Here is a 54,090-nt window from a genome sequence, read left to right as displayed (position 1 = left end):
CGGCCGAAGGCGTCAGTGAAGTGGCTTCGGTAGGTGGTTTTGTAAAGGAATATCAGGTCGATCTCGACCCCGAAGCCATGCGGGCATACGGTCTGGACCTTGTTCAGGTCATGTTGGCCGTCAAGAATTCCAATATAGATGTGGGCGCCGGAACGATGGAAGTGAACCGGGCCGAGTACCTGATTCGTGGCTTGGGCTACGTAAAGAACCTGAAAGACTTGGAAGAAGCTGCCATCACCGGCCGTGACGGTGTGCCCGTGAGGGTGAAGGACGTGGCAAAGGTTTCTTTCGGTCCCGGCGACCGACGCGGTGGTCTCGACAAGGAAGGGCAGGAAGCGGTAGGAGGTGTGGTGGTAGCTCGTAACGGAAGCAACCCCATGGACGTCATTAATAACGTGAAAGCCAAGATAAAGGAAATGGAGAGTGGCATGCCTGAGAAGACCTTGAAGGATGGTTCGGTGTCGCGGGTGACGGTCGTTCCCTTTTATGATCGTACCCGATTGATAAAGGAAACCATCGGAACGCTGGAAAGTTCGCTTACCCACGAGGTCCTCATCTGTATCATCGTGGTGCTTATCTTGGTGCTGAACCTGCGGGCGTCGGTGGTCATCGCGGCCATGCTTCCCTTGGCTGTATTGGCTACTTTCATCATTATGAAGCTCACGGGGATAGAAGCCAACATCGTGGCCCTTAGCGGTATTGCCATCGCTATCGGCGTGATGGTGGATGTGGGTGTCGTGTTCATGGAAAATGTGGTGCGCCATTTGGCCCTGCGTCCCGACGCGAGAGGTAAGGAATTGGAGGACGTTATCCTATCGGCGGTGGGCGAGGTGTCGGGCGCGGTGCTCACGGGTATGGCGACAACGGTTATCAGTTTCCTGCCGGTGTTTGCCATGCAGGCGCAGGAAGGTAAGATGTTTCACCCTTTGGCCTTCACAAAGACCTTCGCGTTGATGTCGGCCTTGGTCTTGGGATTGCTGGTATTGCCAACCTTGGCCTATTGGATATTCTCCTTGAGGCTGCCTCGTCGATGGGCCATGGCTTTGTTCCATCGGGGCGAACCTCGGACGATACGTGTGTGGCAATGGAGGGTTAAGGTCAACACTCTTGTGATAGCGCTTATCGTTCTTGTAGCTATGTACCTGCTGGCTGACATGTGGTTGCCTTTAGGTCCGCAGAACGGAACGTTGCTAAACCTATTGTTCGTGGGCTTCATCGTAGGCATGGTGTTGCTGGCACTGTGGCTGTTGGTATTGAAGTATGAGCAAATTTTGCGCTGGTGTTTGGCCAATCGCTTGAAGTTCATGCTCCTTCCATTGCTCACGCTCTTTGCCGGTGGCCTCGTATGGTGGAGAACCGGTAGCGAGTTTATGCCGACCCTTGATGAGGGAACCTTCATGCTTATGCCGACAAGTATGCCCCATAGTGGCGTGGAGGAGAACATTCGCAATAGTAAAATACTTGATCAACGTATTAAGTCGATACCCGAAGTGGAGTCTGTCGTGGGCAAGTGGGGACGTGTGGAAAGCGCGTTGGACCCCGCACCCATACAGATGTACGAGATAACCGTTAACTACAAGCCCGAATACCGGCTTGATGACAATGGCAAACGAGTGCGTGACAAGGATGGCAACTACATTCGTCAGTGGCGTCCGGAGATAAAGAGCGAGGACGATATATGGGACGCCATCGTCAGCGTAAGTAATCTGCCGGGACTGACTGGCAGCCCCAAGCTGCAACCCATAGCCACCCGTCAAGTCATGCTTTCCACGGGTATGAAGGCCCCCATGGGCTTGAAGGTGTATGGTCCAGACCTAAACGCGATTGAAAAGGCAGGCTTACAAATGGAGAAAGCCCTGAAAGAGGTGGAGCATATCAATCATTCTTCAGTGTATTACGACCGTGCGGAGGGCGCGCCTTACGTAGAAATAGCGTTGGATCGTGAGAAGTTGGGCCGTTATGGCATTCAGGTCGGTACGGTGCAGAGTGTCATTGAGACGGCTATCGGTGGCATGGCCGAAGGTAATACGGTGGAAGGGCGTGAGCGTTTTCCTATCCGTGTGCGCTACGCTCGTGAGTTACGAGACGATCCGGAGGCCTTGCAGGGCATATTGGTGCCGACCGCCGACGGTGCGCAAGTGCCTTTGGGACAGTTGGCTACGTTCAATTTTGTGAAAGGAGCGACGATGATTCAGAGCGAGAACACATTTCTTGTGGGCTATATTACCTTTGACAAACAAGGCAATGAGGCCGAAGTGGAAGTTGTGAACCGGGCCAAGAAGCACATTGATGAGCTGGTGGCGCAAGGCAAAATCAAGTTGGCCAAGGGCGTGACTTACCAATTTACAGGCTCGTATGAGCAACAGATTCATGCCGCCAAGCGCTTGCAAGTGGTTATCCCCATAGCTTTATTGTTGATATTCCTGATTCTTTATTTCCAATTTAAGAGCATTACGGCCTCCATGATTCACTTCTCGGGCGTCTTTGTGGCGTTTTCGGGAGGGTTCTTGCTGATGTGGCTCTACGGACAAGAGTGGTTCCTCAACTTTGATGTGGGCGGAGTGAATATGCGTGAGCTGTTCGGTATGGGCCAAATCAACTTGAGTGTGGCCGTTTGGGTGGGCTTTATCGCCCTCTTTGGCGTGGCCACGGATGACGGTGTTTTGATGGGTACATATATTCATCAGATGTTTCAGAAGCGCAATCCGGCGTCACCTGATGCGATTCGTGAGACGGTGATAGAGGCCGGAAAGAAGCGTGTGCGTCCGGCGGCCATGACCACCGCCACTACGCTGATAGCCCTTTTGCCGGTATTATCCTCCACGGGTAAAGGAGCGGACATCATGGTTCCCATGAGTATTCCTACCTTCGGGGGCATACTGATTCAAACAATGACCATGTTTGTGGTGCCCGTGCTTCAGTGCTGGTGGCGTGAATCGGTGTTGCGACGTGAACAGAAACATAAATTACAATACGAAGAATGATGAGTCAATATAAATTAAGATTACTATATATAATAGGTGGTTGGATAATGTTTGCGGGGCAGATGACGGCCCGGCAAGCTGACGACCGTGACAGTTTGGCTACTTATATCGCATCGGCCATAAGGAATAATCCGGGACTGATGGGCGAATACCAAAATTATCAGGCCCAAATGGCCGGTGCCAATGGTGCGGGCACGCTTTCCGATCCACAAGTCAATGTGGGTATTTTCCCGCAAGGTATGCGACATGTAAACGTAAAGCAGATTGCCACCGTCAGCGTTATGCAGATGTTTCCTTGGTTTGGCACGTTGAAAGCGGGCCGTCAGCAGATGAGCTATAAGGCGGAGGCGGCCTATCAGAAATACCGTGAAAAGAGTTTCGCGTTGGCACTTGATGTTGAAAAACAATGGAATGTCATCCTTGCGCAAAAGGAAAAAATCAAGGCGGTGCGAAAGAAGTTGAGCCTGATTGATAATATACGGAAGGTAACAGTCTACCAATATAAGAGCTATGCGGCAGGCAAAGGCTCTAAAATGAGTGACCAATTGCGGCTCGATGCGGAGCGGGTTCGTTTAGAGGAGCAGGTGGAAAGTCTTGAGGATGGGCTGAAACTGCAATATAGGCAGTTTAATCTGTTGTTGCATCGGCAGCCTGATGAGGCTTTATTTTTTCCCGACAGTATTGTCCGAAATGACATGCCGGTTATGGATTGGGAGCGTATGGAGCGCAACAATCCACGGTTAGGGCAGTTGCAGGCAGAGGAAAAGTCGTTTGAGGCGCAGGCCGTGAAAGCGAAAAATATGGGCCGTCCGATGATAGGAGTAGGTTTGCAATACATGTGGAATGGTAAAGTTGACATGCCGATGATGGCCGACATGAATGGAAAAGATATGATCATGCCGATGGTTAGCTTTACATTGCCTATTTACCGAAAGAAAACCAGCGCGGCCAAGCGGAGTGCGGAACTTCTGAAACAGAGTGTCGTGCAAGGATATAAAAGGCAGCGGGATGTGTTGAAAGGCGAGTGGTTGGCCATCGTGCAACGGGCCGATGACGTGAGTAGAAAGGCCAGACTCTATGATCAGGAAGTGATATTGTTGGACCAAACGCTCGGGTTAATGCAGAAAGAGTATGTTACGGGAGCCACTACGCTTACCGATATTTTGCAAACTTTGCGTGAAGGTATTGATTATGAGTTGAAAAAGGCCGAGGCAAAGGCTGAGTATAACACGGTTGTGGCTGAGGCTGTCAGACTGATGGCTGATGATTCAAGGTTGAATATAATGGATAAGGAGTAGATTGAACGTATGAAGAAAGTTATTTATAAGCATATTATTCTTGTTTTTGTAGTCTCCGTAGCTGCGGGAATTTTATTGGGATTGCTGTTTACAAAATGTACAGGTACGGAGAAAGGGCATTCACATCATGGGGAAGATACGGTATATACCTGCTCCATGGATCCACAAGTAAAGCAGGACCATCCGGGCAAATGTCCTATCTGCGGTATGGATTTGATTCCTGCCGGTAAGGGTTCAAAAGTGGAAAACACGTATGACCCCAACGCCGTGATGATGAGTGAGGAGGCCGTGGCCTTAGCCAATATAGAGACGCAAATTGTGGGTGGTGGAACTACCGATAAGGAAATAAGGCTCTTTGGAAAGATAGAACCTAATCAACGGTTGCAACAGACGCAGTCTGCGTATGTAGAGGGGCGTATAGAAGCGTTGCATATCAATGCTGTTGGCGATGTGGTCAGCAAGGGGCAGGTGCTGGCTGTTATCTATTCACCAACCTTGTATGCGGCAGAACAAGAACTCTTGGCGGCATTGAATTTCCCGGATGGCAATCAGAGAGGAACTTTAATTGCGGCTGCAAGAGAGAAATTGATGTTGCTGAATATCACGTCAGCTCAAATTAACGAGATTATCCGAAAGAGAAAAGCGTCTCCCTATATGGCGTTAAGGGCCAACACGTCGGGTACGGTGGTTGAGAAAAATATTAATCAGGGCGACTATGTAAGGCAGGGACAACCGTTGCTGAAAATAGCCAATCTTGGCAAAGTATGGGCCGTGTTCCAAGCTTATGAAAGGGATTTGCCCTTTATTCACAAGGGTGCTACCATTCATTTTACCAGCGAAGCCCTGCCCGGTAAGCAGTTTACGGGCGTGGTCAGCTTCATAGATCCCGTGATGAACGCGCAAAGCAGGACTGCCGGCGTAAGGTTGGAAATAGATAATGGGAGTGGAGTGTTTAAGCCCGAAATGATATTAACGGGAAATATCGCCGCCAATATGAAAGCCTATAAAAATGATATTGTAGTGCCCAAGAGTGCGGTTTTGTGGACGGGAAAGCGCAGTGTCGTGTATGTGAAAGACGATACGGAGGAGTTGCCCGTGTTCCTATTGCGCCGTGTGGTGTTAGGACCGGCTTTAGCGGATGGCTATGTCGTGACGGAAGGATTGGCGGAAGGCGAGGAAATCGTGACGAACGGGGCTTTTGCCATTGATGCCAGTGCGCAGTTGGCGGGTAAGAAAAGTATGATGAATGAGTAAATAAGTATAAGTAGTAAATTAATTTAAAACAACAAACAAATGAAAAGAGTAATTTTTACAATGGTGGCTTTAGCAGCCATGAGTGTGTCAGTGGAAGCCAAAACCGTTAAAACCGTATTCCCGGTGAGTGGTTCGTGTGAAATGTGCAAAGCCCGTATAGAGAAAGTCGCTGCCGGTCAGTCAGGTGTCGTTTCGGCTAAGTGGAACATGAAGACGAAGAAAATGGCATTGGTGTACGACGCAAAGAAGACAGATGTAAAGAAAGTACAGAAAGCGATTGTTGCGGCCGGCCATGACGCGGGGAGCATGAAGGCTGCTGCACAGACTTACAACAAGTTGCCACAGTGCTGCAAATACCGTAAATAATTGGTTTACGATGTAGGTTGAAGGGAATAGTTAACTAACTATTTCCTTCTATATATGTAGTAAAAACAATAAAAAATCAGGAGCAAATGCCATTATGGCATTTGCTCCTGAACGTTTTGGGAAGTATAAGTGAAAGGCTTCCCTATAGGTTTGTTATTACAAGATATGTGCCTTGTAACGTTACTATTTAGACTCTTGGGTGATAGTGATGTAGCTTGTTTGGCCATTATGTGGCTTTTCTGTACCCTTTTGTGCGTCCTTATCTACGTTATGCGTGTAGACCGGCAATTTGAATGTACGTTTTTTACCGGTTGTATTCTCGGCAGCGGTAACAGAAATTTCTTTGAGATTCTCACTAAAAACCGTAGCTGTCAGCCACTCATTAGCGTAACGGCTATCAATACCGGAAGGCTTTTGAGTATTAAGCACCATCTTGTCGGCCTCCATGATAACGATCTTGTGATAATTGAGCAGTTTCACAGTTTGGGTCTCTCCCTTAGCAGTGAATTGTAACTCGGTAGCAGAGAACTGTGCAGGTGCTATATCTTCTTCTTCACCGCTACATGATGTCAATGCGATGCTGCATACTGCGAGCATTAAAAAAAATAATTTCTTCATTTTCTTCATTTATTATTTAAAAGTTGATTGATAATTTTCTATTTATTTAGAAAGAGTTTTAATGTAAATTGTTATCCGCTTATAAAGGGAGTTAATTCTGTTGTATTTCTGCTGTAGGAGGATAAAAATCCTATTTGTAATGCCTTTCTCCTTATTTAAATCAATTTCCACGGATGGCAAAAGACCCTTATGAAAGCAAGATTGTAACTGTCTCTGATAAGAAAAGAGAAGGTTTCTACAGTATGATACGTTGCAAAAATAGTGATAATTCTTTTATATTTGTACTTTATTACGCTCAAAATAACATATCTATACATTTTTTATTGCATAAAAACAATTTTATAACACGTCAGATAATATTCGTTTGGCAGTTCTGTGTCTCTGGTTTTCAATGTATTTAAAACAAAAACGGGGAAATGCCGTTTAAACATTTCCCCGCTTATAATAGGAATTGATTTTATACAAGATATTGTGAAGAAATACTCTCGTTATCAACAACGCGACGGATGGTTTCCGCAATCATTTCGGCTACGGAAAGTTGCTTAACCTTTGCACAACGGTTGGAGTAAGGAATAGAGTCGGTGAAAACCATTTCCTCGAGTGCGGAGTTCTGGACACGCTCTGAAGCGGGACCGCTCATGACGCAGTGGGATGCACAAGCGCGAACTGTCTTGGCACCGGCTTCTTTCATGATGTCGGCAGCTTTGGTAATGGTTCCTGCTGTATCTACCATGTCGTCAACGATAACGACGTTCTTATCTTTAACATCACCGATAATCTGCATGCTTTCAACTTCGTTGGCACGGGCACGGGTCTTATTGCAAAGAACTAAGGGACAGCCTAAGTACTTGGCGTAGGTATTGGCGCGCTTGCTACCACCTACGTCGGGAGAAGCGATGACAAGATCCTTGAGGCGAAGGCTCTGCAAATAGGGGAGGATAACGCCCGAAGCGTAAAGGTGGTCTACCGGAACGTCGAAGAAACCTTGAATTTGATCAGCGTGCAAGTCCATTGTGATGAGGCGGTCGATACCGGCAACACTCAGCAAATCGGCGACTAATTTGGCGCCAATGCTGACTCTGGGCTTGTCTTTACGGTCTTGGCGGGCCCATCCGAAATAAGGAATTACTGCGATGATGTGGCGTGCTGAAGCACGTTTGGCCGCGTCAATCATGAGCAACAATTCCATCAGGTTGTCTGAATTGGGGAATGTGCTCTGTACAAGGAAAACGTCACGGCCACGGATAGATTCCTCGTAAGAGACAGCAAACTCGCCATCAGAGAATCTGGTAACAACGAGGTTTCCTAACGGGCAGCCTAAACTTGTGCAGATTTTTTCTGCGAGGTATCTCGTGTTAGTACCCGAGAACACTAAAAAAGAGTTTTTCTCACTCATTTCTTGTTTGATTTTATATTACAAATGTTAAAGTGCTGATGTGAAATGGCATAAGCTGACAATTGCTTATGTCTATCGAAAAAGAATAGACTGCATAAATAGATAATGTTTTGATGATTTATTATTGTCAACATCATGGAACGGTCTTTTCGATTGCAAAAGTATGAAATTTATATTAATCCTACAATGATATTTAGGATAAAAAGCTATCTTTGCAATGAAATATCGATATGGAAAGTATGAAAATAGATACCCAAACTTGTCGTGAGCTGAATAAACCTATATATATATTAGAAGAAAATAGGTTGCGTCGTAATTTAAGACTTATCCAAAGGGTTGCCAAGGAGGCGGACGTTGAGATTATTTTGGCCTTTAAAGCGTATGCGTTATGGAAAACATTTCCTATTTTCAGAGAGTATATTCACTCAACGACAGCCAGTTCTTTGTCGGAGGCTAAATTGGGTTTAGAAGAGTTTGGCAGTAAGACGCATACTTTTTCGCCGGCTTATACAGACTACGAGATAGACGAGATAGCGCTTTGCTCAAGTCATTTGCAGTTTAATTCTCTTACGCAGTATGAGCGTTTCCATCAGCGGGTGAAAGTTCAGAATCCTGATATTCAATTGGGATTGAGAGTAAATCCGGAATATTCGGAAGTAGGAGTGGATTTATATAATCCTTGTGCTCCGGGAACTCGATTTGGGCTTACGGCAGCGAAGTTACCTGAAGTTCTGCCTTCAGATATAGAAGGATTCCACTGTCATTGCCATTGTGAGAGTGGGGCGGACGTGTTTGAGCGCACCTTATTACATATAGAAAATAAATTCTCAAAGTGGTTCCCGCAACTTAAATGGATAAACTTTGGCGGTGGTCATTTGATGACTCATGCTGATTATGATGTGGAGTTGCTGATTTCTATATTGAAAGAATTTCATAAAAGATACCCATGGCTACAAGTTATTATGGAGCCCGGAAGTGCTTTTGCTTGGCAGACCGGACCATTGGTTTCGCAAGTTGTGGATGTTGTAGAGGATCATGGAATAAAGACAGCGATACTGAATGTCAGTTTCACCTGCCACATGCCGGATTGTCTTGAAATGCCTTATTTCCCGGCGGTGAGATTCAGTGAGCATGTTGAAGATAGTTATAAAGAAGAAGCTAACGTCTACCGGTTGGGCGGAAATTCATGTTTGAGCGGCGACTTCATGGGATATTGGAAATTTGACCACCCGTTGGAAATAGGTGAGCCGGTAATCTTTGAGGATATGATGCACTACACAACCGTAAAAACACATACGTTTAATGGAATATCCCATCCTGCAATTGGTTTGTTGCATGAAGATGGTGAATTGGAGATATTGCGTGAATATTCCTACGAGGATTACAAAAGTAGGATGGATTAGATTGATAATTAATGTGTTAGTATCAATATTTGACATTTTCAGAGTAATATAGCAGGGGTGTAGGAAAAATAAAAATGCACTATTTTATAGAAAAAACCGGGAAAAAATTTGTGGGAATTAAAAAAAGCATTACCTTTGCAACCGCATTCAGAGGAATGCTCCTAAGTAATTAGAGAATATGCGGAAATAGCTCAGTTGGTAGAGCACGACCTTGCCAAGGTCGGGGTCGCGGGTTCGAGTCCCGTTTTCCGCTCACATGCTGAATAAAATACCAAAGAAGATTTCTTCTTATGCCCAGGTGGCGGAATTGGTAGACGCGCACGTTTCAGGTGCGTGTGTTTCACGACGTGCAGGTTCGAGTCCTGTTCTGGGCACAATTTTATTCGGTATCGACATTTTGGAGAGGTGGCGGAATTGGTAGACGCGCTACTTTGAGGGGGTAGTGTTAATTGTGACGTGGGAGTTCGAGTCTCCTCCTCTTCACTTTGTTGAATGTTTTTTGCGGAAATAGCTCAGTTGGTAGAGCACGACCTTGCCAAGGTCGGGGTCGCGGGTTCGAGTCCCGTTTTCCGCTCTTTTTTCTTTACGAGAAACATAAAATCAATGAATTTATATTTACGCTATTTTGATAAAGAGACATTGGTGCCTAATGTCGAAACTGCTTTAGATTTTCTTTATTCGATTCCTGAGATAAGCATGAGTCCAGAGTTAGAAGCAGATATTCGTGATTATGTAAACAGTGATGTTCTTTATCCGAAGCGTTATAAAGTGCGTCAGCGGGTCTATTTTATTATAATAAAGACCTTAGCAGCTTCAATGATGGACTTTAAACAGAAAAAGGCTTTGCGCCCTATTCTGAATGAAAAGCAGGATTTAGCTGCAACTGCTGTTACCCGACTTACGGAGAATGTTCCGGGATGGTATGAGGGATCTTTAGATTTTAAACGAGTTGTGATGATTCCTGCCACGGGAAAGCACGAATATCGTGATACGCATTTCGTTGTAATTTGCAAGGCAACTTCCGGACAAGAATGCTACGATAGGATTGTGGATTATTTAAGAGGACGGGTAGATAGTCGCTCACAATTTCCGTCTGTCAAGGGAAAGAATTTCCGTTTCAGGTATTTGGGAATGTGGAAATAATAAGAAACGAGTATAAAATTTCTTGATTTTTAGAGTATGAATAAGGTGATGTTAATAGGCAATGTGGGAAAAGAGCCCGATATTCGCTATTATGATAGTGATCAGGCGGTGGCTCAGTTCCCGTTAGCAACAACGGAACGTGGCTATACTCTTCAAAATGGGACACAAGTTCCTGACCATACTGATTGGCACAATGTATTGATGTGGCGAGGCTTGGCCAAAGTCGCGGAGAAGTATGTACATAAAGGTGATAGAATTTATATTGAAGGCAGGATTCGTTATAGGTCGTATGATGATCAGAAAGGTCAACGGAGATATGTCACGGAGATTTGGGCAGACAATATGGAACTATTAACTTCTAAGCAAGCTATTGGTGAAACTGAGCAGAGAAATGCAGCTAAAACGGTGGATGAACATCAGGATATGATGACTGATACAAAAAATACTCTTCCATTCTGATGTATAACTTCAGAATGGTTTTTAGTTTAATATATAATATAGAAATTCAAAATAATTTACTTTGGATCTTACATTCTTAAGCCAATCTTTAGAGGATATATATTTTCAAGAACCTACAATAGGTGTTATCTTGGCGGGTGTTTTAGCGTTTGTATTGCTCTTTTTCTCGGGGTTTGCCAGTGGCTCTGAAATTGCTTTTTTTAGTCTTTCACCTGCAGATATAGCAGAAGTGTCACAAGAAAAGACACAGAGTGATAAGAAAATTCAATTTTTGAGGGCAGATAGCGAGAGGACTTTGGCTACAGTACTCATAGCGAATAATTTTGTGAATGTCACGATTATTATGCTCTGTAATTACATTTTTGGTACGCTTATTCATTTTGGTCCTCAGGCTTATTGGCTCCAATTCTTGATTATAACCGTCTTATTGACTTTCCTCTTATTGCTATTCGGAGAGATAATGCCTAAGATTTATAGTCGGCAAAATCCCTTAGTATTTTGTAGAAAGGTCGTGAATGGGGTGTTATTTTTAAGAAAACTTTTTTGGCCGCTTGGTACATTGCTATTGCATAGTGGTGTTGTGGCGGAGAAAGTTGTTCAAAAAGAAAGCCACGTCTTGAGTGTAGACGAGTTGGAACAAGCTCTGAAATTGACGGACGAGAATGCCATTAAGAATGAGCAGAGCATGCTGAAAGGTATTATCAGGTTTGGAGATGAGACAGCCAAAGAAGTGATGACCAGCCGTCAAGATATAGTGGACCTTGATATACAGAGTGATTTTGTAGAAGTTTTGAATTGCGTTGTTGAGAACAATTATAGTCGTATTCCCGTGTTTCAGGAAAACGAGGATAATATAAGAGGTATTCTTTACATAAAGGATTTGTTGCCTCATTTAAAGAAAAACGCAAGTTTCAGGTGGCAAACTTTGATTCGTCCGGCCTATTTTGTTCCGGAAACAAAGAAGATAGATGATTTGTTAAGAGAATTTCAAGAGAACAAAGTACACATTGCTATCGTTGTTGATGAATTTGGTGGCACGAGTGGCATTGTGACACTGGAGGATATTTTGGAAGAAATCGTTGGAGAAATCAATGATGAATACGATGAGGACGAAAAGTTTTTCTCGAAACTTAACTATAATACTTATATCTTTGAAGGTAAGACTTTATTAAGCGATTTTTGTAAAATCTTGAATATTGATGATGAAGAATTTGCCGAAGTTGAAGGCGACGCTGATTCATTAGCAGGCTTATTGCTTGAGATAAAAGGCGATTTCCTAAATGTGCATGAGCGAATTGAGTATAAAGATTATGCCTTTGAAATCTTGTCAATAGAGGAGCGGAGAATAAGTAAGATTAAAGTAACTGTTCATAAGAAGAATTAAATGGCACTCATCAAGATTGAGAGATTCTCCCCGGATGTCATGCTGGGTTTATGGAAGATAGAGGAAGATGAAGTGCAGTTTAAGCAATTGGTGTCTTCTTGCATTTGGGAACGGGTCCTTTCAGGCAGTCAAAGCATAGCAAGAAGGCGGGAAAAGCTGGCAGTTTATTCTCTGCTTTCGTTGATGACAGGCGATAAAGAACTATTGATCACTCATCAAGCAACAGGCCGACCTATCGTTGATGGTTGGAATATAGCCATTAGTCACACACGTGGTTTTGCCGCAGTTATTCTTTCAAAGCAGTTGAAGGTGGCGGTTGATATAGAATATATGAGTACTCGGGTAAATCGTATTGCTGAGAAATTTATACGAGAAGACGAGTATGCGCCGGAAACCCTTGGGCGATTAATTATTTGGTGTGCGAAAGAGACGATGTATAAATTTTATTACGAAGAGAATCTTCAATATTTTGATATGCGCGTCGCGGACAGATTGATAGATGAAGAATTATCTAAGGTTCAGGAAGAAGAGATTTGTAAGGGTGTAATCTATAATATGAAAAGAAATATTCCCCTTACTTTTGATTATCAGATAACAAAAGATTATATCTTGACATGGTCGATGGGGTAGATGTTTTCTAATTATAGAAGTCTATATAAAAATAAAAATCATCTTGGATATTACCAAGATGATTTTTATTATAAATAAGTAAGAGTCTTCTTCTTTTGAAAGACTTATGCTTTATTCTCCTTTGATAGCGGCTACACCCGGTAATACTTTACCTTCAATAGCCTCGAGCATAGCACCACCACCGGTAGATACGTAGCTTACTTTATCTGCCAAACCAAATTTGTTGACAGCGGCAACAGAGTCACCACCACCCACGAGAGAGAATGCTCCATTCTCCTGAGTAGCCTGAGCAACGTACTTGGCTATCTCACCGGTTCCGTGAGCAAAGTTCTCTAATTCAAATACACCTACAGGACCATTCCATAGGATTGTCTTAGACTCAAGGATGATTTTCTTCCATACTTCCAAACTTTCTTCAGAAGCATCCATGCCTTCCCAGTCAGCGGGAATCTTATCGATAGGGAATACCTGACGCTCTGTGTCGTTAGAGAAATCCTTACCACAAACAGTTGCTACGGACAAGCTGAGGTTTACACCTTTTTCTTTGGCAGCTGCGATAACATTGAGTGCTTCAGGCATCAAGTCATCTTCATGGAGTGACTTGCCAATTTCGCCACCTAAAGCCTTGATGAAAGTATAGCCCATACCACCACCGATAATAAGGTTGTCTACCTTATCAAGAAGGTTCTTGATAACGCCAAGCTTGGAGCTTACCTTGGAACCGCCGATGATAGCGGTGAAAGGATGTTGAGCATTTTTCAATACATTGTCAATGGCTGTAACCTCTTTTTCCATCAAGTAGCCGAGCATTTTAGCGTCAGCGTCGAAGTAGTCAGCAATTACTGCGGTAGAAGCATGCTTGCGGTGAGCAGTTCCGAATGCGTCGTTTACATATACGTCTGCGTACGAAGCCAATTTCTTAGCAAATTCTTTTTGGCTTTCCTTGATCGCCTTCTTGGCTTCATCAAACTCGGGTGTGCCTTTCTCTACGCCTACGGGCTTACCTTCTTCTTCGGGATAGTAGCGAAGGTTCTCAAGCAAAAGCGCTTCTCCGGGTTTCAATGCGGCAGCGGCGTCATCAGCTTTTGCGCAGTCAGAAGCGAATTTTACGTCAACACCGAGTGCCGCGCTTACATTCTTAACAATCTGACCAAGTGAAAGTTCAGGTTTAACTTTGCCTTTGGGTTTACCCATGTGGCTCATCATGATTAAAGAACCACCATCTGCGAGGACTTTCTTCAGCGTGGGAAGTGCGCCACGGATGCGGGTTTCATCAGTAACATTACCATTCTCGTCCAAGGGAACATTGAAGTCCACACGAACAATAGCCTTTTTACCGGCAAAGTTGAATTGATCGATTTTCATTTGATTTGAATTTATATTGTGAATTAAAATGTGCAGTATTAACTACTCGCAAAGATACGATTTTATATTTGATTGATAAAATAAGCCATTGATAATTAATAGTTTTTTGTAAAGGGTTCTACCATGTGCTATATCCGCATGACAAAACGAAAGGCCTTATAGCTGGTCTTCGTATTCTGTAGTGTCTGCTATTTCGGCGAACTTTAAAGCTTCCTTGCGCTCGATACAAGTGCCACACTTTCCACAATGTATTGAGGTGCCTTTGTAACAGCTCCATGTTTCAGAATAATCTATTCCGATTTGCTTTCCTATCATGGCTATCTCTCCTTTGCTGATGTTCGTGTATGGGGCTACAACTTTCACCTTGACGAACGTTCCGGTTTGCGCGGCTTGGTCAATGGCGTTGATGAAATCCGGTCTGCAATCAGGATATATCGTGTGATCACCTCCGTGATTGGCGATTAATACTTTACTAAGTTTATTGCTTTCTGCTATTCCTATAGCGATAGATAGCATGATACCGTTGCGAAATGGTACGACGGTTGATTTCATGTTTTCTTCAGCATAATGTCCTTCGGGAATAGAATCAGAGCCTTCAAGTAAGCTACTTTTGAAATGTTTACCCATGAAATCAAGAGGTATCGTTATATGTTTGATACCCAATCGTTCACAGTGCATTTTGGCAAAAGGAATTTCCTTGGCGTTGTGATTACTACCGTAATCAAATGATATTCCAAGTGCTATCTCGTCTTTTTTATCGTAAAGCAGGGTAATGGAATCCATTCCACCGCTTACTATTATAATAGAATCTTTCATTTTAGAAATATGTTATATCTACCAAGGACCTTATCCGAAGAGAAATCTTAGCGCTTCTTCTACTTTTTTTACCGGATATAGCTTTATATTGAACTTATCAGGATTGAGTCCTTGCAGGTTATATTTAGGAATAATCATGTGTTGGAATCCTAATTTTTCTGCTTCAGAGATTCGTTGCTCAATGCGATTGATGGGGCGAACCTCACCGCTAAGTCCCACTTCTCCTGCCATACACCAGCCCGATTCTATAGCCGTATCAACATTGCTGGATAAAATTGCGGCAATAACACTTAGGTCCATAGCCAAATCTGTGACACGTAGGCCGCCGGCAATATTAACAAACACGTCTTTCTGCATCAGCTTGAATCCGACTCTTTTCTCCAAAACGGCAAGTAACATGTTGAGCCTTCGTTGGTCAAAGCCTGTGGCGGAGCGCTGGGGAGTTCCATAAGCAGCCGATGAGACGAGTGCTTGCGTTTCCACTAAGAACGGTCTTACACCTTCAACCGCTGACGATATGGCGATACCCGATAGCCCTTCATGGTCTTGGGTCAGTAATAGTTCAGAGGGATTCGACACTTGGCGTAGTCCGTTTTGTTGCATTTCGTAAATTCCTAATTCGGAAGTGCTTCCAAAACGGTTCTTTATGCTGCGTAAGATACGGTACATGTGGTGCTGGTCACCCTCAAATTGTATGACGGTATCAACAATGTGTTCAAGTATCTTAGGGCCGGCCAAAGTTCCTTCTTTGTTGATATGCCCAATGAGACAAACCGGTATGCCGCTGGTCTTTGCGAATCTTAGTAACAAGGCCGCGCACTCTCTTACCTGCGTAATGCTACCCGGCGAGCTGTCAACTTCTTCTGTAGCTATGGTTTGAATGGAGTCAATGATAACGATTTCAGGGAGAACATTGCGAATATGTTCAAAAATATTTTCCAGCGAAGTCTCACAGAGAATCATTAAATTATCATTTTGTTCCCTGCTGATACGCTCTGCCCTCATTTTTAATTGATGAGCGCTTTCCTCGCCACTAACGTATAATATTTTCCTATCCCTTATCCTCATGACAGTTTGTAGGGTGAGTGTACTCTTGCCGATTCCCGGCTCTCCACCCAATAGCACTATGCTGCCGGGGACGAGACCGCCACCAAGAACCCTATTGAGTTCATCGTCGTGCATGTCGATGCGTGGCTCGTCTTTTGCTGAGATCTGATGAAGAAATAAAGGAGAATTCCCATGGCTCATGGAAGAACGCACCGACTGAGCTGCATGTTTAGCGGCGCCGGCACCTTTATCGTTTGAAATTCGTATTTCTTTAAAGGTGTTCCATTGGCCGCAGTTAGGACATTTGCCTATCCATTTTGTAGATTCCTGACCACAATTATCGCAAACATACGCTATCTTGTCTTTTGCCATGGGGAGATATGATGTATAAATTTTTACAAAAGTAGTGATAATTTTTAGAGTTACAAAATTATTTACTATTTTTGCATAGATAACGAAATGAGTAGAGATTAGTAATGAATTTCCTTAAAAAATATACCTTTTATTTTATTATCTTGCTGTTTTTTTGTTCTTGTGGGCGGTCGGCCGAGGAGCAAAAACGCATATCTCGTGCTCAGCAGGATAGCTTACGTGTAAAGGATTCTCTGGCGTTGAAAGTGGCCGTATTGCCTACGTTGGATTGTCTGCCCATCTTTGTGGCAAAGGATTCGCACTTGTTCGATACACTGGGTGTTGATGTTCATCTGCGTTTTTTTAATGCTCAGATGGATTGCGACACCGCTATTGCGGGGGGAGGTATAGAAGGTTATGTAACGGATTTGGTGAGAGCACAGCGTTTAAGCAAGCAAGGCGTTTCCTTGGAATATGTGACAGCTACCAATGCTTCATGGCAATTGATAGCCAATCGTAAGGCTCGATTGCGTCGTTTAGGGCAATTGGGCGACAAGATGGTGGCTATGACGCGTTATTCTGCTACGGATTATCTGACACAACAAACATTAGATACCGTGAAGTTGCAAGAGAAAGTCTTTCATATCCAAATTAATAATGTGAAATTGCGCCTTGCCATGCTCCTGAACAATGAGATGGATGCAATGTGGTTGCCTGAACCACAAGCAACGAAAGCCCGACTTCATGGGCATAATGTATTGGCAGATTCCCGTAAATTAGGTGTAAATTTCGGCGTGATTGCCTTCCGTAAAGACAAAGTCGCAGGACAACGGCGAAGTGGGCAGCTCCAAAAAATTGTGCAAGCCTATAATATGGCGTGTGACAGTATTAATAAAAATGGGTTCAAGCATTACGCGAAATTGCTTCAAAAATATACGGATGTAGATACGAAAGTCGTTGGAGCCCTGCCTTTGCTCAAATATGAGCATGCCCATAAGCCTTTAGCTAAAGATGTGCTAAAGGCAGCCGAATAAAACAAACTTTTGTTATGATTATAGAAAATATAGAAGCGCGGCAGCGTTTAGATGAGATAGGCTTAGCTATTTTACAAGGTGATGTTCTGCCTTGTATTCAAAAGATTCGTGAATTTCATCGTATTTATAAAGACGCCACCGATACTTCTTTCATAGATAGTATCGAGAGTGATTATCAAATGATGTTGAATTACTATCGCCAAGGCTTTACCGATACGGGGCGGGAGAGAATCTTTCAACATGTGAAGAGTCGACTTTTGACAGCTTATGGTAATCTGACGGTCAATTATCTGCGCCATTATAATCCGATAGTTTCTGCGGCTTATGCACGTATTGCAGGGAAGAATATTGAAGTTTCAACCATCCGTCAGCAGCTCGAAGAGTTTGTTTCTAATATCGCATTGTTATCTTTGGAGTCTTCTACACAGGTTGTGGAGAAAAGAGAAGCATTGTATTCCTCCCATTTTGAAGTTATAAACCGCACTTTTAATATGATTTTTACTTCGCCCATGTGGAGCGAAAGTGAAAAGCAGGATTGGACCGCTCTTATTTTATCACCTACGGTTGATACCAATGATAGTTTGGTTATTGTAAGCGCGGTGATGTTGGGTTGTATTATGCAATTCGATTTGCGCAAGTTTCAAACGCTGACCGAAGTGTACACATTTGCCTCGGACGAGCGATTGCGTCAACGTGCTTTAGTAGGTTGGATATTAGCAATGACCCGGAAAGATTCGTTATATCCTGAGCTGACAAAGCTGATTCATCGCTTATTGGACGATGAACATTGTCGTCAGGAGATTAGTGAGGTTGGATTGCAGATGTTCTATTGCATGGATGCGGATAAGGACACAAAGGAAATTCAGCGTGATATTATGCCGGGCTTGATGAAGAATAGCAATATCCAAAGTGCTGACCATGGCTTTATAGAGAAAGAAGAGGATGATATAGAAGGTATCCTTCATCCGGATGCACACGATAAAGCGATGGAAGAACTTGAGAAAGGTTACCGGCGCATGATGGATATGCAGCAGCAGGGTAGTGACATCTATTTTGGAGGTTTCGCGCAGATGAAGCGCTTTAGCTTTTTCTATACGTTGGTAAATTGGTTCATGCCTTTCTATACCGACCATCCGGAATTACGTCATATCGTTCATAAATTGCCCAATACGCAAGTGCTGGACGCTTTTATAAAGGATAATCCTTTCTGCGATAGCGATAAATATAGCTTCACACTGGCCTTATCCAGCGTAATAGATAAGTTGCCTAAGAATATCCTTGACATGCTGGAGCGTGGTGAATTGCGTCAAGGCATGGCTTTCATGAATGGTCAACAAACCGCAACTCCACGATATATCCGACAGATCTATTTGCAAGATTTATATCGCTTCTTTCGTCTTTTTGTGCAGAAAGAGGGGCTTCCTCGTTTCTTTTCTGCCAATCGGTTGCAAGGTGTTTCCACGCAACCGTCTGACGCAGCCTTCTTTATAGACCACCCGGCATTTGACGGTATCGGGATGGATGAGCTGAAAAAGGTTTATCTTCGCTTTTTTATGAAGCGGCGCATGTGGCCTGAACTTGAAAGAGTTGCCGATAGCTTCGCTGTTAAAACATCATTGGATTATTTGGTAGCTCAGGTTTCCATTCTTATGAATGATAAGGATGAAGAAAAAAGAAAGCATGCGGAGCCTTTGCTCCGGCAAATTCTTCAGAGCGAACCAAACCATGCGTATGCCTTGCGTATGCTGGGTAAGATTTATCGGGAACAGGGAAATTACAAGGTTGCTGTTCTGATTTACAAGCAGTTAGTGGAGTTGTTTCCTGATAAACATTCTTATTTGTTCCATCTTTGTCGGTGTATGGTGGAATCCAATGACGATAAAGCCCGCCAAACTATCTTTGAATTGATTTATAAATATCCCGCTGATATTAATGGCAGTAGGCTGTTAGCATGGGATTATTTGCGTATGGGAGAGACACGGAAGGCGTTAGTTGAGTATGAGAAAATCATGGAACGAGACGAAGCCGGTAGAGCCGATTGTGTCAATATGGGTTATTGTCATTGGTTTGAAGGCCATATTGAGCAGGCTTTGTCTTCTTTTATGCAGGCAGTATCCGGCAGTAGTGTAAAGCGGGTTATCCAAAGTCTGAATGAAGATTCTGCACTTATAGCTCGGTTTATACAGTCTGAGACCGATATATTATTAATGAAAGATTTAATAAGAATGTCCGCAGGAGAATGAAACATGCTACTAACTAAATAGAGTATCATCAAACTATCATAAAACAAAAGATGGCTTTTACAGCTGCAACTTGGGTGAGTTCAGACTGTAAAAGCCATCCTTTTATGGTGTCATTCCATACAAGTGGTTAGCTAATTATCCATTCATTGAAAGCAGGAATTCATCATTGCTTTTGGTTGTTACCATTCTGTCATGAATAGAGTGCATAGCCTCGATAGGATTCATGTCGCTGATATATTTGCGTAAAATCCACATGCGATCAAGCGTTGTCTTATCTTGTAGCAAATCATCGCGGCGGGTGCTGGAAGCAACGAGGTTCACTGCGGGGAAGATACGCTTGTTACTTAAGCTACGGTCAAGCTGCAATTCCATGTTACCTGTACCCTTGAATTCCTCAAAAATTACTTCGTCCATCTTTGATCCGGTATCTATCAGGGCCGTAGCGATGATGGTCAGTGAGCCGCCACCTTCAATATTGCGGGCCGCACCAAAGAAACGTTTGGGCTTCTGCAAGGCATTTGCGTCAACACCACCGGTTAATACTTTGCCGCTGGCGGGGCTGACTGTGTTATAGGCACGGGCCAGTCGGGTGATAGAGTCGAGGAAGATCACCACGTCGTGTCCGCATTCTACCATGCGTTTTGCCTTTTCAAGCACGATACCGGCTATCTTTACATGGCGTTCGGCCGGCTCGTCGAAAGTTGAGGCAATAACCTCCGCGTTGACAGTACGGGCCATATCGGTCACTTCTTCAGGGCGTTCATCGATGAGCAACATCATCAGATAAGCCTCGGGATGGTTCGCCGCGATGGCGTTGGCTATATCTTTCATTAATATGGTCTTACCCGTTTTAGGCTGCGCTACGATGAGGGCGCGTTGTCCTTTTCCTATGGGAGAGAACAAATCTACTATGCGTGTAGAGAGATTGGTTGTGGCACGATCACCGCATAAGGTAAATTTCTCTTCAGGAAAGAGTGGGGTGAGGTGCTCAAATGGAATACGGTCTCTTATTTCGCTTGGGTCTCTGCCATTGATTTTGTCAATCGCCGTGAGTGGGAAATACTTCTCACCGTCGCGTGGAGGACGTACGCGGCATTGGATGACATCGCCGGTTTTCAAGCCATACTTCTTGATTTGATTCGTCGCTACATATACATCATCGGGAGAAGATAGGTAGTTGTAATCGCTGGATCTGAGGAAGCCATAGCCATCAGGCATGACTTCCAACACGCCATTGGCTGTGATGAGGTCAGAAAAATCGAACTTACCGGCAGGCGCAATCTGCTCGGGTATCTGATAAGCCGGGGTGGGGACCGTTGTCGTAGGGTTGTCGAACATGTCGTAATTGGGCACTGCCCCCTGATCCTCTATCGGTAAGTCCACTTTAATAATAAAGTCTGTACCGTCGCAAGGGTCTTCTTCCCAATAGCCCGACCTTACTTGTGGCTCCATGCGCGACTCAGAAACAAGAGGCTGAACCGGTTTTTCAATCAAAGGCTTGGCTTCATTCTCGATAACAGCTTCTACCGAACTGTTATGCTTGGCTATCTTTTCTTGTAGCTTGGCGATTAAGTCTTCGTCGGGTGTATCTACCTCTGTTTTGTTGCCAAATTGCTCTTCGGGTACGAAAACAGCTTCCGATGTTTCTGTTTCTTCGGGTGTGTTATCTTCTGTAATGGCTTCTACTGTGGGCTCTTGTGCTTGTTCTGCGGCAACTTCTTCTACCTTTTTCTCCGCCTCTTTCTTTGTGGTTTTGCGAGTGCGCTTGGCCTTTTTGGGCGCAGCTTCTTCCTCTTGCTTTTCTTCCTCTACCTTTTCTGTCTCGGAAGTTTCTTGGAATAGCGGTTGAGCTGCCGTTTGGCTGGTAGCCGGCTTTTTCTTTTTTACGTCAAAGTTTTCGCCTTCCTTACCTTTTACAGAGTAAACTCGATCTGTATCTTTTTTAACGATGCGTGTGCGTTTCCGTTTGGATTCTAATGGATTCTTGATACCTTCGTCGGTAGCTTGTTTGTCAAGTATAGAATATATAATGTCTTCTTGAGAGCTTTTATTGTCATACGCAGCTCCCATGTCATTAGCAATATCTTCAAGCTCATTCATGCTCTTAGACAATAATTCGTCTTTGCTAAACATATAAAATGTATGTATAAAATGTTTGTTTTGAAAAGTTCGTTTCAAGAAGAGAAACGAATAATGTGTTAAACTTTGTGCTGCAAAGGTAATGCTTTTCCTCGATAAATGGCCAATAAATAAAGAGCAATTCGTTAGGTTAACGTTTATTAAGAATGTAAAAAGAGCATATTGCAGCGATTGCGCAATATGCTCTTTTATTTAAAGTTAAGGGTTAATAATGATTATTCGCCCTTTTCCATTTTTGCTTTCAAATCAGCCAAAACATCGAGGTCGCCCAATGATGTACCGGCAGTTACATTGTTGATGGCAGGAGCGTCAGCCTTCTTGGCTGCGTGCTTGCGTGCAGGCTTAGCTGCTGCAGGCTCTTCCTTGCCCTCTTCAAATGTACGAGAGTGAGAAAGGATGATACGCTTGGTCTCCTTAACGAACTCAATCACCTTGAATTCGAGTTCTTCACCCTGCTGAGCTTGTGTTCCGTCTTCCTTAACGAGGTGCTTAGGAGTAGCGAAACCCTCACCGCCTTCGTTCAAAGTGATAACGGCACCCTTGTCCATCATTTCGGTAATCTTACCAGTGTGAACTGAACCGGGAGTGTAAACAGTCTCGTATGTATCCCAAGGATTGTCTTCGAGCTGCTTGTGACCAAGGCTGAGACGACGGTTTTCCTTGTCGATTTCAAGTACAATAACTTCGATTTCTGCACCTACCGTGGTGAATTCAGAAGGATGCTTAACCTTCTTTGTCCAAGAGAGGTCGCTGATGTGGATCAAGCCGTCAACACCTTCCTCGAGCTCAACAAAGATACCGAAGTTGGTAAAGTTGCGAACCTTAGCGGTGTGCTTGCTGCCAACGGGATATTTGTTCTCGATAGCTTCCCATGGATCTTCCTTGAGTTGCTTGATACCAAGGCTCATCTTGCGCTCGTCGCGGTCGAGAGTCAGGATAACAGCTTCTACCTCGTCACCAACGTGCATGAATTCTTGTGCGGAACGCAAGTGCTGGCTCCAAGACATTTCAGATACGTGGATGAGGCCTTCAACACCGGCTGCGATTTCAACGAATGCACCGTAGTCAGCGATAACAACAACCTTACCCTTAACGTGGTCGCCCACTTTGAGCTCTGCATCGAGTGCATCCCATGGGTGAGGAGTGAGCTGCTTCAGACCGAGAGCAATGCGCTTCTTCTCTTCATCGAAGTCGAGGATAACCACATTAATCTTCTGATCGAGCGTTACAACCTCATGTGGATCGCTTACGCGGCCCCAAGAAAGGTCTGTGATGTGGATGAGTCCGTCAACACCACCGAGGTCAACGAATACACCATAAGAGGTGATGTTCTTGACAGTTCCTTCGAGAACCTGACCTTTTTCGAGCTTAGAGATAATTTCTTTCTTCTGTGCTTCCAACTCAGCCTCAATGAGAGCCTTGTGAGAAACAACAACGTTGCGGAACTCTTGATTGATCTTCACAATCTTGAATTCCATGGTCTTGCCTACGAATACGTCGTAGTCGCGTATAGGATGAACGTCGATCTGGCTACCGGGCAAGAATGCTTCGATACCAAATACGTCAACAATCATACCGCCCTTCGTGCGGCACTTGATGTAACCCTGAATAACTTCCTCGTTGTCGAGAGCTGCGTTAACACGCTCCCAGCTCTTGCTGAGGCGAGCTTTCTTGTGAGAAAGTACCAGCTGGCCTTTCTTGTCTTCCTGATTCTCTACGTAAACTTCTACTTTGTCGCCTACTTTCAAATCGGGATTGTAACGGAATTCAGAAGCGGGGATGATACCGTCGCTCTTGTAACCGATGTTTACGATAACCTCTTTCTTGTCAACAGAGATTACGGTTCCCTCAACTACCTGATGTTCAGATACCTTGTTGAGTGTTTCGTCATAAGACTTTTCAAGGGCCTCTTTGCTGACGCCTGCACTTACACCATTCTCAAACTCTTCCCAATTGAAGTCGTCCAATGGCTGTACGTTCTGTAAATTTGACATAAATAATTAATAATTGTTTTTTGAAATTAATAAAGTTAGACTTTATATTAATTAACACTTAGCCGCCTATGCGGCATAAATCGGGCGCAAAATTACGAATAATTTTCTTCAAAGCCAATGAGTTACATGGGATTACTTCCGATGTTTAATAATTATTAACTCATACTATTACATTTGGTTTCGTAGCTTATGATTTTTCTGTTTGCCGATTGTTATTTTGTGCTCTCGGCAGACTTTTGCCCAAGGAAGTGCTGCTTGGCAAATTCCATATCCTGCACTACTTCCACCGTACCTAAGTATTTTCCCTCATAATCTCTGACAGCCATGTAGTTAACCAGCATGGACCGGCCGTTCTTTTCCATCCAAACGGGTAGTTGGCTGCGCTTGTTGGTACGGAAATCCTCGATGATGGCCCGTACCATTGTTTCGATTTTAGGAGGATGACAACTGAAAACCTCTCGCCCCAATGCCATCTGTGGCCGCTTGAAGAGCTTAGGTCCTTCGTTAAAGTAGCGGTTGATGTTATCCGCATCGACAAAGGTTATTTCCATAGGAAGGGTGTTGAGCATGGCCGTAAGCTGCTCGGGCGTGAGCGCTCCGCCGGGCATGACGATCTTGTCTTGTTGCTGTTGTGGGACTGCGGAGGTCTGTTGTTCGGCTTCGGGCCATATTCCGGCCTCCACACCGAGGCACGGCGCATAGTCTTTACCATCCTTGTAAATCTGCTGCCACTCGCTTTCCGTGAAGTTGGCGGCGCAAAGCGGGAAGAGGATATTGTTCTCTTTATAGGCCATTTCCAATGCTCGGTTGAGCACATCCTTGGCCCGTTGGTTCCACGTTTCATCGTGGGCAGGCTGCCGGGATAGGCGTCCGAGCTCGTCACGGATTTCATCATCAACGGTCCACATGACTTGTGAAGGCCCCGAAACGTCATATTTCACTTTCAAATGTGGATAGAGCAGGTCGCCTTTCTTGGCATAATGAATGGCTATACCCCGTATCTTTTCGATGGCGTCGCCGATGTCCTGACCTTCCGAGAGCATTTGGAGGGCTTGCTCTATGAGGGGAGTTAGGGCCTCGTTCTCCCGATAGAAAGTTTGCAAAGGATGGCCGTCGATAAGCGCCAGTGCCGCAGCTTTTATTTCCTTTTCGGCATTTTCGGTGCTCTCTTCTCGTGTTTTGCCGTGGAATAGGGCCGAATGTACATCGCACAATCGCTGCACCTCTTTCAACGGAGTGCCCTCTTTCAAAAGCTCTTGCTCGGCCTGCATGATTTCCGAAGCCGCCACGTCATGGAAGCGAGCGGCAAAGTCGGCCCTCACTTTTTCCAACTCCTCACCATCGCTCAGCCTGCGCAGATAGGATTTCAACAAAGCTATTCGGTTGTCGGTCTCGGCAGCCGAGCGGTCATAAGTGAGTTTGTCTTTTAAGAAGGCAGGTTTCCCCACCTTATTATATATAGGGGATTGCGCTTCGGGACGGCTGCCCGTTATCTCGAATCCATGCTCTTGCAGGCGGGTGATGACGTCAATCATGCTGATACCCCGCATGACCGCTCCCTTGGGAATGGTAATAAGTTTGCCCACGGAGTGGAGCATTACCTTTTTCTTTATCTCTGAAAAGCCGAGTGAGGCCATGATGTCGACGAGTTCGGGATATTGCTGTACCAACTCAAAAACCGACTTGCTGAAATCTATTTTCTTGCTCATATTGTTAGGGTTGTGGGTGAAACGGCTGCTAACCGCGAATCATGGTCAACATCATTTTGAACGGCCGGGCTGCATGAAGGGCGTGGCGGGCTCCACTGGGAATCATATAGCTCTGCCCGGCGGCTATGATAAACAGCGCATCATTGACAGTTAACTCAAGCTCACCGTCAATCACCTGAATGAGCGCGTCAAAGGGAGCCGTGTGTTCGGAGAGCCCTTGTCCTTGGTCGAAGGCAAAGAGCGTAACACTGCCGGCACCGCTATGGACCAATTCTTTACTCACAACGCCGCCTTCAGCGTAGTCTATCAACTCTCCGGGAACAAAGGTCTTGCCTTTTTCAAACTGTGCCATCGTTTTCAAAATGTTTTAAATGAATACTTCTTTTTTATCGAAATGGTGCAAAAAACATGCCGTTTGTCCCCGCTCGTTGCTTGCCGTAACAAATGCCACCGCACACTCCTGAGAGCGGTAACAAATGTTACCTGTTATCAGTGGGCTTGCCGGTGGCCTTGAGAATGAGGCGCAGGCTCTGCTTGTAATTCAGGTAGTTCCACACCCAGTTGAGGAAAACGGCAGTCTTGTTCTTGACTCCAAGAATAGAGCGCAGGTGCACAATGAGCCACAACATCCATGCCGACAGCCCGCCGAATTTGAGCTTCCCTATCTCGGCCACGGCCTTCTTGCGCCCTATGGTGGCCATGGTGCCCAAGTTACGATAGCTGAAGGGGCGGGGCGTTTGCCCACGGTCGGCCCGTATGAGGTTATCGGCCACGGTCGAGGCCTGCTGCATGGCCACCTGAGCCAATTGCGGATGGCCGTAAGGGTAGGTCGGGTCACCCTCTACAAGACTTTGATCGCCGATGGCATAGACATCCTCCACACCTTTCACACGGCAGAAACGGTCGGTAAGAATGCGGCGCCCACGGCCAATGGAGTCAGTCGGCAGGCCTTCTATTTGGTTGGCAACGATACCGCTGACCCATACCACCGTTTCGGCGGGAATGCGGGTCCCGTTTTCCAAAACCACCTCCTTGTCGACATAATCCACCACCTTGCTGTTTTGTCTTACATGCACTCCCATGCCTTTCAGGTCGTCTTCGGCTTGGGCGGAAGACTGTGGGTCCATGCTCTTTAGCAAGCGGTCGTCGGCATTGATGAGGTAAATATGGAGCCGGGCAGACAAGTCGGGATAGTCACGGTGAATCACCGTTCGCTTCATTTCGGCCAGTGCGCCGGCTATCTCCACACCCGATGGGCCACCACCTACAACGACTATTGTCATAAGCGCCTCACGTTTGGCCTCATCGTCCTGACATTCGGCTTCCTCAAGGCGGGCAAGTATCGTGTTGCGTAGCTGCATCGACTCGCCGACAGTCTTCATGGGAAAGGTGTGGTTCTCGAAGTTCTTGTTGCCAAAGAAGTTGGTTGTGGCGCCCGCGGCCAGCACAAGGTCGTTATAATGGACGGTACCAAACGAGGTGTGGATGGTCTTTTCGTCGGTATTGATGGCGTTTACCTCGCCCATTCGGAAAAAGAAATTCTTGTTGTTTTGGAACATTCGGCGGAAGGGAAACGAGATATTGCTCGGTTCCAAACCGGCTGAGGCCACCTGATAGATCAGGGGTGGAAATTGATTATAATTGTTCTTGTCGATCAGCACTACCTGATACCCCGTGTCTTTTAGCTGCAAGGCCAATCTCAATCCTCCGAGACCGCCACCCACGATGACGACCCTGCGCTGTTCGTTTCTTCTAATGTTAGCTCTCATAACCGGCTTCTTCTTATTTAATGTAGATTCTTTCAGGGCGTTATCCCTTTGTTCATGGGTGGAGCAATAGCTATGCCAAGGGACGCTCCGAAGGCAGTTAAAACGATGAAAATGTAAAGGAAAATGTCAAAATTTAACACTTTTGTTCTACCTTATTCGGTGTTTGAAATGTAGAGATAGCAGACTTGGGTGGCTATGGGAAGGGCGGTGAGGAGATGAAATGTCCGTGGCAGTTTTGTCAAAGCGGTGCTTTCGCCTTCTTGTCAGTATGCTTTGGCGTGGTGTCAAGAGTTCTTTCGCAAGGTAAAAGCATAGCTATCGGGCCTTCTGAAGTCGAAAAGTAGAAAGTAAAAGAGTAGATTAAATTTGTAAACACTTGATAATTAATGAGATATTTCTTTGTTTTCAATAAGCAGAAAAAGCGGTTAAAGCAGACTTTTTCTTGAGCGTGCGGAAAATGACCGGGCTTTTGTAAAGAAATATCTGAATTGCTAAAAAACGTTCATTTTCCTGAATGAGGAGAACGGACAGCCCTTTAACGCAGAAAGGTTAACCATGTTTAATGGTTAACCTTTCTATCTTTGCAAACGAAGTCCGTGGTGTTATTCCATGATTTTTGTCATGTTGAATTCGGATATTTCGCCATCGGGATTCACCCGGGCCTTTACTTTGAAACGATTGCTCGTCGTGGTATCGTCGGTTTTCTGGACTTCTTGGATAACGGAGAAATTGACGGTGTAGTCGTATTCCTCATCGCCCACTTCCTTCTTGTCAATCTTGTAATCGCCATTGGAACGCCATGTCATGGCCTTGATGTCCTCCTTATAAATCTTGTGCATGAAGGTTACGACGTCGCCTTTCGTTGCGTCGGGCTTGCCAAGGAACGATGTCAGCAGGCTGCTGACCGTGGAACGGAGCGCTTCTTCGTCACGATTGTTGACACTTTGGAAGAAGTTTCGGAAGGCGCCACTAATCATCTGACGCTCTTGGGGCTGCACGGTCTTGGCGCTAATCTTCTTCAGTCCGTCGTTGGCTTCGTCCACATGCTCGCCGTTGGGGTGGTCTTCCAAGTAGCTACGATAGGCGTCTTCGCTATCCATTTCGGCCACGGCGATCCAGTCGAGTGAGTCAATCTTGTGCTCGGCCTCGGCTTTATGCGGCGAATTGGGATGGTTCTCGAGGTAGTTTTCAAAGGCTTCCTTAGAGTTGTTGACCAACGCGTCGTTCCATTCACGGTCGATTTGCTGGAGCAATGTCAGGTGGGCTTGAATGGAATCACGGTGAGCTTGGGGTGCCTCCGTGTAGGTATCGAGGTAGCTTTGCAGAACGGCGGGATCTGAATTCTTCAGGGCGTACTCGTAAGCCTCAAGCTCTTTCTTCTTATTTCCTTCGGTATAGAAATACCATAGGCCGGCGCAGACGATGGCAGCCACGATGAAACTGATGATGAGTACTGACTTGCCGCTGTTCTTCGGGGCGGGTTGTGGACGGCGGTTGTCGTCAGCCGCAGGTTCGGGTGGGGTGGGAACTTGTGGCGGGGTAGGCGGAACGGGAGGTGCCGGTGGCGTCAGGGGACGCTCGGGGGCAGCCGGTTGGTCGGCCGCAGCCACGTTGTGGCAGTGGGGACAGGCTTTTTCCTCCTTGAAATAAACCTCGTCACATTGGGGGCAACGGGTAATCTTACCCGCTATTTCTACGCCGCATTGCGGGCATACGGGTGCTTTGTCACTGACGGGATGTCCGCATTCGGGACATTTGATGATAGCCATAGTTTGTTGTTTATTAGTGTCTGAATCTGATTTCTCTAAGCGAGTGCTGGCCCATGAACCTGCTTTTGTCTACATAACCGTTGATACCGTTGATGTGGCCTTTACCGGTGTATTGCCACATGGTGTAGTCGCGCTCGTCCTTGAGTACGGGCACACGGGCGGTGTATTGGGCTATCATCAGCGGATAGTCGTTGATTTTGCCCAGCAGGTAGCGGTCGTAGAAGTTGGTGAAAGTATAAAGCAAGGGCTTTTGGCCATAGACATGCTCGACCATTTTCAGGAATTTGAAGAGCGAATCGCAAAACTCTTCCGTGTCGAGACCGCTCTTTGTCTCAATATCAATCATGGGAATGAGGTCTTGTTCGCTGGGCCTGCATTGGAGCACAAAGTTGTTGAGCTGTTTCTGTAAGTCGGTTTTGGGTCGGAAAAAGTGGTACGACCCTACTTTCAACCCATATTTGTGGGCCAATTCTATGTTGCTCTCGTATTTGTCATCAATGCGGTCTCCGCCTTCCGTAGCTTTGAGATAGACGTATGCCATCTTGGTATTGTCGCCCACGGTTTCCCAAAACACGTTGCCCTGATAGTGGCTCAGGTCAATGCCATGCACGTGGTTACACGTGTCCTCACACTGTATGTAGTCGTTCTGCGCATGGGCATGGAGAGAAAAAAGGGGGATTGCCAATAAAAGAAATGCTTTAAGTATCTTGTTCATAAATGCAAAGTTAAACGAAAATTACTTGAAAAGGGGCAAACAAGCCATAGAATTAAAAATAATTATCATTCTTCTATTTCGGACAAACTGCGGCCAAAACTCCTCACGAAATAGCTCATGTCTTCGATGGGAGCGTAGCGATAATAGCGCAGGGAACGGCGTAGGTTGCGGCGCAAGAGGGTGGAGTTGTTGTAGACAAAACCTCCTTTGCTTTGCTTGAAATGCCATGCTTGTATGTCTTTTTCAGTATTGGTAATGGTTCGTATGACAAGTTGCATGGCATGTTTCTCCATTCTTTTCACGAAAGGAAGCTCGTCGGCATTGAAACCAAAGCAATGAATGAGGATGGTACCTTGTAATTGGGCCATGCGCAGGATGTGGAGCTGGCCGAGCCATTGCTCTAATTTGGCGTAATCAACCTTGGGTCCCCGGGTACGGATGTACTGTCCTAACTGTATGATACCACGGATAGGAATACCGTGACTCATCGTGGCGTTTACGTTGCTGACGATGATTCGGAGCATGTAGATGGTCTCCAAGGATGGTGTTTCTTGTAATCGTTCTTTCTCTTGCAGGTGTTTGAGCCTGCGATTGAGCAGCGGATTGGCCATCATCACTTCGCCGGCGGGCATGTCGGCTATGTTGCGAAGCATGCCGATCATCTTTCTTGTTTTGAAATTCGACATCGGTTCAAGCCTCTCTCCGGTCTTGAAGTTGTCGGCACGCAGCTTGGTGAACAAGTTCCGTTTAATGATTTCCATGGTTTAGCTGTATTGTTTGGGATACCTGAAGGCTATGGCCAGCAGCGATACGACGCCAATGGCCATCGGATAGAAGAGGTAGGGGATAATCTGAATGGGGTTGAGGCCTGACAATCCGGCCGCTAACAGAATCTGGGCGCTGTAAGGTATGAGCCCTTGAACACAGCAAGAGAAGGTGTCAAGTATGCTGGCGGCCTTGCGATTGTCTATTCCGAAACGGTCAGCGATGTTCTTTGATATGCTTCCTACGGTGAGTATGGCGACCGTGTTGTTAGCGGTGCAGACATTGACCAGCGACACCAAGGCCGCGATAGAGAACTCGGCACCCCGTTTTCCATTGATACGGGCGGTCAGTTTGCTGATGATGAAGTCGATACCGCCATTCTTTCGGATGATTTCGAGCATGCCTCCGGCCATCATGGCTATGATAACAAGCTCGCCCATGCCCAAGACACCGTCGCCCATGGCGGCAAACCATCCGTAGATATTGTAGCTGCCGTCTATCATACCTATGATTCCGCAGAGCAAGAGGCCGAGTGTGAGTACGGCCATGACGTTCATTCCGGCGATGGCGGTGATGAGTACTATTAAATAAGGTGTAACTTTGAGATATTCCACGGGTACCGTCTGTGCCGGCTCTGTTATGTTTCGACCAATCAGGGCATAGACACACAGCACGAGAAGGGCCGCCGGGGCTACGATACGGAAGTTGACTCTGAACTTATCACTCATCTTACAACCTTGTGTTTGCGTAGCTACGACGGTGGTATCGGATATGAACGATAGGTTATCGCCAAAGTAAGCACCACCCACGATGACGGCTGTCATCATGGTAGCGTTGAACCCCGTGGAATGGGAAAGGCCGGCCGCGATGGGTACCAAGGCCACGACCGTGCCCACGCTGGTGCCGATGGATAGGGAGATAAAGCAGGACGCGAGGAACAATCCCGGCAAAAGGAGGTTGGCGGGTAGCAGTTCCAAGGCTAAATTTACGGTGGCGTCGATGGCTCCCATCTGTTGGGCTGATGCCGAGAAGGCTCCTGCCAGCACGTAAATCCACAGCATGAGCATGAGATTTGTGGCGCCGGCGCCTTTGCTGTAAGTATCTATGCGCTTCTTGATGGGTAGCCCACCGGAAATGATAATGGCATAAATGCTGGAAATCATGAAGGCGACGGAGAGCGAAAGGTTGGGCTCGCTCTTGGTCTTATCAACGGAGTACACCGTAAATATTACGATGAATATAATTAATATCAGTAGTGGCGAAAGGGCCACTATGCCTTTTCTTGTATTCAATTGAGTTGTGACTTATAATTGGGTCCTGCGATAGAATTCTACGTTTTCTTTGCATAGAAGCTCTATCGGCATGTAATTGACGGGTTGAACTTTCTTCTTTAGCACGATGGCTTGGAACAATGTGTCTACACAACTGTAGCCTTGTTGGTAGGCATGCTGCGCTATGAGGAAGGAAATACTGCCTTGGAGCAGGCACTCCGCGTTCTTTGCAACCATGTCGTAGCCCATGATCTGAATGTCACGGTGGTTATGACGCAGGAGAAAATCGCCTACCAAATGGGCCTTGGAGTTCAGGGTGATGCAGTGATGTATGTCGGGATGAGCGTGGAAGAATTGCTCTAATATCTTGTCAAATTCTTTCCGTGACATGCCCAACGGCAGCTCGAGCTCGGTAATCTTGATACTTGGGAAGTGGTCGCGCATGTAATGGCGGAAGCCCACTTCACGATTGGCTTGCTGCTTGCTGACAACAATGCCGTCCTTGGTATGCTTCATCAGCATGATTTCTTTCTCTTGTGAGGCTATCAGCATGAGCATTTTAGCCGCGAAGAAGCCACTGGCGAAAGAGTCCTGACCGAAGAACGACAAGGGCTTCAGGTCGGGCATGTAGGAGTCGAGCAGGACAAAGGGAATATCAAACTTATGGAGCTGGTCGGTGAAACTGCGGGTTATCTCCAGCGTCGACGGCACGATGATGACGCCATCGGGCTGGGCAGAAAGGCATTTTTCATACACGCTGATGAAAGAAGGGTTGTTAAAACGCTCATAATAGTGGAAACTGACGTTGATATGGAAATCCCTTCGGGCTTCCATGGCCTTGCGGGCGCCTTCTTCTATCTCCTCCCAATAAGCCTCGGACTCATGCTTGGGCAAAACGATTTGAATTTGATAGGATTTGTTGTAAGCCAATGCGCTTGCATACATGTTGGGCTGATAGTTCATTTCCTTCAGCGCTTTCTCTACTTTCTCGCGGGCTGACGGCGACACGTTGGGGCGGTTGTGCAATACACGATCCACTGTTCCTACTGAGACACAGGCTCTCTCGGCAATGTCCTTAATGCGGATTTTCTCTGTCATTATTTAGTTCTTATTTTGACACTTTGGGCTTTGTGTGTCTTGCAAAATACATGATTGTGCACGCACACCGGTCTTATAAATGATGCAAAATTAGCAATAAATGTTGGAATCAGCACAAACGCACAGTCTATTTTTGTGTGATTGTGTGTATTTTTGAGGTTTTGTTTCTGCCTTTGGGGATTATTCTGTATTTTTGCAAGGAGCATACAAGTTCTGAAGAACCTCAATTATAACGTTTTGCAAAAGCCGAGACTTCCATATTTATTGTATAAGAGTCTTCCGGGACTTCTGGTCCTTGGAGTTTTTTCTTTCTTATTAGCTTGTGAACCAACATATAACAGTGAGGTTGACAAACTTAACCGGGCTTCCTATGCTTTTCATTATAGGAGCTTGGATTCAACGAAGGTTTTGGCGGAAAGGGCGCTGAATCTGGCCAAAAGATATGACGCCGGATGGGCTGAAGCCATGAACAACTTGGCCTTTGTCAAGATAGCCCGAATGGATTATGATGGGGCCAACGGGTTGTTGGATGAGGTCTTGAATAAGAGCGATAACCAGCTGGAGTTGTATGTGGCCAATGTTCAGAAAATGAGATTGTGCCAACGTCAATCACGCAATAAGGATTTCTATATCTTTCGACAGCAGGCTACATGGTGTCGGAAGCGTATAAAGGAAGGAGCCAATGAGCTGACCCGGCGGCAGAAGGCGCGTCTTATTTATGCCAATAGTGAGTTTACGATAGTGGAATCCACCTATTTTTATTATATAGGATTGCCCCGTAAGTCGAGTGAGTCGATGAAGCAGATAGAGCCTAATGGTGAAATCATTAAAGACACGGCCCAGCTGTTGGCTTATTATTATAATGTGGGAGCTGGTGGAATCATCACGGAAGGAACTCCAAAGGAAATCAGTCAGCTTGAATTTGATTATTTAGTGCAATGCCTTATAGGTGCGATGAAGCACGGATATGTGTATTGGGAGGCGAATTCCCTGCAGGCTATCAGTGAGCATTTGCGTCGGGCGTCGTTGCGTGATACGCTGATAAGGGACAATTTACCGGCAATGAAGTTCATCAATACTGACCACATGCCGGATTCTCTCTTGGCAGGTAACTTGGCGGAGCGAGCCACTGAGCTGTTTGCGGATTATGGTGATGTGTATCAAACGGCCGGAGCTTATCGTACATTGGCCGGTTGCTACTGGGATTTAAAGGATTATCGCAGTGCCTTAATTTGTTTGAATGACGCTTTGGAGGAAGATACAGTCATCAATCGTGCCCCTGATTTGGTGGCGTCTATACGTGAACAGTTGTCATTAGCTTACTCGGCGATAGATGATAAGCCCAATAGTGACTACAATAGGAACATCTATCTCGACATGCAAGAAATGACACGACAGGACAGACAGCTTGATGCGCGTGCGGCACAGTTGGACGCTTCTGCCGTGCAATTGAATATCATGCTGATAGGAGTTGGAGTGATGATTCTTTTAGTGGTAGCATTGCTCTTCTTGTTTTCGTGGATGCGTAGAAAGAAAGATTCAGAAGAATCACTTGAGGAGCTGTTGGAGCCTTTGAGGCAGTGGAACCGTCGCGAGGCGCAGGACATGGTTCGATTGAAAGAACAGAACGAAGAGGTTGATGAACAGATAGAAATAGCCCATTTACATGTGCTGAATAATAGGAAAAGGAATGTGGAGCAACGGGCGAAAGTGGCTTTGGTCAACAGTGTGACTCCGTTTATTGATCGAATCTTAAATGAGATAAACCGTTTGTCACAAGCAAGAGAAGACGAGCGTATCAGGGTCCAACGCTTTGATTATATTGCGGAGTTGACCGGTCAAATCAATCAATATAATGATATTCTGACCCATTGGATTCAGTTAAGACAAGGCGAACTGCAACTGCGTATAGAAAGTTTCCCGCTGTCAGAATTATTCTCTCTTGTGTCCAAAGGGCAAATGAGTTTTAGCCTGAGAGGCGTTCAACTGGAGGTGAAGGACACGACCGCGGTTGTGAAAGCTGACAAGACACTGACGCTTTTCATGATTAATACCATTGCGGATAACGCTCGTAAGTTCACAAAGAAAGGCGGTAGCGTTATTGTTTCTGCCGAAGAAGCCGGTTCTTATGTGGAAATATCAGTCACGGATGATGGCTGCGGAATGGATGAAGAGCAATTGACGCATATCTTCGACCACAAACCGATGAAGGGAGAGCATGGCTTCGGATTGATGAATTGTAAGGGAATCATCGAAAAGTATAAGAAGATTAGCAGTACAGTTTTCAATGTTTGCATGATTGGAGCCACAAGTCAAAAGGGTGCGGGCAGTCGATTCTTTTTCCGATTGCCCAAAGGCGTGGTCAGAACCTTGCTGGTGTTGTTGCTTCCTATCGTAGCTTTGGGACAGGCAATGGCCAAAGATGACCATGTTGTTTTCGGCAAAGTGTACCAACATCGCCATGAACTTTACAATGCTTCCCGCTATGCTGACAGCGTTTATTTCGCTAATATCAATGGCACTTATGAGAAAGCATTGGCTTTCAGTGACTCTACGAGCAAGTATTTACGTGCCATTCCCAAGCGATTGCGTAACCGTGATTATTATTTAGTGCTGCTTGATGTGAAGAATGAGACGGCTATCGCTGCCTTGGCATTGCATAAATGGGAGCTATATAGGGCTAATAATAAAGTTTATACGCAGCTTTTCCGCAAGATGTCGGCCGACAATACGCTTGATAACTATGTGCGTGTCATGCAACGGAGTGAGAACAGTAAGAACGTTGCCATGATTTTATTGGTGTTGCTTTTGCTGAGTATATTCCCTGCTTATTACTTTTTGTACTATCGACATGTCGTGTTCTACCGGTATTGTGTGGAGCTTATTAACAAAATCAATGACAAATTGCTGTCTGATTTGTCCGCACAAGAGAAATTGGAACAGCTTGATTTGATATGGAATCGCCGCAAACGTTATCTCAGTGGGCGTGAAAATAAATTGGCAGACATAGTGAATCAAATCCGCATGGCATTGAAAGGAAGCATTCAGAATAAGCAAAACTGGCAAGACAACATAGATTTGACTCGTGACGAGCTAAGGCGTTTGCAGTTTGAGGAGGCACGTCTATATGTCAGCAATAACGTTTTGGATAACTGTTTATCCACTTTGAAGCACGAAACCATGTATTATCCGTCTCGTATCAGTCGGCTGATGGAAGAGGGACGTGAGAAAAATCTTCAGGGCATTGGCGAACTTGCCAGCTATTATAAAATGCTTTATTCCATTTTAAGTGAGCAAGCCATGATGCAGTTAGATTATGACTTGAAGATGGATAAAGCTATGTTGAGATACTTGTTGGACATGTTGAAAAAGCTAAGCAAGTGTCAATCGGCAAGCATAGAGGTGACGGAACACAATCAAAACTACGTTGTTGTAAAGAATCGGTTGGTCGGTGTCACGCTCACAGATGAGCAATGTGCCGTTCTTTTCACGCCGTTGTCGGTCAATATAGAGTTTATGATTTGCCGACAGATAGTGCGTGAGGTGGGTGAAATGACCAATATGCGAGGTTGTGGCATACTTGCGCATCGGCTGAATGATAAAGAAATCATGGTGGAGATAACTTTGCCAAAGGCCATGATGGCTAAAATAGAATTATAATAAAGTAAAAATAGATATGGATCCATTTAAGATTATAATCGTGGAAGATGTTCCTTTGGAGTTAAAAGGAACAGAAGGTATTATCAGAAATGACATTCCGGAGGCTGAGATTATCGGTACCGCGGAAAACGAATCCAGTTATTGGAAACTGTTGAAAGCAGACAAGCCCGACTTGGTTCTGCTCGATTTGGGACTTGGCGGCTCAACAACGATAGGGGTGGAAATATGCCGTCATACCAAAGAAAGCTATCCTGACATCAAGGTACTTATCTTTACCGGAGAAATCCTTAACGAGAAGTTATGGGTCGACGTCTTGGATGCGGGATGCGACGGAATCATCTTAAAGAGTGGCGAACTGCTGACCCGAGGCGATGTGGCCAGCGTGATGAATGGCAAGAAGCTGGTTTTCAATCAGCCCATTATGGAAAAGATTGTTGATCGATTCAAGCATAGTGTGAACAATCAGATTATGCGTCAGGAGGCTTTAGTCAACTATGAGATAGATGAATATGACGAACGTTTCCTGCGTCATTTGGCCTTGGGATATACCAAGGAGCAAATAACTAATCTTCGAGGTATGCCCTTTGGCGTGAAAAGTTTGGAGAAACGGCAAAATGAGTTGGTACAAAAACTTTTCCCCGATGGCAATGGCCGCTTGGGTATCAATGCCACTCGATTGGTTGTAAGGGCTTTTGAACTAAGGATACTTGATATAGATAATTTGCAGCCTGACGAAGAATAATGAATTCCAAACTATCATTTTTATCGCTGGCCTTGGCCATCATGGAACTCATTTTGATATTGTCCTCATGGTTTATCACGGCAGCCATGCCTGAACTTTCGGTAAGATCGTTGTTGAGTAGTGAAGGTATCAGATGGTTCTTTGGCCAATTCTCATTCAATATGGGGTCGCCAACATTCGCTTGGATGGTGCTGGTGTTTATGGCATTGGGGGCTGTTGAGCGGAGCCAGCTCCTTAAACGACGCCATGAACGTTCCTATCGGGAGCGCTTTGCCATGACTATTGTCTGGATAGAGTTGGTAATAATCCTCGTGGTTATGGGCTTGCTGACCTTACTTCCCCATGCGGTATTGGCCAATATCGATGGAGAATTGTTTCCAAGCAGCTTCTCATGGAGCCTGATACCGGTGGTATGCTTTTCCTTGAGCCTATTCAGTCTTACCTATTCATGGGTCAGCGGGCATGTAGACCGTTTGGAGCAATTATTCGACCTCTTGTCGTTTGGCATACGAAAATATGCGGGATGGTTTTTCGTATATATACTATTGATGCAAGTATATAATTCTTTTTGCTTCGTATTCCTTTAAAAGAATATGCGGTTGGGGGCTTTATGCGAGTTCTGAAAGCTCCAACCAGCGCATTCCTTTCTCATCAAGTTCATCTTTTAAGGCCGGCAAGCGTTTGCTTTTCTCGGTCAGTTCATCCACGGAAAGAGTGCCACTACACAGCTCTTCCTCTATCTTTTGCTGCTCGGCCTCGAGCGCTTGTATTTCTTTTTCGAGCTGTTCAAATTCCCTTTTTTCCTTGAATGTCATCTTACGACGGGTGTCGTGGTGATAATCTTTCTTGGAAACATCCTTGCTCTTGGTCTCGTTCTCGGCTTCCTTGCTTTGTAATTGACTGTATTGACGGAACTGTGTGTAGTTGCCGGGGAAGTCTTGTACAACGCCTTCTCCTTTGAAAACCAGCAGATGGTCTACCACTTTATCCATGAAATAGCGGTCGTGGCTCACTACGATAACGCAGCCGGGGAAATCTTGCAGATACTCTTCCAACACTTGCAAAGTTTGTATATCCAAATCATTGGTAGGCTCATCGAGCACCAAGAAATTAGGATTGCGCATGAGCACGGTACACAAATAGAGCTTGCGTTTCTCACCTCCGCTGAGCTTATAGACAAAGTTGTGCTGTTGCTCGGGACTGAACATAAAATATTGAAGGAATTGGCTGGCCGTCATGTGGCGGCCTCGTCCTAAGTCGATATAGTCGGCAATATCGGTAATGACATCAATAACTTTCTGATCATCCCTGAACTTCAATCCCTCTTGTGAGAAGTAACCGAATCTTACAGTCTCGCCAATATCAAACCGGCCGCTGTCGGGTTGTACCAATCCCAGCAACATTTTGATGAACGTGGACTTGCCTGTGCCGTTGTTACCGACAATTCCCATCTTCTCAAAACGGGCAAAATTATAATAGAAATCCTTTAGGATAATGGTCTGCTGCGGGGGCGTTACGCCGTCGATAGGCTCATCGGTAAATGTCTTACTGATGTATTGACATTCAAAAATCTTTGAACCTATATACACATTGCCGGCCTTTAAGCGTATTTGTCGCTCTTCAATTCGTTGTTTGGCCGTAGCCTCCAACTCGTAGAAAGCCTCTTCCCGATAGCGGGCTTTGTGGCCTCGGGCTTGTGGCATGCGACGCATCCATTCCAATTCCGTGCGATACAAATTGTTGGCCCGGGCTATCTCGGCTCGTGTGTTGTCGATACGCTCCTGCCGTTTTTCCAAATAATAGCTATAATTTCCCCTATAAGTATAAATCTTTTGGTTATCAAGTTCAATGATAAGGTTGCACACCCGGTCTAAGAAAAAGCGATCGTGAGTGACCATGAGCAGTGTTTTGTTGCCACGACTAAGGAAACCTTCAAGCCATTCTATCATTTCCAAATCCAAATGGTTGGTGGGTTCGTCGAGGATAAGCAGGTCGGGCTCGGTAATGAGCACGTTGGCCAACGCCACTCTTTTCTGCTGCCCACCGCTCAATTGTGCCATGGGCTTCTCCAAGTTGGTAATCTTGAGTTGCGTCAGAATTTGCTTGGCTTTCAGTATTCGCTCCGGATTGCCCTGATGATTGAAGCATGCGTCGAGCACGGTATCGCCGGGGGCAAACTTCGGACTCTGCTCCAAATAGCCCAATCGCAGGTCGTTCTTGAAGATGATGTCGCCACCGTCCTTGCCTTCATGGCCCGTGATGATACTTAGCAGGGTCGACTTTCCTGTGCCGTTCTGCGCCACGAGACCTACCCGTTGGCCCTCGGCTATTGAGAAATTGATGTTATCAAAAAGAACTTGAGCGCCGAATCGTTTGCTCAAGTTCTGTATATCCATATAGGGGACTGCCATGGTTCCTTAAATAAATTTTTCGATATAGTCCAATACTTCGTCACGTCCTATCTTCTTCTCTGACGAAGTGATAAACGAGGGAGGCAACTCCTCCCACACGTCTTTCAGTTGGTTGAGCCAATTCTGTGCGTTCTGCTTGGCCTTTCCCGGCCCTAACTTATCGGCTTTGGTGAAGATAATGGAGAAAGGAATTCCGCTCATTCCCAGCCAGTCGATGAACTCCCGATCTATCTTCTGCTGCTCATGTCGAATGTCGATCAGTACGAAGAGATTGACAAGCTGGTCACGCTGCAACACATAACTGCGAATCATCTGCTCCAACTTGTCGCGTTCCGATTTTGACCGTTTCGCAAAGCCATAGCCCGGCAAGTCCACCAAATACCATTCGTTATTGATAATGAAATGATTGATGAGGAGTGTCTTGCCCGGCGTGGAGGATGTCTTGGCCAGTTGACGCTTGTTGCACAACATATTGATGAGGCTGGATTTGCCCACGTTCGACCGGCCTATAAATGCGAATTCGGGCAGTTCATTCGTGGGACATTTGCTCACCATAGGCGAGGAAATGACAAATTCTGCTTTCTTGATTTCCATATACAATAGTACTGTAATTGTTGCAAAGGTAATAAAAAAAATATTATCTTTGCATGAGAATATACGTTTTATAAAGGCCAGATTGACAAATGAAGCTAATTAGTTGGGGTTTTATTGGCTGCGGTGAAGTAACGGAGAAGAAGTCGGGACCGGCTTTCAACGAGGTGCCGGGCTCACGTGTAGTAGCCGTAATGAGTAGAAATGAGGCTAAAGCGCGCTCCTATGCCGAGCGACATCAGGTGCCTAAGTGGTACACCGACGCACAAGAGCTCATTGATGATCCTGAAGTCAACGCCGTTTATATAGCGACTCCTCCCAGCAGTCATGCCACTTTTGCCATCATGGCCATGCTGGCGGGCAAACCGGTTTACGTAGAGAAACCTTTAGCGGCCAGCTATGAAGACTGCGCACGCATCAATCGTATCAGCCAGCAGACGGGCGTTCCTTGTTTTGTAGCCTACTACCGGCGTTATCTTCCTTATTTTCAGAGAGTCAAACGCATTATCGACGACGGTGTTATCGGTAATGTCACGAATGTTCAGATTCGTTTTTCGGTACCTCCGCGTGACCTTGATTACACGCAAACCTCCGCGCTGCCGTGGCGTTTGCAACCCGATATTGCCGGCGGAGGCTACTTCTATGACTTGGCTCCTCACCAACTTGACATCATTCAAGAGCTCTTTGGCGTGATTACACGGGCCCATGGTTATTGTGCCAACCGTGCTCATCTTTATCAGGCCGAAGACTCTATCAGTGCTTGTTTTCTTTTTGAAAACGGGCTGCCCGGTAGTGGTTCGTGGTGCTTCGTGGGCCATCAGAGTGCCAAGGAAGACTGTATCGAGGTGGTGGGAGAGAAGGGAACGCTCATGTTCTCAGTCTATGATTACGCACCGATTCAGGTCATCACCAGCGAAGGACATACGAGTATTCGGGTGCCCAATCCACCTTATGTGCAGTTGCCCATCATCCGTTCGGTCATCGAAGACCTGCAAGGCATAGGCTCCTGCTCGGCCACGAGCGTGAGCGCCACGCCGGTCAACTGGGTGATGGACCGTGTTTTAGGAAAACTTTGATGAGGGCTTGGGGCCTGATGATGGGGTGATGAGCCTCTGAAAATAGTAATATGTGACGCCGAAATGATTTTGCGAAGAACTTTATTCTCTCTGTTATTGACAGCTTTTACCACGCTCGCTTGGGGTGCGGAAGACAGTTTGTCGGTGGCACCCGCTTCGCGTCATCAGTTACCCAATAAGTTCCTGAATGGTCTTTACGAGTTTGTGAAAGACTTTTCACGGGTCGATACCAACTACATAGAGCCGCAACATTACAATTTTACGGTCATGTTGCAGAACACGAACACCTACGAAGTCTATCGGTTACATAACCGGCGGGGGCAGAGTGTCACCTTTTCGCCGGAGCCGACCTATAAGATTGGGCCTTACGTAGGGTGGCGATGGGTGTTTTTGGGCTACACGCTCGACCTGACACACACGGGTGGTCATCGCAAACAAGACTTTTCCTTGTCGCTTTACAGCAGCCAATTGGGTATAGATTTGTTTTTCCGCAAGACGGGAAATGATTATCGGGTAAAGCGCATAAACCTTGGAGAGGACGTCGACACGTCGCCCATGGAGAACCTTCCTTTTGGCGGTTTTAAGGCCAGTATCAAGGGTTTTAATATTTATTACATCACCAATCATCGTAAGTTTTCCTATCCGGCAGCTTACAGTCAGAGCACGGTGCAGCGTCGTTCGGCAGGAAGTCCGCTTTTTGGCGTGAGCTATTCCAGTCATAAAATCGATGTTGATTGGCAGAGCCTCATCGCTTTGGCGCAAGAACGGTTAGGTTCCGACGCCTTTAGCACGGTCGACCAATCGCTCACTCGCAGCCAAGTAAATTATAAAGACATATCGCTTTCGGCGGGATATGCCTATAATTGGGTGTTTGCCCGTAACTTCTTGTTCGATGTTTCCCTATCGTTGGCGGCCGCTTATAAGCATACCAAGAGCGAACAAGACCGTGGCAGCTTCATCTTCCGTGACTTCGACTTCAAGAATTTCAATCTTGATGGCGTAGGCCGCTTTGGTTTGGTTTGGAACAATACACGTTGGTATGCCGGGGCAAGTGCCATTTTCCATACCTATAATTATAGGCAGGACTTGTTCCATACCAACTCTACCTTTGGAAGCGTCAACTTTTACGTCGGTTTCAACTTTGGAAAGCGATGATTCCTAATTGTTAATTTTCCTCCGAAATCTTTACTTTCATTCTTCTTTTACTGCGTCTTTTTGTGGTGAAGCGGCTGGTTTGAGGATAAAGTGGCTACTTTTTGTTTTTTAAATATCTGTTTGTAAATCAATTCATTATGTAAAAAGTAAACAGTGTTACTTTGCTTGTGGGTTCTCAATAGCAGTGCTTTGGCTCTCTGATAGTTGGCCTTTGAGTTGTCGATAGCGTAGGTTTGAGCGGGCAAATACTATGCTTTAGATAGATAAAAGCAGCCTTCTTGCGGGAGTGAGGGCTGAAAAACAGCCGTTTTCAGCTTTGCTTTGAAGTTCTTACAGCATGTTTTTCATCAGATAGGTCACTCCTTAATGTGTTAAAAAACTTGCGTGTTTCTTTACAAAAAGCAAAGCCGAAGAGCTGTGGCTCTTAGAAAGCAGACTAATTTTTTCTTACGGACGCTTGAGATAATCATAAAAAATAATTATCTTTGTTGGCAGACTTGAATAGGCAAGTCGGCTAACTTAAATATATGATATAATGAAACCAACTTTGTTGCTCTTAGCTGCCGGTATGGGCAGTCGTTATGGTGGACTGAAGCAGTTGGACGGTTTGGGCCCCAACGGTGAAACTATTATGGACTATTCTATTTACGACGCCATTCAGGCAGGCTTTGGTAAGATTGTCTTTATCATACGTAAGGATTTTGAAGAACAGTTCAGAGAGAAAGTATTGACCAAGTATGAGGGCCATGTACCCGTGGAACTGTGCTTCCAAAGCCTTGACGCGCTGCCCGAGGGGTTCAGCGTTCCCGAGGGAAGACAGAAGCCATGGGGCACTAACCATGCCGTGCTGATGGCAAAGGACGTGATAAAAGAGCCGTTCTGCGTGATTAATTGCGACGATTTCTACAACCGTGATTGCTTCATGGCCATAGGAAAGTATTTGAGCGAACTGCCCGAAGGTAGCAAGAACCGTTATGCGATGGTAGGCTTCCGGGTAGGCAATACGTTGAGCGAAAACGGCACCGTGGCCCGTGGTATATGCTCGACTGACGCCGAAGGCAACCTGACGACCGTGGTAGAGCGCACGGAGATAGCCCGCATAGAGGGCACCGTGGCTTACAAGGATGAGCAAGGCGAATGGGTGAACATTGTCGATGAGACTCCGGTGAGCATGAACGTGTGGGGCTTTACACCCGATTACTTCGATTATAGTGAGGAATATTTCAAGGAATTCTTGGCCAATCCGGCTAACATTTCCAACCTTAAAGCCGAGTTTTTCATCCCATTGATGGTCAATAAGCTCATTCTAGAAGGTACGGCGGCCGTAAAGGTGCTCGACACGACGAGCAAATGGTTTGGCGTAACTTATGCTGCCGACCGTGAAGGCGTTGTCAATCGCATTCAGCAATTGGTGGATGAGGGTGTCTATCCCAACCGCTTATTTTAAAGGAATACTGAAAAAAGTAAGAAAGGGGCACATCGTGGATGTGCCTTTTTTCGTATCTTTGCAGCCATTATGAATATTGACATCTTAACGGAAGACCGTTTGGCGGCGCTCAAGGACGCCATTGGTCAGGCTGAAAAAATAGTGGTTTGCTGCCACAAGTCGCCCGATGGCGACGCTTTAGGGGCTGTTTTGACATGGGTGGAGTATCTAAAAATGGTGGGAAAGGAGCCTGTGGCTGTTATTCCCGACGCTTTTCCCGATTTTCTGAAGTGGCTGCCGGGCAACGAACAGTTGCTGCGCTACGACAAACATCCCGAGGAAGCAACCCAAACAATAGCCGCGGCCGACTTGGTATTTTGCCTCGACTTCGACGGACTCGACCGTCTTGACCTGATGGCAAAGGCCATGGAAGGCTTCAAAGGACGCTATGTGGTGATTGATCATCATACGAATCCGCGCATTCCCGGCGCCTTGGAGTTGTCTTATCCTTCGATGTGCAGCACGTGTGAGTTGATTTTCCGCATTATCTGTCAGTTGGGTGGGTTTGATGAGATGACCCGTCGCATGGCCACAACACTTTACACCGGTATGATGACCGATACGGGGGGATTCACTTATAATTCCACCCGCCCCGAGATATATCACATTATCGGGCTGTTGTTGACCAAGGGTATCGACAAGGATAAAATCTATCGCAACGTCTTCAATGTATATAGTTCGTGGGCATTGCGGCTGCGTGGTTATCTCATGTCGCAGAAACTCAATGTCTTCGATGACTTCCATGCTTCTTATTTCACGATTTCGAGGCAGGACATGAAGAACTTTCATTTTATAAAAGGCGATGTTGAGGGACTGGTGAATGAGCCGTTGCGCATTAAAGGCATGAAACTCAGCATATCACTCCGTGAGGACGATCGCCGCGATCGTGTGGTGTGGGTGAGTCTTCGTTCGGTAGACGATTTCCCATGTAACCAAATGGCCGCCGAGTTCTTTAATGGTGGTGGCCATCTTAATGCCAGTGGAGGGCGTCTTGACTGCTCTTTGGAAGAGGCGGAGAAGGTTGTTCGTGCGGCGATAATCCATTATGAAAATTTGTTGAAAGGTTAAAATATAACTAAAACACTTGTGAGCCATCGGTAGATATAAGTAATTTTTTACTACCTTTGTCACGTAACTATTTGTATATAAAATGAAAAGAGCATATTTACTTTTGTTGGCGCTCGTTGCTTTGATTGCTTTTCAATCGTGTAAAGAAAATGAAACTTATGCCGATAAGAAGAAGAAAGAGCGTTCGGCCATCAATGATTATATCGTGAAACATAAGATAAAGCAGATTTCGGAGGCCGAGTTCTTTGCCCAAAACAATACTACCGACACGCTGAAAAACGAGTGGGTACTGATGAACAGCACCGGTGTTTACATGCAAATCGTGAGGAAGGGTGTGGGTACTAAGATGAAAGAAGGCGACCTAAAGAATCTTTTGGTGCGCTTCACGGAGACCAATTTGCTGACCGATAGCGTTTCTTTATCGAATCAATGGCTTTACTTTTCGAGCTTAGTAGACCACATGGTGGTCAAGAATATATCGGGTTCTTATTATGGAGCGTTCGTAAATGGCAAGAGCACGATGTACAGTGTCTATGGCAGACCGGCTGTTCCTAACGGTTGGCTGGTGCCGTTTGATTATATCAATATTGGCCGCCCGACAAAGGACGGTGACGAAACGGCCAAGGTGAGGCTTATCATTCCCAGTGCCTCGGGTACGGAATCGGCTTCCAATAATGTCATTCCTTGCTTGTATGAGTTGACCATCCAAGAGGAATAAACTTTCTTTTTGCTATACCTTATTACCTATAATAAACTATATAATTATGACGTTAATCAAGTCAATTTCGGGTATTCGTGGTACCATCGGTGGTAAGACGGGTGATACCTTGAACCCTTTGGATATTGTAAAGTTTACTACTGCTTACGCCACTTTTATTCGGCGAAGCACCCAAAATCCATCCAATAAGATTGTCGTAGGCCGTGATGCCCGTATTTCCGGCGACATGGTGAAGAACATTGTCTGTGGAACACTTATGGGAATGGGCTATGATGTCATTAACATTGGGCTGGCCACAACGCCTACAACCGAGCTGGCTGTCAAGATGAGTGGGGCCGATGGCGGTGTCATTATCACGGCCAGTCATAACCCGAGGCATTGGAACGCTCTGAAATTACTCAACAGTGAGGGGGAATTCCTGACCGCTGATAACGGTAACGAGGTGCTGACGATAGCCGAGAAGGAAGATTTCGATTATGCGGATGTGGACCATTTGGGCAAATATACCGATGATGATACGTTTGACAAACGCCATATCGAGGCCGTGTTGGCTTTGAAATTGGTGGATGTGGAGGCTATTCGGAAAGCGCGGTTTAACGTGGTTGTCGACAGCATTAACTCCGTTGGAGGTGTTATCTTGCCGAAATTGCTCGATGAACTTGGCGTGAATTATACTTTCCTTAATGGCGAACCTAATGGCGATTTTGCCCATAATCCTGAACCATTGGAGAAGAACTTGGGCGGTATCATGGGCGAGTTGGCCAAAGGCGGTTATGATTTGGGGGTCGTGGTAGACCCCGATGTTGACCGATTGGCATTCATCTGTGAGGACGGAAAGATGTTTGGCGAGGAGTACACGCTTGTGAGTGTGGCCGATTATGTGCTGCAACATACGCCCGGAAACACCGTCAGCAACTTGAGTTCTACCCGTGCGCTCCGTGATGTTACGGAGAAACATGGTGGCGTTTATACGCCGGCTGCGGTGGGAGAGGTGAATGTGACCACCAAGATGAAGGCTGTCAATGCCGTGATTGGTGGCGAAGGAAATGGTGGTGTCATCTATCCCGAGAGCCACTATGGCCGTGACGCCTTGGTAGGAATAGCGCTCTTCTTGAGTAACTTGGCGCATAAGGGCGTGAAAGTAAGCGAATTGCGCAAGGAATACCCTAACTATTTCATAGCCAAAAACCGCATTGATCTCACTCCAAGCACGGATGTGGACGCTATCTTGTTGAAGGTGAAAGCCATGTACGAGGCGCAACCGGAGGCTACGGTGAATGATGTGGACGGCGTGAAGATAGACTTCCCCAACAAATGGGTTCATCTGCGAAAGAGCAATACCGAGCCTATCATTCGTGTATATAGCGAGGCCGGCTCCATGGAGGAGGCTGATCTTTTGGGCAAGCAGCTGATGCAGGTCGTTTACGACATGCAATAAGATATTTCAAGACTTTGGCCGACGGATGTTTCGTAGGCCAAAGTCTTTTTTTTTGAAAAACAAATCTAACCATTTATGAAAAAGAAACTACTTATTACTTGTTTGTTTTTTGTGCCGTTGGCTACGATGGCTGAGAAGGTGGAAATCAACGCTAAGAACATTGCTTTGGTCTTAGACGTAAACAAAGGAAAGGCACCTACATTCCTCTATTTCGGCAATAAGCCGAACAAAACCGATTTACATAATATTTCAACTCCGACCGGTGGCCGCATGGACGCCTATCCGGCCTATGGTATGAATGCGCCGGCGGAGGCCGCCTTGGCCGTGACCCATGCCGATGGAAACATGTCGACAGAGTTGGTTGCGACCGGTTTTGACGTGAAACAAGACGGAAAGACAACGATTACCGTTGTTCACCTGAAAGATAAGGTCTATCCTTTCTATGTGGACTTGAATTACAAAGCGTTTGCCGATGTAGACATGATAGAGACTTGGACCACCGTAAAGAGCGAAGAAAAAGGTAAAGTAACGTTGTCACAGTTTGCCTCCGGCTGTATGCCCATTAGGCGCGGGGATGTTTGGTCCACCCATCTTTATGGTTCATGGGCCAATGAGGGGAAGGTCGTGGATGAGCCTTTAAATCCCGGATTGCTGATTATTAAGAATAAGGATGGCGTCAGAAACAGCCATACCGACCATGGAGAAATCATGTTTTCGCTCAATGGTAAAGCGCAGGAGAACAGTGGTGATGTCATTGGCGCCGCACTTTGCTACGGTGGCAATTATCGATTGAAGGTTGAAACCGATGATACGGAATTCCATTATTTCTTCGCCGGTATCAATGAAGATAACTCGGCGTATCATCTGAAGAAAGGTCAGACATTTGAAACTCCGGCACTTGCTTTGACTTATAGCCGAGAGGGATTGAGTGGAGCGTCACGTAATTTCCACCGTTGGGGTCGTAATTACAGATTAGCCAATGGCGATGTAGAGCGCAGTATTTTGCTTAATAGTTGGGAAGGCGTTTATTTTGACATCAATCAGCAAGGCATGGACCAGATGATGGGTGACATCGCGGCAATGGGCGGTGAGCTTTTTGTGATGGATGACGGCTGGTTTGGTGAGAAATATCCTCGTAAGAACGACTCTTCTTCGTTAGGTGATTGGAAGGTAGACAAGGCCAAATTGCCGGAAGGAATTGAGGGATTGCTGCGCGACGCTAAGAAACATGGCATTAAGTTCGGTATATGGATAGAGCCGGAAATGGCCAATACCGTGAGCGAATTGTACGAGAAACATCCCGATTGGATTATAAAAGCTCCTCGTAGGGAAGCCGTTTTGGGCCGTGGAGGCACGCAGGTGGTGCTGGATATGGCCAATCCTAAAGTGCAGGATTTTGTCTTTGGCATTGTCGATAACCTGATGACGAAGTATCCTGAGATAGCTTATATCAAGTGGGACGCCAATATGGCCATCATGAATCATGGAAGTCAATATCTCTCTATGGATGATCAAAGCCATCTGTATATCGCTTATCACGAGGGTTTAAAGAAGGTATTGGAACGTATTCGGGCCAAATATCCCACGCTGACGATACAGGCTTGTGCCAGTGGAGGCGGTCGGGCCAATTGGGGAGTGCTGCCTTGGTTCGATGAGTTTTGGGTGAGTGACGATACCGACGCTTTGCAACGTGTCTATATGCAGTGGGGAACAAGTATGTTCTTCCCGGCTATCGCCATGGCCAGTCATATCAGTGCGGCGCCCAATCATCAGACTTTCCGGGTGATTCCGCTCAAGTATCGCATCGATGTGGCGATGAGTGGTCGCTTGGGAATGGAGATACAACCCAAGAATATGACCGAAGAAGAGAAGAACTTGTGTAAGAACGCCATTGCGGATTACAAGATGATTCGTCCTGTTGTTCAGAAAGGAAACATCTATCGGTTGCAAAGTCCGTATGAGAATAAGGGTGTAGCGTCGCTCATGTATGTAGATGACGCGAAGTCAAAAGCTGTTTTCTATTGGTGGAAGACAGAGACATTTGTCAATCAACATTTGCCTCGTATCAAGATGGCAGGCTTGGATGCGAACAAGATGTATAAGGTGCAAGAGTTGAATAGGATAGATAACCAACCGCTGTCTTTTGAAGGCAAACGTTTCAGCGGCGCCTATTTGATGGAGCAAGGACTTGAAATTCCTTATACGCACCATGTTGATTATCATAAGAATATCGCATGGGCAAGCAGGGTACTTTACCTTGTGGAGGAATAGAAGTTGACAAGTTTTTAGTTGACGAGTTGACGAGTTGTTTGTAGAAGTTGACGAGTTTTTAGTTAACGAGTTGACGAGTTACAATATCAAAGGGCTGCTTTGACTTGCTGAAAGGCCCACTATGGGGCGGTCAAAGCAGCCCTTTTATCGTGTCAAAGCAGGCTTTTGGGCATGTCAAAACAGCTCTTTTACAAGGCCAAAGTAGACCTTTAATATAGTAAGCGTGGCGGAACTATCCTTCAGTTCCGCCACGCTTGTTTTCTTTTCACTATGCTTATTCCGTGATGATAGGCTCTTCTTGTAACTTAATCTGCTCAACTCTGTCGACTATGCTGTCACCGGAGGGAAGCTGAAAGAAGCCCACTCGTATGGTATTTCCTATTTGAGCACTTCCTATTACTTTTACATGGCGGGCCTTATAATATAATAAGGTGTCCCTTCTACTGGGGTAAGAAACCAATTGAAGCTGTGCCCTTGTCGAGCCTTCGCCTATAAAGTAAATGCCAATACTATCGTGGATAGCGGGAGGAAGGGTGGCGGTGGTGTCTTTCGACTTTTGCTTCCGAGGCTCAAACGGCTCAAAAACAGAGGCTGCCACGGTGTCGCCGAGCTCCTCGTTTTTGGCGAATTTGCAGGACGTCGTGACCCAAGAAGAAATCAAGATTGCGAAAACAAAAAGGAAAAACTTTTTCATCATCCGTATGATTTTGCTGCGAAAGTAAGTAAATAATTTGGAACAGAGAAATAAATAAAGTAAATTTGTGAAAGATAATCACGTGAGATTTAAATACATAACAAGATGGATAAAGCAGCGAAATATGCGACTTTGAAAGCGCAAATACGAAGTTTAATTGAAGGAGAAACCAATCGTGTGGGTGTGTTGGCCAATGTGGCGGCCGCCATGAAGGAGGTCTTTCCCGAGGAATTCTTTTGGGTTGGTTTCTACCTTGTCGCTGAAGAAGAACTACAATTGGGCCCTTTTCAAGGTTCGGTAGCTTGCATGCACATCGCGAAGGGGCGTGGCGTCTGTGGCACGGCTTGGGAAAAGGATTGTACATTGATAGTGCCCGACGTGGAATTGTTTGACGGTCATATCGCCTGCTCCTCCCTTTCACGCTCAGAGATCGTAGTTCCCATTCATCATGCCTTGTCGGGTGAGGTGATTGGCGTTATCGATATAGACAGCACTTCCCTGAATACGTTTGACAAAACAGATGGCGAAAACTTGGAAGAGATAGCTAAAATATTGGGTGAAAGAGTTGGCTAATCAAAGAATAATCTCTAATTTTGTAAATATATAATACATTAAGAACATCATAAATAAGTTTATATGTTAGACGTAAAGACAACTTTGCAGGAAGCCGAAGAGCGAATGCAGATGGCTGCCATGTACTTGGAAGACCAGTTGACTCATATTCGTGCGGGACGTGCCAACGTGGCTATACTCGATGGAGTGCGTGTGAGTAGTTATGGTTCTATGGTTCCTTTGAACCAAGTTGCCAATGTATCTGCGCCTGATGCTCGTACAATAGCAATTCGGCCATGGGACAGAAAGGCGATTCGAGATATTGAAAAAGCCATTATGGACAGCGATGTCGGTATCACACCCGAGAACAATGGCGAGATCATTCGCCTTGGCATACCGCAGCCAACCGAGGAAAGACGCCGTGAATTGGTGAAACAATGCAACAAGATAGGCGAGAAAACCAAGATTGAAGTGCGCAACGCACGTACTGAAATCAAGGATAAGTTGAAGAAAGCCATTAAGGATGGTCTTTCCGAAGACTTGGAAAAGGACGCTGAGGAAAGCCTGCAGAAGTTGCATGATAAGTATATCAAGAAGATTGACGCCCTGCTCGAAGACAAGCAGAAAGAAATCATGACCGTATAAATCCTTAAATATTACAGTTGTATTGAAAGGACTTGTCATTAAAAATACCGGTAGTTGGTATTCCGTTAAGACTGATGATGGTGAGGTTATCGAGAGCAAAATCAAAGGCAACTTCCGTCTTAAAGGTATCAGAAGCACAAACCCTGTTGCCGTAGGTGACAGGGTTGAGCTTATCACCAACCAAGAAGGCACGGCTTTTATCTGTGCCATTGAAGACCGAAAGAACTATATTATTCGCAAATCACAGAACCTTAGCAAGCAAAGTCACATCTTAGCGGCTAATGTTGATCAGGCTTTCTTGTTGGTAACGGTCAACTATCCCCAAACGAGCACTACGTTTATTGACCGTTTTTTGGCGTCGGCTGAGGCTTACCGTGTACCCGTCATTCTTATATTCAATAAAACTGATTTGCTGAGCGAGGAAGAATTGCGTTATCAAAAGATGATGATGACCCTCTATCAGACGATAGGTTACGCATGTTATGACATATCCGCCGCCACCGGTAAGGGCATGGAACCGCTTCTTCCTTTGCTGAAAGAGAAGATAACGCTGCTTAGTGGCAACAGTGGAGTGGGCAAATCAACGTTTATAAACCAGATATTACCCCATGTAAACCTACGAACGGCAGAGATAAGTGACGCCCATAACACGGGTATGCACACCACTACGTTCAGTGAAATGCTGGAGTTGCCCGAGGGAGGTTACCTCATTGACACGCCGGGAATCAAAGGCTTTGGCACTTTTGACATGGAGCCGGAGGAGGTAACAAGCTATTTCAAGGAGATATTCAAGTTCTCGCAAGATTGTAAATTCAACAATTGCACGCACACACATGAGCCCGGTTGCGCTGTCTTAAAGGCTGTTGAGAATCATTACATAGCCGCCAGCCGGTATCAAAGTTACCTCAATATGCTGGAAGATAAGGATGAAAACAAGTATAGGGAAGCCTATTAAATGTTTCTAAATACTATTGATGGGCGTATAGGAAAGCCTATACCAAATTAATAAAGTTGCCCGATAAAAACAAGGAAGGCTGTAAGGGATTATCCCTTACAGCCTTCCTTGTTCACCTAAGTAGCTATCCTTGAATCCCAAGAAATAGAGAATTCCGTCCAAACCAATGTTGTTTATGCTCTGCTTAGCATTGGCCACAACCCTTGGTTTGGCGTGGAAAGCGATACCCAATCCGGCTTCCGAAATCATGGGAAGGTCGTTGGCACCATCACCAACGGCGATAGTCTGTGCCAAGTTTACCTTTTCTACCTGCGCGATAAGTTTGAGCAGCTCGGCTTTGCGATGGCCATCGACAATCTCTCCCACGTAGTTTCCCGTCAGTTTTCCGTTCTCGTCGATTTCCAATTCATTGGCATATACGTAGTCAATGCCGTACCGCCGTTGCAGATATTCTCCAAAATAGGTGAATCCACCGCTCAATATGGCGATTTTATAGCCGCATGTTTTCAGCACCGACATCAAGCGATCGGCGCCCTCCGTTATGGGTAGATGTTCCGCTATGTCCTGCATGACATGGGCGTCGAGCCCCTTGAGCAGCTTCACCCGCTCGGTAAAACTCTCTTTAAAGTCTATTTCGCCACGCATGGCCCGCTCCGTTATCTCCTTCACTTGTGCACCCACGCCGGCTCGCTCGGCCAGTTCGTCTATACATTCTGTTTGAATCAGCGTGGAATCCATGTCGAAACAGATAAGTCGGCGCATGCGTCTATACATGTCATCCTTCTGAAATGAGAAGTCAATTTCCATGTCTGCCGACATCTTCATCAACTGTTCTTGCATCAAGTTGTTATCTTCGGGCGTGCCACGGAGCGAGAATTCGATGCAAGCCTTGACATTCTTTTGCGTGTTTACTATGCTCGGACGCCCCGTGAGGCGCAAAATAGAGTCGATGTTAAGCCCTTGGTCGGCTATGATTTGCGTGGCCGAGGCTATCTGTCGGGCCGCCAACTTGCGGCCGATGATGGTCAGTATGTAGCGGTTTTTACCTTGTCGGCCTACCCATGACTCATATTCCGTGTCGCTGATGGGCGAAAATGCGATGTTAATACCCATTTCGGTAGCTTTGAAAAGCAACTCTTTCATTACTTGTCCCGAGTGGTTCTCGTCCATTCTTACCAATATTCCCAGCGACAAAGTGCTGTGAATGTCGGCCTGACCGATGTCAAGAATCTGCGTGTTGTACTTTGACAGTATCGCCATGATTGACGCCGTGAGGCCGGGACGGTCCTGTCCGGTAATGCTGATAAGTATCTGTTCTTTCTTTTCTTTCAAGTCCATTGCTTCCGTCTTGCTATTGGTTATTCTCCAATGGTTATGGTATATTCGCTCATGAACGAGGCACCCGGCTGTAGTTTGTTCATCAAGTATCTGTCCTTAAACTCACCGTCATATTCCGCCCAGTCGTGAATGCCATACCAAGGTTCGATACAGATGAAGGGCGCATGCTTGCCGGCGGGAGTCCATATACCCACGGCGGGGCTCTTGAAATCGAGCGTCACGGCCGGTCTATCGTTCTCGTCGAGCAGTTCCACGTGCTTTACTTGCTGA

General features: G+C 45.8%; 44 protein-coding genes and 4 tRNA genes (1 of these 48 cut by a window edge). 28 read left to right on the top strand and 20 right to left on the bottom strand.

What is annotated here, in order from left to right; all coding sequences use genetic code 11:
- From VIR50_RS11580 to VIR50_RS11565, 4 genes are all read left to right on the top strand, one after another.
- Positions 1–2,984 (top strand): efflux RND transporter permease subunit (locus VIR50_RS11580; RefSeq protein WP_331935265.1); only part of this gene is annotated, 2,984 nt, incomplete at its 5' end.
- A complete protein-coding gene (locus tag VIR50_RS11575; RefSeq protein WP_331935264.1) occupies positions 2,981–4,282 on the top strand; it encodes a TolC family protein in 1,302 nt (433 codons plus the stop codon). The genes VIR50_RS11580 and VIR50_RS11575, both read left to right, overlap by 4 nt.
- 9 nt (positions 4,283–4,291) lie before the next feature.
- Complete coding sequence (locus VIR50_RS11570; protein ID WP_331935263.1) at positions 4,292–5,536, top strand: efflux RND transporter periplasmic adaptor subunit; 1,245 nt, start codon at positions 4,292–4,294, stop codon at positions 5,534–5,536.
- 39 nt (positions 5,537–5,575) lie between these two features.
- Positions 5,576–5,902, top strand: coding sequence for a heavy-metal-associated domain-containing protein (locus VIR50_RS11565; RefSeq protein WP_331935262.1), 327 nt, complete (start codon positions 5,576–5,578; stop codon positions 5,900–5,902).
- Positions 5,903–6,085: 183 nt separating this feature from the next.
- On the opposite strand, the gene VIR50_RS11560 is transcribed toward VIR50_RS11565, so the two are convergent.
- Both VIR50_RS11560 and VIR50_RS11555 read right to left on the bottom strand, forming a co-directional pair.
- Positions 6,086–6,520: a hypothetical protein gene (locus tag VIR50_RS11560; protein WP_331935261.1), complete on the bottom strand. Its 435-nt coding sequence runs from the start codon at positions 6,518–6,520 to the stop codon at positions 6,086–6,088.
- A gap of 457 nt (positions 6,521–6,977) precedes the next feature.
- Positions 6,978–7,916, bottom strand: a complete 939-nt coding sequence (locus VIR50_RS11555) for a ribose-phosphate pyrophosphokinase (RefSeq protein WP_331935260.1) — start codon at positions 7,914–7,916, stop codon at positions 6,978–6,980.
- Between the two features lie 239 nt (positions 7,917–8,155).
- Between VIR50_RS11555 and nspC the strand changes: the two genes are divergently transcribed.
- From nspC to VIR50_RS11510, 9 genes are all read left to right on the top strand, one after another.
- Complete coding sequence (gene nspC, locus VIR50_RS11550; protein WP_331935269.1) at positions 8,156–9,319, top strand: carboxynorspermidine decarboxylase; 1,164 nt, start codon at positions 8,156–8,158, stop codon at positions 9,317–9,319.
- A 180-nt stretch (positions 9,320–9,499) separates the two neighbouring features.
- Positions 9,500–9,572: transfer RNA gene (locus VIR50_RS11545), tRNA-Gly, on the top strand.
- A 39-nt stretch (positions 9,573–9,611) separates the two neighbouring features.
- A tRNA-Leu gene (locus VIR50_RS11540) sits at positions 9,612–9,693 on the top strand.
- 25 nt (positions 9,694–9,718) lie between these two features.
- A tRNA-Leu gene (locus VIR50_RS11535) sits at positions 9,719–9,802 on the top strand.
- Between the two features lie 18 nt (positions 9,803–9,820).
- Positions 9,821–9,893: transfer RNA gene (locus VIR50_RS11530), tRNA-Gly, on the top strand.
- A 29-nt stretch (positions 9,894–9,922) separates the two neighbouring features.
- On the top strand, positions 9,923–10,462 hold the full coding sequence (locus tag VIR50_RS11525) for a hypothetical protein (protein ID WP_331935259.1): 540 nt from the start codon (positions 9,923–9,925) through the stop codon (positions 10,460–10,462).
- Positions 10,463–10,498: 36 nt separating this feature from the next.
- Positions 10,499–10,921, top strand: coding sequence for a single-stranded DNA-binding protein (locus VIR50_RS11520; protein ID WP_331935258.1), 423 nt, complete (start codon positions 10,499–10,501; stop codon positions 10,919–10,921).
- A gap of 61 nt (positions 10,922–10,982) precedes the next feature.
- Positions 10,983–12,305, top strand: a complete 1,323-nt coding sequence (gldE, locus tag VIR50_RS11515) for a gliding motility-associated protein GldE (protein WP_331935257.1) — start codon at positions 10,983–10,985, stop codon at positions 12,303–12,305.
- Entirely contained in the window at positions 12,306–12,935 is a 630-nt protein-coding gene (locus VIR50_RS11510) for a 4'-phosphopantetheinyl transferase superfamily protein (protein ID WP_331935256.1), read from the top strand.
- 111 nt (positions 12,936–13,046) lie between these two features.
- Here the strand turns inward: VIR50_RS11510 and VIR50_RS11505 are convergent, their stop codons facing one another.
- The 3 genes from VIR50_RS11505 to radA all read right to left on the bottom strand — a co-directional run bounded on the left by VIR50_RS11505 (position 13,047) and on the right by radA (position 16,535).
- The gene (locus VIR50_RS11505; protein WP_331935255.1) at positions 13,047–14,300 is read right to left on the bottom strand and encodes a phosphoglycerate kinase; all 1,254 of its coding nucleotides are present in this window, start codon (positions 14,298–14,300) and stop codon (positions 13,047–13,049) included.
- A gap of 156 nt (positions 14,301–14,456) precedes the next feature.
- The gene (gene queC, locus VIR50_RS11500; protein WP_331935254.1) at positions 14,457–15,116 is read right to left on the bottom strand and encodes a 7-cyano-7-deazaguanine synthase QueC; all 660 of its coding nucleotides are present in this window, start codon (positions 15,114–15,116) and stop codon (positions 14,457–14,459) included.
- A 30-nt stretch (positions 15,117–15,146) separates the two neighbouring features.
- Positions 15,147–16,535: a DNA repair protein RadA gene (gene radA / locus VIR50_RS11495; RefSeq protein ID WP_331935253.1), complete on the bottom strand. Its 1,389-nt coding sequence runs from the start codon at positions 16,533–16,535 to the stop codon at positions 15,147–15,149.
- 104 nt (positions 16,536–16,639) lie between these two features.
- Between radA and VIR50_RS11490 the strand changes: the two genes are divergently transcribed.
- Together VIR50_RS11490 and VIR50_RS11485 are read left to right on the top strand one after the other, a co-directional pair.
- A complete protein-coding gene (locus VIR50_RS11490; RefSeq protein ID WP_331935252.1) occupies positions 16,640–17,548 on the top strand; it encodes an ABC transporter substrate-binding protein in 909 nt (302 codons plus the stop codon).
- 14 nt (positions 17,549–17,562) lie between these two features.
- On the top strand, positions 17,563–19,791 hold the full coding sequence (locus VIR50_RS11485) for a tetratricopeptide repeat protein (protein ID WP_331935251.1): 2,229 nt from the start codon (positions 17,563–17,565) through the stop codon (positions 19,789–19,791).
- Between the two features lie 135 nt (positions 19,792–19,926).
- Here VIR50_RS11485 and rho read toward each other — a convergent pair whose 3' ends face one another.
- From rho to VIR50_RS11435, 10 genes are all read right to left on the bottom strand, one after another.
- A complete protein-coding gene (gene rho / locus VIR50_RS11480; RefSeq protein WP_331935250.1) occupies positions 19,927–21,924 on the bottom strand; it encodes a transcription termination factor Rho in 1,998 nt (665 codons plus the stop codon).
- A gap of 221 nt (positions 21,925–22,145) precedes the next feature.
- Positions 22,146–23,924, bottom strand: coding sequence for a 30S ribosomal protein S1 (gene rpsA, locus VIR50_RS11475; protein WP_331935249.1), 1,779 nt, complete (start codon positions 23,922–23,924; stop codon positions 22,146–22,148).
- Between the two features lie 212 nt (positions 23,925–24,136).
- Complete coding sequence (locus VIR50_RS11470; RefSeq protein ID WP_331935248.1) at positions 24,137–25,633, bottom strand: DUF438 domain-containing protein; 1,497 nt, start codon at positions 25,631–25,633, stop codon at positions 24,137–24,139.
- A gap of 28 nt (positions 25,634–25,661) precedes the next feature.
- Positions 25,662–25,985 (bottom strand): cupin domain-containing protein, encoded by a 324-nt coding sequence (locus VIR50_RS11465; protein WP_331935247.1) that lies wholly within the window; start codon positions 25,983–25,985, stop codon positions 25,662–25,664.
- Positions 25,986–26,112: 127 nt separating this feature from the next.
- Entirely contained in the window at positions 26,113–27,402 is a 1,290-nt protein-coding gene (locus tag VIR50_RS11460) for an NAD(P)/FAD-dependent oxidoreductase (protein WP_331935246.1), read from the bottom strand.
- A gap of 602 nt (positions 27,403–28,004) precedes the next feature.
- Positions 28,005–29,171 (bottom strand): zinc ribbon domain-containing protein, encoded by a 1,167-nt coding sequence (locus VIR50_RS11455; RefSeq protein WP_331935245.1) that lies wholly within the window; start codon positions 29,169–29,171, stop codon positions 28,005–28,007.
- A gap of 13 nt (positions 29,172–29,184) precedes the next feature.
- The gene (locus VIR50_RS11450; protein WP_331935244.1) at positions 29,185–29,886 is read right to left on the bottom strand and encodes a glycoside hydrolase family 25 protein; all 702 of its coding nucleotides are present in this window, start codon (positions 29,884–29,886) and stop codon (positions 29,185–29,187) included.
- A gap of 65 nt (positions 29,887–29,951) precedes the next feature.
- Positions 29,952–30,647 (bottom strand): hypothetical protein, encoded by a 696-nt coding sequence (locus VIR50_RS11445; protein ID WP_331935243.1) that lies wholly within the window; start codon positions 30,645–30,647, stop codon positions 29,952–29,954.
- 3 nt (positions 30,648–30,650) lie between these two features.
- Positions 30,651–31,880, bottom strand: coding sequence for a Na+/H+ antiporter NhaC family protein (locus VIR50_RS11440; RefSeq protein ID WP_414703556.1), 1,230 nt, complete (start codon positions 31,878–31,880; stop codon positions 30,651–30,653).
- A gap of 75 nt (positions 31,881–31,955) precedes the next feature.
- Positions 31,956–33,020 carry a LacI family DNA-binding transcriptional regulator gene (locus VIR50_RS11435; protein ID WP_331935241.1) on the bottom strand — a complete coding sequence of 355 codons (1,065 nt, stop codon included), beginning with the start codon at positions 33,018–33,020 and terminating at the stop codon, positions 31,956–31,958.
- Positions 33,021–33,257: 237 nt separating this feature from the next.
- Between VIR50_RS11435 and VIR50_RS11430 the strand changes: the two genes are divergently transcribed.
- Genes VIR50_RS11430 through VIR50_RS11420 form a run of 3 tightly spaced genes read left to right on the top strand, consistent with a single transcriptional unit; the run spans position 33,258 to position 38,009 of the window.
- Complete coding sequence (locus VIR50_RS11430; RefSeq protein ID WP_331935240.1) at positions 33,258–36,680, top strand: sensor histidine kinase; 3,423 nt, start codon at positions 33,258–33,260, stop codon at positions 36,678–36,680.
- 16 nt (positions 36,681–36,696) lie between these two features.
- Positions 36,697–37,422: a DUF5932 domain-containing protein gene (locus VIR50_RS11425; protein WP_331935239.1), complete on the top strand. Its 726-nt coding sequence runs from the start codon at positions 36,697–36,699 to the stop codon at positions 37,420–37,422.
- Entirely contained in the window at positions 37,422–38,009 is a 588-nt protein-coding gene (locus VIR50_RS11420; protein ID WP_331935238.1) for an ABC transporter substrate-binding protein, read from the top strand. Before VIR50_RS11425 ends, VIR50_RS11420 begins: the two co-directional genes overlap by 1 nt.
- Before the next feature lie 21 nt (positions 38,010–38,030).
- Here the strand turns inward: VIR50_RS11420 and abc-f are convergent, their stop codons facing one another.
- Positions 38,031–39,833, bottom strand: a complete 1,803-nt coding sequence (gene abc-f / locus VIR50_RS11415; RefSeq protein ID WP_331935237.1) for a ribosomal protection-like ABC-F family protein — start codon at positions 39,831–39,833, stop codon at positions 38,031–38,033.
- Positions 39,834–39,839: 6 nt separating this feature from the next.
- Positions 39,840–40,427 carry a ribosome biogenesis GTP-binding protein YihA/YsxC gene (gene yihA / locus VIR50_RS11410; protein ID WP_331935236.1) on the bottom strand — a complete coding sequence of 196 codons (588 nt, stop codon included), beginning with the start codon at positions 40,425–40,427 and terminating at the stop codon, positions 39,840–39,842.
- Positions 40,428–40,516: 89 nt separating this feature from the next.
- Between yihA and VIR50_RS11405 the strand changes: the two genes are divergently transcribed.
- The 7 genes from VIR50_RS11405 (at position 40,517) to VIR50_RS11375 (ending at position 49,636) form a co-directional block, all read left to right on the top strand.
- Positions 40,517–41,500, top strand: a complete 984-nt coding sequence (locus tag VIR50_RS11405) for a Gfo/Idh/MocA family protein (protein ID WP_331935235.1) — start codon at positions 40,517–40,519, stop codon at positions 41,498–41,500.
- 63 nt (positions 41,501–41,563) lie between these two features.
- Positions 41,564–42,655 (top strand): DUF4421 domain-containing protein, encoded by a 1,092-nt coding sequence (locus VIR50_RS11400; RefSeq protein ID WP_331935234.1) that lies wholly within the window; start codon positions 41,564–41,566, stop codon positions 42,653–42,655.
- Positions 42,656–43,190: 535 nt separating this feature from the next.
- Positions 43,191–44,102, top strand: a complete 912-nt coding sequence (locus VIR50_RS11395; RefSeq protein ID WP_331935233.1) for a sugar phosphate nucleotidyltransferase — start codon at positions 43,191–43,193, stop codon at positions 44,100–44,102.
- A gap of 69 nt (positions 44,103–44,171) precedes the next feature.
- On the top strand, positions 44,172–45,209 hold the full coding sequence (locus VIR50_RS11390) for a DHH family phosphoesterase (protein WP_331935232.1): 1,038 nt from the start codon (positions 44,172–44,174) through the stop codon (positions 45,207–45,209).
- An 82-nt stretch (positions 45,210–45,291) separates the two neighbouring features.
- The gene (locus VIR50_RS11385; RefSeq protein ID WP_331935231.1) at positions 45,292–45,927 is read left to right on the top strand and encodes a DUF4827 domain-containing protein; all 636 of its coding nucleotides are present in this window, start codon (positions 45,292–45,294) and stop codon (positions 45,925–45,927) included.
- A gap of 46 nt (positions 45,928–45,973) precedes the next feature.
- Complete coding sequence (glmM, locus tag VIR50_RS11380) at positions 45,974–47,365, top strand: phosphoglucosamine mutase (RefSeq protein WP_331935230.1); 1,392 nt, start codon at positions 45,974–45,976, stop codon at positions 47,363–47,365.
- A gap of 75 nt (positions 47,366–47,440) precedes the next feature.
- Positions 47,441–49,636, top strand: coding sequence for an alpha-galactosidase (locus VIR50_RS11375; RefSeq protein WP_331935229.1), 2,196 nt, complete (start codon positions 47,441–47,443; stop codon positions 49,634–49,636).
- A gap of 274 nt (positions 49,637–49,910) precedes the next feature.
- Here the strand turns inward: VIR50_RS11375 and VIR50_RS11370 are convergent, their stop codons facing one another.
- Positions 49,911–50,333, bottom strand: a complete 423-nt coding sequence (locus VIR50_RS11370) for a hypothetical protein (RefSeq protein WP_331935228.1) — start codon at positions 50,331–50,333, stop codon at positions 49,911–49,913.
- Between the two features lie 102 nt (positions 50,334–50,435).
- Between VIR50_RS11370 and VIR50_RS11365 the strand changes: the two genes are divergently transcribed.
- From VIR50_RS11365 to rsgA, 3 genes are all read left to right on the top strand, one after another.
- Positions 50,436–50,903, top strand: a complete 468-nt coding sequence (locus VIR50_RS11365) for a GAF domain-containing protein (protein WP_331935227.1) — start codon at positions 50,436–50,438, stop codon at positions 50,901–50,903.
- A 63-nt stretch (positions 50,904–50,966) separates the two neighbouring features.
- Entirely contained in the window at positions 50,967–51,527 is a 561-nt protein-coding gene (gene frr, locus VIR50_RS11360; protein ID WP_331935226.1) for a ribosome recycling factor, read from the top strand.
- A gap of 22 nt (positions 51,528–51,549) precedes the next feature.
- Positions 51,550–52,482 carry a ribosome small subunit-dependent GTPase A gene (rsgA, locus tag VIR50_RS11355; RefSeq protein ID WP_331935225.1) on the top strand — a complete coding sequence of 311 codons (933 nt, stop codon included), beginning with the start codon at positions 51,550–51,552 and terminating at the stop codon, positions 52,480–52,482.
- A gap of 96 nt (positions 52,483–52,578) precedes the next feature.
- On the opposite strand, the gene serB is transcribed toward rsgA, so the two are convergent.
- Together serB and VIR50_RS11345 are read right to left on the bottom strand one after the other, a co-directional pair.
- Positions 52,579–53,820, bottom strand: coding sequence for a phosphoserine phosphatase SerB (gene serB, locus VIR50_RS11350; RefSeq protein ID WP_331935224.1), 1,242 nt, complete (start codon positions 53,818–53,820; stop codon positions 52,579–52,581).
- A 20-nt stretch (positions 53,821–53,840) separates the two neighbouring features.
- Positions 53,841–54,090: the final stretch of an aldose 1-epimerase family protein gene (locus VIR50_RS11345; RefSeq protein WP_331935223.1), read on the bottom strand. The gene runs 620 nt beyond the window's last position; 250 of the gene's 870 nt are visible here — the last part of the coding sequence; its start codon lies off the right edge, out of view; it ends in the stop codon at positions 53,841–53,843.

The organism is Prevotella sp. (assembly GCF_036570325.1).
Classification (GTDB): domain Bacteria; phylum Bacteroidota; class Bacteroidia; order Bacteroidales; family Bacteroidaceae; genus Prevotella.
Note: the sequence above shows the minus strand (reverse complement) of the source record. Positions and strands in the feature narration are given on the sequence as shown.

What these genes read in the sequence shown, in the direction of transcription:
- VIR50_RS11575 (WP_331935264.1), top strand. Translation starts at nt 2,981, where the DNA reads ATGATGAGTCAATATAAATTAAGATTACTATATATAATAGGTGGTTGG.
- VIR50_RS11570 (WP_331935263.1), top strand. Translation starts at nt 4,292, where the DNA reads ATGAAGAAAGTTATTTATAAGCATATTATTCTTGTTTTTGTAGTCTCC.
- VIR50_RS11565 (WP_331935262.1), top strand. Translation starts at nt 5,576, where the DNA reads ATGAAAAGAGTAATTTTTACAATGGTGGCTTTAGCAGCCATGAGTGTG.
- VIR50_RS11560 (WP_331935261.1), bottom strand. Translation starts at nt 6,520, where the DNA reads ATGAAGAAATTATTTTTTTTAATGCTCGCAGTATGCAGCATCGCATTG.
- VIR50_RS11555 (WP_331935260.1), bottom strand. Translation starts at nt 7,916, where the DNA reads ATGAGTGAGAAAAACTCTTTTTTAGTGTTCTCGGGTACTAACACGAGA.
- nspC (WP_331935269.1), top strand. Translation starts at nt 8,156, where the DNA reads ATGAAAATAGATACCCAAACTTGTCGTGAGCTGAATAAACCTATATAT.
- VIR50_RS11525 (WP_331935259.1), top strand. Translation starts at nt 9,923, where the DNA reads ATGAATTTATATTTACGCTATTTTGATAAAGAGACATTGGTGCCTAAT.
- VIR50_RS11520 (WP_331935258.1), top strand. Translation starts at nt 10,499, where the DNA reads ATGAATAAGGTGATGTTAATAGGCAATGTGGGAAAAGAGCCCGATATT.
- VIR50_RS11510 (WP_331935256.1), top strand. Translation starts at nt 12,306, where the DNA reads ATGGCACTCATCAAGATTGAGAGATTCTCCCCGGATGTCATGCTGGGT.
- VIR50_RS11505 (WP_331935255.1), bottom strand. Translation starts at nt 14,300, where the DNA reads ATGAAAATCGATCAATTCAACTTTGCCGGTAAAAAGGCTATTGTTCGT.
- queC (WP_331935254.1), bottom strand. Translation starts at nt 15,116, where the DNA reads ATGAAAGATTCTATTATAATAGTAAGCGGTGGAATGGATTCCATTACC.
- radA (WP_331935253.1), bottom strand. Translation starts at nt 16,535, where the DNA reads ATGGCAAAAGACAAGATAGCGTATGTTTGCGATAATTGTGGTCAGGAA.
- VIR50_RS11490 (WP_331935252.1), top strand. Translation starts at nt 16,640, where the DNA reads ATGAATTTCCTTAAAAAATATACCTTTTATTTTATTATCTTGCTGTTT.
- VIR50_RS11485 (WP_331935251.1), top strand. Translation starts at nt 17,563, where the DNA reads ATGATTATAGAAAATATAGAAGCGCGGCAGCGTTTAGATGAGATAGGC.
- rho (WP_331935250.1), bottom strand. Translation starts at nt 21,924, where the DNA reads ATGTTTAGCAAAGACGAATTATTGTCTAAGAGCATGAATGAGCTTGAA.
- rpsA (WP_331935249.1), bottom strand. Translation starts at nt 23,924, where the DNA reads ATGTCAAATTTACAGAACGTACAGCCATTGGACGACTTCAATTGGGAA.
- VIR50_RS11470 (WP_331935248.1), bottom strand. Translation starts at nt 25,633, where the DNA reads ATGAGCAAGAAAATAGATTTCAGCAAGTCGGTTTTTGAGTTGGTACAG.
- VIR50_RS11465 (WP_331935247.1), bottom strand. Translation starts at nt 25,985, where the DNA reads ATGGCACAGTTTGAAAAAGGCAAGACCTTTGTTCCCGGAGAGTTGATA.
- VIR50_RS11460 (WP_331935246.1), bottom strand. Translation starts at nt 27,402, where the DNA reads ATGAGAGCTAACATTAGAAGAAACGAACAGCGCAGGGTCGTCATCGTG.
- VIR50_RS11455 (WP_331935245.1), bottom strand. Translation starts at nt 29,171, where the DNA reads ATGGCTATCATCAAATGTCCCGAATGCGGACATCCCGTCAGTGACAAA.
- VIR50_RS11450 (WP_331935244.1), bottom strand. Translation starts at nt 29,886, where the DNA reads ATGAACAAGATACTTAAAGCATTTCTTTTATTGGCAATCCCCCTTTTT.
- VIR50_RS11445 (WP_331935243.1), bottom strand. Translation starts at nt 30,647, where the DNA reads ATGGAAATCATTAAACGGAACTTGTTCACCAAGCTGCGTGCCGACAAC.
- VIR50_RS11435 (WP_331935241.1), bottom strand. Translation starts at nt 33,020, where the DNA reads ATGACAGAGAAAATCCGCATTAAGGACATTGCCGAGAGAGCCTGTGTC.
- VIR50_RS11425 (WP_331935239.1), top strand. Translation starts at nt 36,697, where the DNA reads ATGGATCCATTTAAGATTATAATCGTGGAAGATGTTCCTTTGGAGTTA.
- VIR50_RS11420 (WP_331935238.1), top strand. Translation starts at nt 37,422, where the DNA reads ATGAATTCCAAACTATCATTTTTATCGCTGGCCTTGGCCATCATGGAA.
- abc-f (WP_331935237.1), bottom strand. Translation starts at nt 39,833, where the DNA reads ATGGCAGTCCCCTATATGGATATACAGAACTTGAGCAAACGATTCGGC.
- yihA (WP_331935236.1), bottom strand. Translation starts at nt 40,427, where the DNA reads ATGGAAATCAAGAAAGCAGAATTTGTCATTTCCTCGCCTATGGTGAGC.
- VIR50_RS11405 (WP_331935235.1), top strand. Translation starts at nt 40,517, where the DNA reads ATGAAGCTAATTAGTTGGGGTTTTATTGGCTGCGGTGAAGTAACGGAG.
- VIR50_RS11400 (WP_331935234.1), top strand. Translation starts at nt 41,564, where the DNA reads ATGATTTTGCGAAGAACTTTATTCTCTCTGTTATTGACAGCTTTTACC.
- VIR50_RS11395 (WP_331935233.1), top strand. Translation starts at nt 43,191, where the DNA reads ATGAAACCAACTTTGTTGCTCTTAGCTGCCGGTATGGGCAGTCGTTAT.
- VIR50_RS11390 (WP_331935232.1), top strand. Translation starts at nt 44,172, where the DNA reads ATGAATATTGACATCTTAACGGAAGACCGTTTGGCGGCGCTCAAGGAC.
- VIR50_RS11385 (WP_331935231.1), top strand. Translation starts at nt 45,292, where the DNA reads ATGAAAAGAGCATATTTACTTTTGTTGGCGCTCGTTGCTTTGATTGCT.
- glmM (WP_331935230.1), top strand. Translation starts at nt 45,974, where the DNA reads ATGACGTTAATCAAGTCAATTTCGGGTATTCGTGGTACCATCGGTGGT.
- VIR50_RS11375 (WP_331935229.1), top strand. Translation starts at nt 47,441, where the DNA reads ATGAAAAAGAAACTACTTATTACTTGTTTGTTTTTTGTGCCGTTGGCT.
- VIR50_RS11370 (WP_331935228.1), bottom strand. Translation starts at nt 50,333, where the DNA reads ATGATGAAAAAGTTTTTCCTTTTTGTTTTCGCAATCTTGATTTCTTCT.
- VIR50_RS11365 (WP_331935227.1), top strand. Translation starts at nt 50,436, where the DNA reads ATGGATAAAGCAGCGAAATATGCGACTTTGAAAGCGCAAATACGAAGT.
- frr (WP_331935226.1), top strand. Translation starts at nt 50,967, where the DNA reads ATGTTAGACGTAAAGACAACTTTGCAGGAAGCCGAAGAGCGAATGCAG.
- serB (WP_331935224.1), bottom strand. Translation starts at nt 53,820, where the DNA reads ATGGACTTGAAAGAAAAGAAAGAACAGATACTTATCAGCATTACCGGA.